This window comes from Vibrio ordalii ATCC 33509 (assembly GCA_000257205.1).
In the GTDB taxonomy this organism is placed as follows: Bacteria; Pseudomonadota; Gammaproteobacteria; order Enterobacterales; family Vibrionaceae; genus Vibrio; species Vibrio ordalii.
On sequence record AEZC01000066.1, the window covers coordinates 1 to 53,974 of the forward strand.

General features: G+C 45.7%; 35 protein-coding genes and 3 pseudogenes. 20 read left to right on the forward strand and 18 right to left on the reverse strand.

What is annotated here, in order from left to right; all coding sequences use genetic code 11:
• Positions 1–473 (reverse strand): annotated as a pseudogene (locus tag VOR_RS16740) (LysM peptidoglycan-binding domain-containing protein); the annotation flags it as partial.
• A gap of 352 nt (positions 474–825) precedes the next feature.
• On the opposite strand from VOR_RS16740, the gene VOR_RS0104065 reads away from it, so the two are divergent.
• The gene (locus VOR_RS0104065) at positions 826–1,902 is read left to right on the forward strand and encodes a 3-deoxy-7-phosphoheptulonate synthase (protein WP_010318453.1); all 1,077 of its coding nucleotides are present in this window, start codon (positions 826–828) and stop codon (positions 1,900–1,902) included.
• Between the two features lie 59 nt (positions 1,903–1,961).
• Here the strand turns inward: VOR_RS0104065 and VOR_RS0104070 are convergent, their stop codons facing one another.
• Complete coding sequence (locus tag VOR_RS0104070; protein ID WP_029626892.1) at positions 1,962–2,738, reverse strand: 2,3-dihydro-2,3-dihydroxybenzoate dehydrogenase; 777 nt, start codon at positions 2,736–2,738, stop codon at positions 1,962–1,964.
• 176 nt (positions 2,739–2,914) lie between these two features.
• On the opposite strand from VOR_RS0104070, the gene VOR_RS0104075 reads away from it, so the two are divergent.
• Together VOR_RS0104075 and vabE are read left to right on the forward strand one after the other, a co-directional pair.
• Positions 2,915–4,102: an isochorismate synthase gene (locus VOR_RS0104075; protein WP_029626893.1), complete on the forward strand. Its 1,188-nt coding sequence runs from the start codon at positions 2,915–2,917 to the stop codon at positions 4,100–4,102.
• Between the two features lie 3 nt (positions 4,103–4,105).
• The gene (vabE, locus tag VOR_RS0104080; RefSeq protein ID WP_029626894.1) at positions 4,106–5,737 is read left to right on the forward strand and encodes a 2,3-dihydroxybenzoate-AMP ligase VabE; all 1,632 of its coding nucleotides are present in this window, start codon (positions 4,106–4,108) and stop codon (positions 5,735–5,737) included.
• A gap of 112 nt (positions 5,738–5,849) precedes the next feature.
• Here the strand turns inward: vabE and VOR_RS16745 are convergent, their stop codons facing one another.
• The 5 genes and pseudogenes from VOR_RS16745 to vabH all read right to left on the reverse strand — a co-directional run bounded on the left by VOR_RS16745 (position 5,850) and on the right by vabH (position 18,603).
• Positions 5,850–6,773 carry an isochorismatase family protein gene (locus VOR_RS16745; protein WP_010318457.1) on the reverse strand — a complete coding sequence of 308 codons (924 nt, stop codon included), beginning with the start codon at positions 6,771–6,773 and terminating at the stop codon, positions 5,850–5,852.
• A 245-nt stretch (positions 6,774–7,018) separates the two neighbouring features.
• Positions 7,019–8,332 (reverse strand): vanchrobactin export MFS transporter VabS, encoded by a 1,314-nt coding sequence (vabS, locus tag VOR_RS0104090; RefSeq protein WP_029626895.1) that lies wholly within the window; start codon positions 8,330–8,332, stop codon positions 7,019–7,021.
• Between the two features lie 102 nt (positions 8,333–8,434).
• Positions 8,435–16,941: pseudogene (gene vabF / locus VOR_RS17710) on the reverse strand (vanchrobactin non-ribosomal peptide synthetase VabF).
• A 105-nt stretch (positions 16,942–17,046) separates the two neighbouring features.
• Complete coding sequence (locus tag VOR_RS0104100) at positions 17,047–17,241, reverse strand: MbtH family protein (protein ID WP_010318459.1); 195 nt, start codon at positions 17,239–17,241, stop codon at positions 17,047–17,049.
• A 21-nt stretch (positions 17,242–17,262) separates the two neighbouring features.
• Positions 17,263–18,603, reverse strand: a complete 1,341-nt coding sequence (vabH, locus tag VOR_RS0104105; RefSeq protein WP_029626896.1) for a vanchrobactin esterase VabH — start codon at positions 18,601–18,603, stop codon at positions 17,263–17,265.
• Between the two features lie 164 nt (positions 18,604–18,767).
• Between vabH and fvtA the strand changes: the two are divergent.
• From fvtA to gloA, 10 genes and pseudogenes are all read left to right on the forward strand, one after another.
• Positions 18,768–20,848 (forward strand): annotated as a pseudogene (fvtA, locus tag VOR_RS0104115) (TonB-dependent siderophore vanchrobactin receptor FvtA).
• A gap of 55 nt (positions 20,849–20,903) precedes the next feature.
• Entirely contained in the window at positions 20,904–21,695 is a 792-nt protein-coding gene (locus VOR_RS0104120) for a 4'-phosphopantetheinyl transferase family protein (RefSeq protein ID WP_286118377.1), read from the forward strand.
• 157 nt (positions 21,696–21,852) lie between these two features.
• Complete coding sequence (gene rsxA, locus VOR_RS0104125; protein ID WP_010318463.1) at positions 21,853–22,434, forward strand: electron transport complex subunit RsxA; 582 nt, start codon at positions 21,853–21,855, stop codon at positions 22,432–22,434.
• Between the two features lies 1 nt (position 22,435).
• Entirely contained in the window at positions 22,436–23,023 is a 588-nt protein-coding gene (rsxB, locus tag VOR_RS0104130; RefSeq protein WP_010318464.1) for an electron transport complex subunit RsxB, read from the forward strand.
• A gap of 8 nt (positions 23,024–23,031) precedes the next feature.
• Positions 23,032–25,242 carry an electron transport complex subunit RsxC gene (gene rsxC, locus VOR_RS0104135; RefSeq protein WP_010318465.1) on the forward strand — a complete coding sequence of 737 codons (2,211 nt, stop codon included), beginning with the start codon at positions 23,032–23,034 and terminating at the stop codon, positions 25,240–25,242.
• Positions 25,242–26,288, forward strand: a complete 1,047-nt coding sequence (gene rsxD, locus VOR_RS0104140; RefSeq protein WP_010318466.1) for an electron transport complex subunit RsxD — start codon at positions 25,242–25,244, stop codon at positions 26,286–26,288. The genes rsxC and rsxD overlap by 1 nt, the downstream gene beginning before the upstream one ends.
• 8 nt (positions 26,289–26,296) lie before the next feature.
• Complete coding sequence (gene rsxG, locus VOR_RS0104145) at positions 26,297–26,935, forward strand: electron transport complex subunit RsxG (protein ID WP_010318467.1); 639 nt, start codon at positions 26,297–26,299, stop codon at positions 26,933–26,935.
• Entirely contained in the window at positions 26,928–27,620 is a 693-nt protein-coding gene (locus VOR_RS0104150) for an electron transport complex subunit E (RefSeq protein ID WP_010318468.1), read from the forward strand. Before rsxG ends, VOR_RS0104150 begins: the two co-directional genes overlap by 8 nt.
• Before the next feature lie 27 nt (positions 27,621–27,647).
• Positions 27,648–28,283 (forward strand): endonuclease III, encoded by a 636-nt coding sequence (gene nth / locus VOR_RS0104155; protein ID WP_010318469.1) that lies wholly within the window; start codon positions 27,648–27,650, stop codon positions 28,281–28,283.
• A 166-nt stretch (positions 28,284–28,449) separates the two neighbouring features.
• Entirely contained in the window at positions 28,450–28,866 is a 417-nt protein-coding gene (gloA, locus tag VOR_RS0104160) for a lactoylglutathione lyase (RefSeq protein ID WP_010318470.1), read from the forward strand.
• A gap of 107 nt (positions 28,867–28,973) precedes the next feature.
• Here gloA and motY read toward each other — a convergent pair whose 3' ends face one another.
• Positions 28,974–29,855 carry a flagellar protein MotY gene (gene motY, locus VOR_RS0104165; RefSeq protein ID WP_010318471.1) on the reverse strand — a complete coding sequence of 294 codons (882 nt, stop codon included), beginning with the start codon at positions 29,853–29,855 and terminating at the stop codon, positions 28,974–28,976.
• Between the two features lie 202 nt (positions 29,856–30,057).
• Between motY and rnt the strand changes: the two genes are divergently transcribed.
• Both rnt and VOR_RS0104175 read left to right on the forward strand, forming a co-directional pair.
• Positions 30,058–30,717 carry a ribonuclease T gene (gene rnt / locus VOR_RS0104170; RefSeq protein ID WP_010318472.1) on the forward strand — a complete coding sequence of 220 codons (660 nt, stop codon included), beginning with the start codon at positions 30,058–30,060 and terminating at the stop codon, positions 30,715–30,717.
• Between the two features lie 21 nt (positions 30,718–30,738).
• Positions 30,739–32,064 carry a Na+/H+ antiporter family protein gene (locus VOR_RS0104175; RefSeq protein ID WP_010318473.1) on the forward strand — a complete coding sequence of 442 codons (1,326 nt, stop codon included), beginning with the start codon at positions 30,739–30,741 and terminating at the stop codon, positions 32,062–32,064.
• Between the two features lie 82 nt (positions 32,065–32,146).
• On the opposite strand, the gene purF is transcribed toward VOR_RS0104175, so the two are convergent.
• The 9 genes from purF to nagE all read right to left on the reverse strand — a co-directional run bounded on the left by purF (position 32,147) and on the right by nagE (position 45,611).
• Positions 32,147–33,661 carry an amidophosphoribosyltransferase gene (gene purF / locus VOR_RS0104180; RefSeq protein ID WP_010318474.1) on the reverse strand — a complete coding sequence of 505 codons (1,515 nt, stop codon included), beginning with the start codon at positions 33,659–33,661 and terminating at the stop codon, positions 32,147–32,149.
• A gap of 33 nt (positions 33,662–33,694) precedes the next feature.
• Positions 33,695–34,186 (reverse strand): CvpA family protein, encoded by a 492-nt coding sequence (locus VOR_RS0104185; RefSeq protein WP_010318475.1) that lies wholly within the window; start codon positions 34,184–34,186, stop codon positions 33,695–33,697.
• A gap of 61 nt (positions 34,187–34,247) precedes the next feature.
• Positions 34,248–34,793, reverse strand: coding sequence for an SPOR domain-containing protein (locus tag VOR_RS0104190; RefSeq protein ID WP_010318476.1), 546 nt, complete (start codon positions 34,791–34,793; stop codon positions 34,248–34,250).
• Positions 34,794–36,059: a bifunctional tetrahydrofolate synthase/dihydrofolate synthase gene (folC, locus tag VOR_RS0104195; RefSeq protein WP_010318477.1), complete on the reverse strand. Its 1,266-nt coding sequence runs from the start codon at positions 36,057–36,059 to the stop codon at positions 34,794–34,796. It abuts the gene before it with no gap.
• Between the two features lie 42 nt (positions 36,060–36,101).
• Complete coding sequence (gene accD / locus VOR_RS0104200) at positions 36,102–37,028, reverse strand: acetyl-CoA carboxylase, carboxyltransferase subunit beta (protein WP_010318478.1); 927 nt, start codon at positions 37,026–37,028, stop codon at positions 36,102–36,104.
• Positions 37,029–37,203: 175 nt separating this feature from the next.
• Entirely contained in the window at positions 37,204–37,998 is a 795-nt protein-coding gene (gene truA, locus VOR_RS0104205) for a tRNA pseudouridine(38-40) synthase TruA (protein ID WP_010318479.1), read from the reverse strand.
• A 172-nt stretch (positions 37,999–38,170) separates the two neighbouring features.
• On the reverse strand, positions 38,171–41,899 hold the full coding sequence (locus VOR_RS0104210) for a FimV/HubP family polar landmark protein (RefSeq protein ID WP_010318480.1): 3,729 nt from the start codon (positions 41,897–41,899) through the stop codon (positions 38,171–38,173).
• Positions 41,900–42,125: 226 nt separating this feature from the next.
• Entirely contained in the window at positions 42,126–43,796 is a 1,671-nt protein-coding gene (glnS, locus tag VOR_RS0104215) for a glutamine--tRNA ligase (protein WP_010318481.1), read from the reverse strand.
• Positions 43,797–44,123: 327 nt separating this feature from the next.
• Positions 44,124–45,611: an N-acetylglucosamine-specific PTS transporter subunit IIBC gene (nagE, locus tag VOR_RS0104220; RefSeq protein ID WP_010318482.1), complete on the reverse strand. Its 1,488-nt coding sequence runs from the start codon at positions 45,609–45,611 to the stop codon at positions 44,124–44,126.
• Between the two features lie 488 nt (positions 45,612–46,099).
• On the opposite strand from nagE, the gene nagA reads away from it, so the two are divergent.
• From nagA to asnB, 4 genes are all read left to right on the forward strand, one after another.
• Complete coding sequence (nagA, locus tag VOR_RS0104225) at positions 46,100–47,236, forward strand: N-acetylglucosamine-6-phosphate deacetylase (RefSeq protein WP_010318483.1); 1,137 nt, start codon at positions 46,100–46,102, stop codon at positions 47,234–47,236.
• A 2-nt stretch (positions 47,237–47,238) separates the two neighbouring features.
• Positions 47,239–48,453 carry a DNA-binding transcriptional regulator NagC gene (gene nagC, locus VOR_RS0104230; protein WP_010318484.1) on the forward strand — a complete coding sequence of 405 codons (1,215 nt, stop codon included), beginning with the start codon at positions 47,239–47,241 and terminating at the stop codon, positions 48,451–48,453.
• Positions 48,454–48,551: 98 nt separating this feature from the next.
• Entirely contained in the window at positions 48,552–50,138 is a 1,587-nt protein-coding gene (locus VOR_RS0104235; RefSeq protein ID WP_010318485.1) for a cation:proton antiporter family protein, read from the forward strand.
• Between the two features lie 272 nt (positions 50,139–50,410).
• Positions 50,411–52,075 (forward strand): asparagine synthase B, encoded by a 1,665-nt coding sequence (gene asnB, locus VOR_RS0104245; RefSeq protein ID WP_010318486.1) that lies wholly within the window; start codon positions 50,411–50,413, stop codon positions 52,073–52,075.
• Between the two features lie 81 nt (positions 52,076–52,156).
• Here asnB and rfaH read toward each other — a convergent pair whose 3' ends face one another.
• A complete protein-coding gene (rfaH, locus tag VOR_RS0104250) occupies positions 52,157–52,657 on the reverse strand; it encodes a transcription/translation regulatory transformer protein RfaH (RefSeq protein WP_010318487.1) in 501 nt (166 codons plus the stop codon).
• Positions 52,658–52,964: 307 nt separating this feature from the next.
• On the opposite strand from rfaH, the gene VOR_RS0104255 reads away from it, so the two are divergent.
• A partial coding sequence (locus tag VOR_RS0104255) for a peptide MFS transporter (RefSeq protein ID WP_010318488.1) occupies positions 52,965–53,974 on the forward strand: 1,010 nt, incomplete at its 3' end.

A 53,974-nucleotide genomic window follows, 5' to 3' on the forward strand; every position in this document is an offset into this window, starting at 1 on the left:
TTAAACGTTTCATCTGAACACGCTATTTCAAAACAATACTCATATTTAATCTTGGGTGTCGTTTCTCTTTGGTCGGGTTTCACAGGCTCAGGAACATACGTTTCGTCAATACTAGGCTCACTTGCACCACCTCTACTTGGCGCAGCACCACCAGCCGCACCGCCAGACATTTTTGTCCTGGAAAGGTAGGCGTTCTTCGCTTCTGGCGAAAGTGCCTCTTGTCCTTCAGTCGATAATTCCCAAGATTTGCTCATTCCGTTTTGGAGCATCACAGGCTTAGAAGGTGAATCCGTCAGCAAGGCTAACTCACCACTTTTGAGCTTCTCCATAAAACTGGCATAGCTCATCCCCTGAGGGATCGCAGAGCCTAACGCTCTCTCGTCCAACCTTTCGATATCACCTTCGACTTGCTCAAACTCATAGGTCATCAGTTCGGTTAGCTGTACCACTCGATAACTCACAGTCAAATCCATCCGCTACTTTCAATGGGCGTATTCTACCTAACCAGCGGGAATTGCAGGATTTATAACCATAGATTCTGCCTACCAATTGCAAACATTGTGATTTTTATTCAATAAAATATTTATTATTGATGACCACTTAATCATGAATGAATGAATGAATGAATAAGCCACTTTGCAAAGTGGCACATTTATATCAAACATAATAGTCATTGATCATTGCTACTACTTCATTTTAAACGCGTTCCTCCATTTTGATTTAAATCTGTTTACATATTGACAATTGTACAAATGTTTCACACTATCGAAAATAATTAATGATAATAATTATCATTACGTCATAATGTTTATGCGGATAGTGCTCATGAAATCTCTACATAATGTGATGAACGCTTCATCAATCACTCCTTTACCCAATCTCTACCTTCTAGACAAATCATCAGAAACCGATAATCAACGATCAATGGCCGTTCACCAACACAGACAAGATATTCAAAATATCTTGGCGGGTCGTGACTCAAGGATGTTGGTGATTATTGGGCCATGTTCAATCCACGACCCTGAGGCTGCAATTGACTATGCACACAGACTCGCAAAGGCACAAAAACAGTTCAGCAGCACTCTCAAGTTGGTGATGCGAACCTATTTTGAAAAACCGAGAACGCGGACTGGCTGGAAAGGATACATGGTTGACCCTGATCTCAACGGTCAATTTAACTTACTCAAAGGGCTCAACTCTAGCCGTGAATTACTCAAGTCAGTCTTAGCACTAGGTGTACCAACAGCGACTGAGTTTTTAGATACGCATATCGCTCCGTATATCGCGGACCTTATTTGTTGGGGTGCGGTTGGCGCAAGAACCACTGAATCACAACCGCATCGCCAACTCGCGTCAGCATTGCACTGCCCTATTGGTTTTAAAAATGGTACTGACGGCAATACGACAATTGCAATCGATGCGATTCATGCCGCTAACGATTCACATCTGTTGATTATGGCGGGTGAGAATGGACAACCGGTTGCGGTGCAAACTCAAGGTAATCCATATTGCCATATTATTTTACGTGGTGGTGTCACGCCAAACTATGCAAGTCACAGTGTTAAAAGTGCGGCTTATCAATTACACCATAGCCAACTCAGTAGTAGGCTAGTGGTTGACTGCAGCCACGGCAATAGTGGAAAAATCGCTAAGAATCAATTGGATGTAATAAACAACATAGCCCAGCAACTGCTGTCTGGAGAGCGCCACATTGCGGGGGTAATGTGCGAAAGCTTTTTGCAAGGCGGTAGCCAAGCTTTAGATAAAGGCCCGCTCTACTACGGTCAATCGATCACTGATGAGTGCTTAAGTTGGGAGGATACAATGTGCTTTTTAAATACGCTCGATGATGCGGTCGCAACGCTTCAACAGCAGCAATATTGTCAGCCCGCTCCAGTGTAAACGACCACTAAGGTGAAGCTCCTACTTGCTTCACCTTTCCTACCGTCAGCGGCCTTCACCTAATTATCGAGCGTAGCGCCGCCATCCACTCTCAAATCATGCATGGTGATTTGACTTGCTGCATTGGACATCAAAAACATAACAACCCCAACAATGTCTTCGGGCTCCGCCATTTTGCCAAGGGGTATCCCCAAACGGTACTGTTCAAGATTACCTTTTATCACTTCTCTTTCACCATATTCGCTGTTCCATAACTGCGTTTGCATTTCGGTGCGTGTTGAGCCTGGGCTAACGATATTGCATCGAATTCCATCGTTTGCAAGCTCAAGAGCTGCGCACTTGACCAACATATGCAAAGCCGATTTAGATGCCGCATATGCTCCAATATTGAGCCGAGGCGTATTCGCTGAGTTAGAGCCAATCACAATAACATTGCCACGCTGGCGCACTTTCATTCCTATCGTAACCCCTTGCAAAGCGGCTAAGGTGCCAAACGTATTGACATCAAACATCGCTTTGATCTCTGACATCGATAATTCGGTTATTGAACCAAGGTGCAATATGCCAGCGCAGCTGATGAAATGATCAAACTGATAGCGCTCATTCAGTTCTTGTACCCTTTTTTTTACGTCGTCATGATGCTGTAAATCAAGCTCATAGCAATGAAGCTGCTCGGTATAGCGCTCGTTCAAACTCGCTAATTGCTGAGTTAATTGGGGGTGATTTCTATCCGTCGCTACAACTCGATAACCGCTCGCCAGTAAAGATTCCAATACCGCATAACCAATCCCCTGTCCGGCTCCAGTCAATAAAACCGTTTCGTCTAATTTCATCATTTTCCTAACTTTACTCCGTTAAATCCACACTAAACCATAGCCATAACCGAATCTCATCCTCAGTTAATAACATTAATTATCATTTGTTATTGATAATTATTATCATATATAATCTGCGTACTTTAGTGGTTTGTAAAATAATAAGCAATTAGGCGTAACACGTTATTAATGGAGTTTTGGTGATGAAACGTGAAGTTATTGGGTTTTCAAAAATGGCTAATCAGCTATTGGATGAGCACTTAAAAGAATCTCCCTTCTTTTTTGCTTCGCCTCACAACACCATGCTTGGCGTGGGAATTGCTCATCAGTTCAATCAGGCGATCCCATTCTGTGAGCTGGCGGATCAAGCAACCAAGATGCTAGAAGCAGCAAAAACAGATGAGTACGACAATCCTATTTTATTTGCGACGATTCCTTTTAATGAAGAGACGGCGACGCGTTTCTTTATTCCAGAAAAGCTCTATGTTTCTGGTAGCCCGCGGGCCAGTGAAAAAGAGGAGCAGCAGAGCCACAAAGCGACCATTGTTTCACCGCCAACAGGCAACGACTACAAACAAGGAGTCACAACCTTACTTGAGCTGTTTAATACCACCGAACTATCAAAAGTGGTGCTATCACGTTTAGTGAAACTCTCGACTCCGCAACACATCGATCAAACTCGTTTATTGCGTAATCTGTTGTCCATCAATCGCAATGGCTACACTTTTTCTACTGAAATTGACCCTAACGCCAAGTTAATGGGCGCCAGTCCCGAGTTGTTGTTGGCGAAGAAAGGCGGGTTTATCGTTTCTAACCCCCTAGCGGGCTCGCGGCCTAAATCAAACAACGCGGTGCAAAACCAACAGCGCTCCGCTTCATTACTTGATACGCAAAAAGATCTGAATGAACATGCCTTCGTCGTCGAGGAAGTCGAGAAAGTACTCAGCCGCTACTGCCATAACTTATTTACCCCTATGGTTCCATCAGTGATTGAAACCGAAACGATGCTGCATTTATCAACAGTGCTTGAAGGACAAGCCGATGATCCGATGATTAACTCGCTACGCATTGCAGCAGAGTTACACCCCACACCCGCAGTGTGTGGTTATCCAAGATTATCGGCTTACCAAGCGATTAAGCAGATCGAAACCTTCGACCGCGGCTACTTCACTGGCATGATCGGTTGGTGCGACGCTCGGGGGAATGGCGAGTGGGTTGTCACGATACGCTGCGCGGAAGTGAGCCAAAATGAGATGAGTGTGTTCGCTGGAGCTGGCATTGTGAATGAATCCTCACCGCAGAGTGAACTCGATGAAACAGGGGCAAAAATGAGCACCATTTTGAAAGCCGCTGGGATTGAAATTGATGAATTACTTACCGCCTAAGGAGTGGTCATGAATAATCTTAACCCGACCGATTTTACCCCTTGGCCTGAGCAATTCAGCCAGCGCTATCGTGAACAAGGCTACTGGCAACAAAGAACCTTATTTGATTATTTCAGTGATTCCGTCAAAAAAAGCCCTGACGCCATCGCACTGATTGATGAGTTCGGCCAGTACAGCTATCAAAATTTATATCAGAAAATGATAAGCCTTGCGGCTGGCTTGAGCTCCCTAGGTTTGCTGCGGGGTGATAATGTCGTACTACAAATGGCCAATCGTGCTGAATTCTATCTCTGCTTTTTTGCCTTGACCATGCGGGGCATTAAACCTGTCCTTGCTCTGCCAGCGCACCGCTATCTAGAGCTGAGCTATTTTTGCCAACATACTCAGGCCAAAGCCTATATTTTTTCAGACGATATCGTGGGCTTTGACGCACAGCAAACCGCTCAGAAACTACGAAGTAGTTGCCCTTCTCTCTTGCATGCCATTGTTTGCGGTCAATCCTCACACGAGCAAATTCAGGAATTAGATACGCTTTACCACTGCGGAGAAGACGATCCTATTACTGATTCGGTCTTTGCTGATCAAGTGGCTTTTTTTCAGCTTTCCGGCGGAACGACCGGTACTCCCAAATTGATCCCTCGTACGCACAATGACTACGCTTATAGCGTACTTGGTAGCATTCAAATTTGTCAGTTTGATCCACACACGAGGTATTTGTGTGTTCTTCCCGTTGCACATAACTTTCCACTCAGCTCGCCCGGTGCACTGGGCGTCTTTTATGCCGGCGGTTGTGTCGTGCTCGCTTCCGATACCACACCGCACACCGCTTTCCGTTTAATTGAGAAACACCACATTACTGTCGCAGCGCTAGTGCCACCGTTAGCGCTACTGTGGATGAAATACGCCGAGTCCGCTACAGAAAACATCGCGAGCCTCACTCTGGTACAAGTCGGCGGAGCGAAGTTTAGTGAAGCCGCAGCAATGCGCTTACCGACGACTCTTCACTGTCAATTACAGCAAGTGTTTGGAATGGCTGAAGGGTTGGTTAATTACACACGACTTGATGACCCACTCAGCGTGATTGTTACTACTCAAGGACGTCCAATTTCAGCTGATGATGAAGTGATGATAATCAACGATGAGGGTGAGCCCGCCGCCATGGGTGAGGAAGGCTTGCTCATGACCAGAGGCCCTTATACGATTCGAGGTTATTACCGAGCTCCAGAACATAACCAGCGCTCATTCACCGACCAAGGCTTCTATATCACAGGTGACAGAGTGCGTAGGACGGCTGAGGGCAATATTATCGTCACGGGACGAGAGAAAGATCAGATTAATCGTGGTGGTGAAAAAATCGCAGCCGAAGAGGTTGAAAACCTGCTACTTCAACATCAGGATGTTCATGATGTGGCTTTGGTTGCTATTGCTGATGAGTTTCTTGGTGAACGCAGTTGCGCCATTGTCGTTCCAGATAACGGTAAAACGCTCAAACCCATTACTCTGAAACGATTTTTACACGCTCAAGGATTAGCAGAATTTAAGATCCCTGATCACATCCATTTCGTCGATGAATTACCCAAAACCCCTGTGGGCAAAGTCAACAAAAAATGGTTAAGAACGCAATACTCTCACTAATCATGGCAATACAGGCGCTCAAAATAACGTGAAGATGGAAAAGCCGATATCGTCGATATCGGCTTTTACTAGGCGATGCGTTCTCTTTCGCTAGTCTAGTCGCCCAGTATACTCAAACCGGTTGCTCTTCAGTGGAACGCGTGTCCGTGACTTGATGTGACGACTGAGCAACAACACTGGGTTCCATCACATGCCACCACTCTCTTAAAGTTGAATATTTAATCATCTCTGAAAAGGCGCACCCTATGCCCATCTTGCGCCATGATTCAAATAAGGTAACCGCGCGGATAGAATCTAAGCCAAGAAAAGTGAGCTTCTCATCCACATCCACTTCATCTAAATCGAGATCCAATAGCTCAGCCACTTGCTGACGCATCTGTTCAAGGCTCAATAATCTGGTCTCTTGACTGTGGATCATTTGTGGTTTTAGTGCCTCAAGCGAAGTCACGCAGCCAACACGCTCTGTGATGTATTTCAACGTATGATGATGATCTTCCAAAGAGAAGTCAGCCACAGCATCACCGACCACAAAAGGCTGTATATCCAACATAAAAGCATCTAACGCCGTAGATAAGATACCTATATGTGCATATACACCCACAATGATCAACTGGTCACGCTGTGTCTCTTTCATCCACTCCAGCAGCGGCGTTTTCTTAAACGCGCTATAACGCCATTTGGTGTATTGAATATCCCCGTCTTCAGGTGAAAGCTCAGACACAATCTCGGTATCTTTTGTCAGCCCTGTTCCCCAAAAATCAGTCAGTAACGCTCTCTCTACAGGGTCTTGATTAGGAGGTTGTGCTGTGTACACCACGGGGATATTGGCCTGACGGGCCAGTGATTTCAGCTCTGAAATATTCGCTAATAACTCAGGAACGGGTGCCTGAGACTGATCAAAAAAGTTAATAAAATACTTTTGCATATCGTGAATGAGCAGTACCGCTCTATCGGCTTGGACATGCCAATGAACTTTATTTTTCGGAAATGTTTCAGCCAACGGAATGGAGTAGCTGGCTATTTTGGGAATCGCCATAAATATAATCCTTGTTAAAAGAGGCTTTTCTCGTTCGTGATGCCTTAAAGCCAATAACGACTTCAGAAATAAGAGACTCGTATTCGTCGACAATTGCCACTCAAATGGTAACAATTATCATTTCATTAATACTAAAGCAGTCTACACATAAAAATCAATTGATAATGAGATTAATTCTCAATCATATGTAAAATATCGCTCTCGACTCACGACAACACAACGAGAGCCCACCACAAAACGAATAGCTAATTCATCGTTTGCGCCGCAGGTTGGGAAGTGACCTCATCTGAGGAGACGTTAGGTTCTGAGCTTGTGTTAACGATAAGCGCTGGATCAAACAGAGTCGCTTGGCGTAATGAGCGAAATGCCATCACCATCAACGCACCAATTCCCGTTGCACCCAAGCCAAAAGTGAGGATCGACATCGTTGGCGCTAACACTTTACCCAACGCCCCTAAACCGAGTGATCCAATCGAGTCTCCCGACACATCTTGCGCCGTCCATAGGCTACTTACGCGGCCTAGCAGGTGATCTGGAGTGTGTCCTTGTACGATCGAATATTGAATCAGAGAAGCGACCGAACCCAAATAACCATAGCCAACTAAGATGAGAGCAAACCACCAAAAATTATTCACAAGCCCCATAGCCACAATCGCTAAAAATGAGCCTAACGTCGCGTAGATTAAGACCATTCCTGGCTTTTGCGACTGTTTTACCCAACCTGAAGTCAGTGCGCCACACATCGCCCCCAACGGAATGGCCGAATACATCACACCTGCGTTAGCGGCGGTACCCTGAAATGAGACTAAAGCTAACGCAGGGAACATCACTCTAATCGCAGTTGCTAATGTTTCGAGTGTGCCAAACAGCACCACACAACCAACCACTTTGTTTGAAAATAGAAATTGAACACCTTCATACAGTGATTGAAATGGATTCTCTGGCGTATGATGTTGCGGCTTCATCGAAGGTAATCTAAACAGTGGGATCAGCGTACAGAGCGTTCCAACAGAAGCCGCAATATAATTCCAACTGACATCACCGACAGTGATCAGTAAGCCGCCAATCACTGGCGAAAGAACCATACCCAATCGAACCGTTAGCATGCTCAATGCGGCAGCTTCAGGTAATTTTTGTCGCCCAACAATGGTCGGTAAAGCAGCCATCAAGGCCGTCATACCCATAGCGCCAAAAAAACCATCCCACACCGAGAGTATATAGAGAGCCGCTAAGGAGGATTGCGCGACTGTGCTATTCAATGCTAATGCCGCAAACCCAATGCCACAGGTCGCGCGCGCAAACAAAATCAATCGACGGCGATCGTACTTATCGGCCAGTACGCCTCCTAGCAGCAGGCCAACAAACATCCCGATACCATCCAATGCCATGATAAGACCTACCTGCAAGGTCGAACCAGTCATTTGATGTATCTGAATCGGCACCGCGACCGTCATCATGCCAAGAGCAAGCACTGACATCATGCGGGCCATAAAGACCATTCGGAAATGTGGGTTGTCTTTTAGTAGGCTAAAATCTAAAAATATATTCTTTATATTCATACTATTGTCTATTCAAACCAGAATGTAATGCTTTCAAAACATCGCGAAGATTAAGACGAAACCAGCCTTGATACGCACTGGTTTCGTCGATGGTGGTTTTTGTTATTTTTTCAGTGCAGCCTTCGACTCCAGCAGCGTATTTAAACATTCGCCAATCTGGCGTACATTTTCTGGGGCCAAGATATCTTCATGTGAACAATCAAACTGATGTTTAATCAACTGGCCGACAAAAGATTGCCAATGAGCATCAATATCATAACCATCTGGCACCGTGCGCTGCGCCACGAAAAGGTGGGCCGGACCTTGATAATCAGACGTTTGTGCCTGTGCAAGTAGACGTACCGCATCTTCATAGTTAGCGGTAATCTCATTGAACATCGCCAAACGTTGCTCATCTAATTCAATATCGGTTAGCTCATTGATGGCCAGAAACTGCTCTTTTTCACGCTCAATTTCGTACTGCTCTTCTTCATCCATCGGGCCATCCCAGTTCTGACCTTCCGGTGGATAGGTATCCAGTAACCCTAAAAAGTGCACCTCTTCACCTTGTTGTTGAAGTTTCGCGGCCAATTTTTGTGCCACAATCCCGCCAAATGAATAGCCTAATAGATGATAAGGTCCAAATGGCTGTATCTCTCTTAAGATGGGTAATAAACGATCACACACTTCTTCCATCGTTTCACTGGTCGCCATCGCTCCGCCGGGCCGAGGTGATTGCAAACCATAAATGGGATAATGTCCTGTCAGATATTTAGGTAGCCCTGTGTATTGCCAAGCAAAGCCAGAAGCAGAGTTGACGCAAAAAAGTGCTGGGCCACTTCCGGCACGGATAGGTAGTACTTCGCCAAAACCAGCTAAGGTGGGGTCGTTAAAAGCATCGTCATCCAGCAGCAAACTCGCCAGTTTCTCCACCGTAGGATTGACCATGATTTGACCCACTGTAACAGGTAGGTTTAACGCTCTTCGAATATCTGCCGCTAGTTTCATCGCCAGCAGTGAATGCCCGCCGAGCGTAAAGAAGTCATCATCAGCAAACAGTGTTTCGACAGCCAATACTTGAGCAAATAGCGTCACCAATTGTGTTTCAAGGCCCGGATGAGCCTTGCGCCCTACCCGTGCCGCGACGTTATTTGGCCGCGGTAATGCTTTTTTATCTAGCTTGCCGTTGGCGCTAAGCGGATAGTGATCCAGTAACACGATAGCCGCGGGAACCATATGGGCTGGTAAATGTTCGGAAAGTTCAGCGCGTAGCTTCTCGCCATTCGTTACGCTCATATCATGCGCGATGACGTAACCGATAATTTGCCGTTCATCAGCGCACAACATACTGGAATGAGTAGAGAGCGTCTGAGCACAGACCACCGCTTGTTTTACCGCAGGAAGCGCCTGTAATTCGCTTTCAATTTCACCCAGTTCCACACGCTGCCCGCGAATTTTTATCTGATCATCACTGCGTCCTAAATACTCAATCGAGCCACACGCTAACCAACGTACGACATCACCAGTGCGGTACATTCGCTCGCCACAAGTAAACGGATTGGCGATAAACCGATCCGCCGTTAACGCACTGCGATTAAAGTAACCGATGGCTAATTGCTCGCCAGCAAGATAGAGCTCGCCCGGTACACCGATTGGTACCGCTCTTAAAAAGCTATCGAGCACATAGACTTGGGTGTTCCATACCGGTAAACCAATCGGTGCACTACGGCCAACGCTTGCGTTTAATGCCTCGCCGTAAGCTGGATAGTAAGTCACGTCAACCGCCGCTTCCGTCGGGCCGTACAAGTTATGCAGCGGTGCATTAATTCTACGTGCGTACTGATGGCAGAGCTCTTTCGCAAGCGCTTCACCTGAGCAAAATACTTGCTTGAGGCTTGGTGCTACGGTGAAACCCGTTGGGTGAGTTGCTTCAATTGAGGCCATGAAAGCAGCCAGCATTGAAGGTACAAAGTGCATCGTGGTCACGTGATAATCGTCAATTATTTGCAATAACCATTCAGGGTCTTTATGCGCTTCAGCCGGAGCCATCACTAAACTCGCCCCTTCCAGCAAGGGCCAGAAAAACTCCCACACGGAGACATCAAAACTGCACGGCGTTTTTTGCAATACCACATCATCAGAGCTCAAAGGATATTGGTGCTGCATCCACTTCAATCGGTTGACAATCGCTTGATGAGAAACCAACACCCCTTTTAGGTTACCCGTAGAACCTGAAGTGTAAAGCAAGTAGGCCGCATTTGAGGGGGTAAGCCCATCTGCGCGGCTCTGCCGCTCTGCGCGCACGGGGGCTGGTAACTTATCCAACAACAATAGTGTCGCTAAACCTTCAAAACGTGAGGTGAATGAAGAGCAAGTGATGATCAGCGCAGGCTTAGCATCATTGATCATGTAGGCTAAGCGCTCATCCGGATAGCCAACATCCAACGGTAAATAAGCCGCACCACATTCAATAATACTGTAGATCGCCAAGCTCAAGGTTGCGCTGCGTGGCAAGGCAACAGCAACAATATCCCCGGCCTTAACACCTTGCTGAAGCAGCAAATCGGCAATGGCGGCCACCTGCTCAGCCAGTGCTTGATAGGTAAAACGGTGCTCACTATCAATTAAAGCCAACTGATGTGGAGTAAAGCCAACTGATGTGGAGAACGTTGTTGCTGCGTGATCATCAAATCACGCAGTGTCGTGCGTTCAACGGCGGTTTTGGTCTGGTTGACGCGTTGCTGCAATTCAATTTCGCCACTTAACCGCAGCTCCCATTCAGCGAAAGGCTTATCACTCGAAACCATAAACTCATCCAGCATTTGCTCAAATCGTTGTACGATCTGTTTTGCTACGCCGACTCGGTCTCGATATTCAAACAGGATATGCAGTTGCTCTCCCGGTAAGACGAGAATGGTTAATGGATAATGGGTATAGCCACGATTGTGGATAGCCATTAATTTCGCGCCGCTAAAGTCTTGCTGGTACCAACGGCTATGATCTGGATAGTTTTCGACCACCAACAAAGTATCAAAGAGTGTTTTTCCGCCCACCAGTTGCTGGATCTCACCCAAGCCAAGTTCATCGTGCTCCAGTAATTGGATTTGGATCGCTTGGTGCGCTTTTAATTGTTCACTCAAACTAAGGTGAGGTTGCAGTGTCACACGCACCGGCACAGTATTACTGAATAACCCTATCTGTTCATCAATACCGGCAATACGGCTGAACCGACCAGAGATTGGCGTACCAAAAACCACCTCTTCGCGGCCCGTCATGCTGGCGAGAATACTCGCCCAAAGGCCTTGCATTAAGGTGCTCATGGTTAAGCCATGATGTCGTAAACACTGATTTAACTGATCCGTTTTATGCTTTGATAGCCATAACTGATGCTCGTTAACTTCCTCGCTAAGCGGAATATCATCAAAAGCCATACACGGCTGGACATCCGCTAATACTTTGCACCAAAGCTCGGTCGCAACGGTTTTATCACGCTGCGTTAGCTGGCTCACAACATGAGCATAGCCGACGGTTACCGGAGGTAAATTCGAGACCCCTTGGGCGTATGCACTGAGAAAGTCATTCAATAAAATCGGCGTTGACCAGCCATCGACTACCAGATGATGTGCTGAAAGGAGCAGTGTACTTTGCTGATCACCATGAAAAATCAACTGGGCCTGCAATAAGCTGTGGGTAGGATCGTTAAGGTCAAACTGGCGGCTTAGCTCTTGCTTCTCTAACTGATCAATCAACGCGCTTTGCTCATCACCACTCATGTTGGTTATGTCATAACGTGTCAGTGGCCAGCTTGGGTTAACCTGCGTCATCACCTGTACGGTGCGCCCCAATATCGAACTATCAAATCGAGCGAGCAACTGCGGATGACGCCTAATCACCGCATTAAGCGCTTCGCTCACGCGATGTTCAGACAGTTGACCTTGGAAAGTAAGACGCGTGGTGGAGTTATAACTGCTATTTTTATCCCCTAATTGAGATTGGAACAGTAATCCTTCTTGCAAAGGCAATGCTGGCAGTACATCCGCTAACTTGCCATGGTGGTGTTGCAATAGGCTCGCTTGTCGCAATGTGATTCCCGGCTCGGTATAGTCAGCAGGCACAGAGAGGTCCAACTCAGCACTATCGCCAACTTGTAGCGCTTGCTGTATTTTGAGCAGCTCACTTTCAATCTGTTGGCTCAGCGACACCATTTCCTGTTGGCTGAGCAGATGAGCATTCCAAGACCAGTTGAGCACCAATCGCGGCGTTACCGATTCTTCGACGAAAATATTTAGCTCTAAGGGATGCTGCAATGCCCGTTCACTGTTTAAGGTGACAGCAAATGTATCGGCAAACTGCCCACTATATTGCTGTGGTGACCACTGACCATCGCTGCTTTGGAAACGGCCAAGGTAATTAAACAGCAGTGACGGTTGGCGTGTATTCGCCAGCGTGCGTAACTCATCTCGATACGGATTATCAAGATAGCGCAGCACCATATAACCTAGCCCTTTATCTTTCACACTGCGCTTACTTTGCTTCACTTCACGTAATAGCTCGCGGTAATCACCCTGCTTTGGCACGCTAATGATCAACGGATATTCGGTGGTAAACCACCCTAGGGTTTGATTGAGATCGATCCCCTCTTTACACTCTTCACGGCCATGAGATTCGACGTTCACTTTAATCTCTTCACACCCATAAAGTCTTGCGATCGCCCCCGTGACCGCGGCTAATAGCACCTCTTCAATATCGAGATTCGTCTGGTGTGTGGGTAATTCCAATAACGGCTGCGTAACGGCATGAGAGAGTGGCGTACGCCAATGCGCCATGCGTATTTTATCGACAGGATCCTTGATGGGAGCAACAGCACGCTGTGCCTGCGCTCGCCAAAATGGCATTTGCGCAGCAGCGACCGCTAAATGTTGATACAGCGCTTTTGACCAACAATGGATACCGGTAACCTCCTCAGAAATCACCGCCACTTCACCTGTGACTTGTGCTTGAGTTAATGCCTGCAACTGCGGAAGCAATATTCGCCAAGAGACACCATCGATAAGGAAATGGTGAGCAAGGATCATGAGACTTTTACGCCCACTGCGCTCCGTTATCATCATCAAGCGTAATAGCTGACCCGATGATATTGACATCGACTGACTGCGCTGGCTAAACAGACTGTCCAACACGGGGCCATCTAGCCTCTCAACCGAAACCGATTCTACCCAGTTTTTTACATCAAGATTTTGCAGCGCCTCAATATGGTATTGCTGCTCTTTTTGGACCAAGCGACATACGGAATGGTTGGCGACCAGTTGCACTAAACTGGCTTGTAAGTGCGCTAATTGGGTTTCGCTTTCCACCTCAACAAGCACACTTTGCACATAACTGGTTGTATTAGAAAATGTCTCCTCAAACCATTGCCACATAGGTAGAGGCCGGATAATGCCTTCTTGTTTCTCGCGCTGTTGTTGCTGTAGTGGCACCATTTGGCTCGCCATCATACCCAGTTGACGGGCTGCAAAAATAGCTTTGGGTCGTAGATCATAGCCCGCCGTTCGCAATCGCGTCCCAAGGCTCATTGCCGAAATACTGTCCCCGCCTAGGTTAAAGAAGTCATCTGACATTCCTACGTCACTGACACCGAGTAACTCGGTGATCGCATCACATAACAACTGCTCTGGTTGGGTTATTGGGGCCACGCGTTTGCTACGTGTGCCTGCCGAGTACTTAGGGAGCGCTTTTCTATCGATTTTCCCATTCACATTCAAAGAGAAAGCATCCAAGATCATCACATTGGCAGGCTGCATATAGTCAGGCAGCGCCTGTGCGATAAGACTTTGCAGTCTTTGCTCTGTGAACGCGGATTGAACTGACTCACCCTGAGCCCCTTTTTCCAAAGTACAGTAAGCCAATAAACGATGAGTATCGCCAACAGGCTCTGCCACGACTACCGTCGTATTAACACCATCAATCGCATTAATAGCGCTTTCTACATCGCCCAATTCAATACGAAAACCGCGAATTTTGATTTGGTGATCACACCGGCCAACAAAATCCAGTAGCCCATTGTCTCGCCACTTCACCAAATCACCAGTGCGGTACATTATCTTGCCATACGCAAAGGGGTTCGCCACAAAACGTTCTGCTGTCATACTTGGCTGGTTGAGGTAGCCCTTTGCTAACCCCGCACCCGATAAATAAAGCTCACCCACCTCACCAATAGCGACAGGCTCTAAATTTTCATCAAGCACGTAAACACAAGCACCGGCAATGGGTCGACCAATGACAGGCGATGCATCTGCATCAAGCGAAGCGCTGAGCGCATCAACCGTAAATTCGGTTGGTCCATAAAAATTTTCCACCAGCAGTTCGGGAAACTCACTCACACGGGACCAAAGCTTTTGTGGTATGGCTTCACTACCAATCAAAACTAACGTTGGCACGTGAGCGTTCGTCATCAACCCACTATCGAGCATTTGATCAAACAGTAAAGGCGGTAAATCAAGAGCATCGATATTATCTTCAGCAACATACTGAACCAGTTCGTAGGCGTCTTTCCGTTGTTCATCGTCATACAAATACATAGTATGGCCAGACAACATCCAGAGTACTTGCTCCCAAGAAGCATCGAAGGAGAATGACGTCGTATGCGCCGCACGAACAGTAATAGCTTGTTCTGGTAACTGACGACGTGTCGCCAGTTTGCTGATGGCCGCAGAAAAAATCGAACCTTGATGAGAGCGCAGTAAATTCAACAGCGCTCCATGTGTGTTCATGACCCCTTTAGGCTGGCCAGTCGACCCAGAAGTAAAGATGATATAAGCCACATCGCCGTGGCTGATCGTCGGTTTGGGTTGTGGCGCGGTGTGAATGCGAGCCAATTCAGGAAGAGCAATAAACCTAGGAACGTAGCTTATCGATGAATAAGCCATGTTTTGCTCATTCTCCTCCACAACTAAGCACCAAGGGCGTGCTTGTTCAACAATCGATTCAATACGTTCTATGGGATAATCAAGATCGATAGGCAGGTAAATCGCACCCGCTCGCAAAATCGCTAGCATAGTCACGACGCTTTCAGGCCCACGTCGTAACGCGACACCGGCAATATCACCTTGGCGCAAGCCCGCGGTAATCAGTTGATCCGCTCGAGTTTCAATGAGGTGATTGAAGGCATCAAATGTCCAACGCTGCTGTTTAAACACCAAGGCATCTTCGTTTGGCTTGCTCTCAACCGTCTGCTGCCATACATCCAGCACAGTTTGCTCTGTTTCATGTTCATGTTGTGGCCCCACCGACCACAAAGTAATCTGCTGCTTCTCGCTCGGCGGGATTAACTCTACCAAATCAAGTGGCTGTGTTGGATGGTTGGCAATCTGCTCTACCATCGCAACGAAACGAGCGGCATGAAGTTCTAATGACTCTTGGCTATATTTGGTGCTGTTGGCCGTGATATTAACACTCAGTGTCTGACCATCGAGCACTGGCGAAAATTCAATCTCATCAATCGGACCTGCCGAGAGGATATGTGTCTCAGTCTCTACGCCAGATAAACTCAATGCAGCGTCAAAGGGTTTAAAGTTGAGTATCGGGCCATAGAGCGGCTGGCCTACTAATCCCAAATCACGCTGGATCTGCTCAGCGTCATACATCTGGTGGCGACGAACTTGGCGGATGGTTTTATTCATCTCTCGCGCCACATCAATAATGCTCATTTGTGGATGAAGTGACAGCGCCACCGGCAGTACATTCACTACCGCACCAGCGGCACAAGTGGCGGCATTGCCCATTCGGCGCATAAAGGGGACACCCACACACACTTGCTCTTGCCCAGAATGTAAATGGAGATAAGCAAATACCATCGCCATCGCAAGCTCGGCGGGTAACAACTGTGGACTATAGCGAGTTAACCACTCTCCACCGATTAATGGCACGGTGTGAGTGATCGTGCTCGATGATGTATTGGCTGCGCTACCTGTGGTGAGCGAAATAACATTGGGTAAATGAGCCGCTTGCGTTTGCCAAAAGTCATACGCCTGCTGGCGCGCTGCCGAGTCTAAAAATTGCTGATATTCTTGAATTACATTACTAAAAGCGCTGAACTCTTGAGGTTTCGCAGCGCCAATCCGCCAATGGTTATAAAGTTGGCAGATGTATTGACTGATGGCATTCACGCTGAACCCATCCACGTCAATATGATGGTAACGTTGATACCAAAACCATTGCGGTGCATTGCTTGAACCAACATCAATTAAACAGTGTCGGAAACGCCTCTTTCTTGCTGAAATGTCCAACCGCTGCGCAAGATCGTGCTTCATCCACTCCCGAGCCGACTCTTCTGGCAAGGCGGCTTGTGAAAAGTCGAGGATTTCAAGCCACTGCCCTTCTTCATCCGCTGGATAAAACTGCTGCCTCACGCTGCCATCGCGCTCTAGATAATGGCAGTGGAGGGAATCAACGCCTTGCAAGCCGATGGCTACCGCGTTTGAAAATAACTCAATATCGATTTGACCTTGAATCACCACGTAGTGGGCAACATTAAATTGCTCTGGATTGGGCATCATCTGCTCGGCAAACCAAATACCTTGCTGTGTGCCGATAAGAGGCCACTGATCCTCTTGCACTGATGAGTTGTGCATCTCTTTATTCCTAACAAAAGTCATTGCCTATGTCCCTTTTTGTTACCCCGCTTAACAAGCATGAATGAACAGCGCCGCTATTGCAGGAGTCAAAACTCGTTTGGTTTAAGCTCGAATATCTAACCACTGAGCTTCGATGTAGTTGCAACACTCTTGTTTTGACCTCGGTCCAAGGATGGCTTGCCAACCAGCGGGAATGGCTTTGAATTCTGGCCATAAACTGTATTGATTATGCGAATTGATCAGCACTAAAAATTGATGCTTAGATTCATCAAAAGGGTTGATGTATTTTTCTGACATATTTCTCTCTACCGCTGAAAATTAAAGATAAGGTTCTAAAACATATGACAAGCCATCGATGATCCCGCCGCGCCAACAGAGTCGATCGTGACCGCCGTCAAACAGACGAAATTGAATTCGATGTTGTTGTGAAGCCAATTGTTGGTATAGATCTCGACTTAAATCGATCATGATGTCTTCGCCGCTACCCACTTCGAGGAAAAGCGCAAGACGTGAATTGGCACCTAAACCTTGATGTACCTCTTGGCTCATTTTGCTTAATCGCGAGTCGCTTTTCGCTGGACAATATTCACTGGGGGGTTTAACGATCGAGAAATCGGGCCACCAAAATGAACCCGATTGACAAACCACAGAACCGAATCGCTGCGGCCAGTGTAATGCTGCGTACATTGCCGCTAAGCCTCCTAAACTCTGGCCTACGATCACCGTTTGGTCTGCATCGCGGGTTACTCTGACGCGCTCGTTAATCGAGGGGAGTAACTCCTCCATCACGGCTTGCCAAAACACCGTATTACAGCTGAGATCATCACTGCGTTGTTGAGCGCTAATTTCATCAATCAACACATAGAGCGCCGCTGGAAGCTTTCCACTGTGGGTCGCCTGTGAAAGAGCCTCATAAACCGGCATCGATTGAGACCAAAAACGGCCATCCAGCATCAACACCAAGGGTAACAACTCAGTGGTGGGTCTTTGCGCGGTCGAATAAAGCCAAATCTCGCGCGATGTACCGAGCAAAGTGCTGCGCCAAGTGAAGGTCGAATCGGCAACTTTGAAGCACTGACCTTGCGCTGAATCGAAACCGAGCCACTCTGTTTGCGTAAGCGCTTTAGGCATATGACAAGGTGTTTTCGCGCGCCCCCACTCGCATTTTGACAAATCATTTTGAGCCAGTGGATCAGCGCAACTCAGTGGAAAAATGGAGCGTAGCCATTGCCGATGTTGGTGGCGCATTGCATCATATGAACCTTGGTAACTCGGCTGCACTAACGCTTCTGGGACAGGAATAAAAGAGTACCCTCCTCGCCAACTCGGTTTGACGCTATCGATATAAAACCACACATCGGTATTATCGATATGAGTAAACTTCGCCATCGAAAAACTGTGATGATCGGTGACACCATTAATATCAACGTAGATCGCTTTATTTGCGGCCACACTCTGCTTCGGCTCACGCCATAAAAAAAGCAACTTTGCATATTCACCATTTATTTCAATCATATAAGGCATGCCGAACGATTGAACATGTGCCCACCAAGGCTCGTCACCAATAGAGCCGCCCTCTTGAATAAAACGGACCAACACCTCATTGAGCTCAACCCTCTCTTGTAAGCTCTCCTGATTAACAGCCATCACTAAAACCACCCCATATCAAGCCTAGTATTTTTGAAACATAGAAGCTAAGTAGCATAAAACTGCATTGATGATATTGCAAATAATAACAATTATCATTAACATTACAACCAGCAGCAGGTGATTTGATAATGGTTGCAGTAACATCATTTTTTCTATTAAGGAACTTTTAGGTCATGAAGCCCATGGGTATGAATAACGGTAGTGGTAAAGCAGTCAGAAATATCAATAAGACTCAACTCGCCACACTGATTGGCATCCTCTGCGTTAGTACTAGCGCAAATGTTGTCGCGGAACAGCTCGAAAAAAAGAGCCGCAGAGAAAGCAAGATACTGTGGTTGTGGTGGGTGATAAATTGGGAGGAACACTGGCCGAAAACACCAGTTCGCTCACCCTATTCACCGATGAAGTGGATGATGGTGAAAGCCGAGATTACTACGATCTGCTCGACCGCGTACCCAACGTACTCAATGCACCTTCGGGCATTCCACACATTCGTGGGGTCGATGGACGTGGCCCCGGCGAAGGTTTTCTGACCTTCATGACAGGCGCAACACCTCGCGTCAATACCACGGTAGACGGCGTGTCTGAATCTTGGTCTGGAGAAGCGTTTGGTAAAGCTGGACTGTGGGATACAGAACAAGTGGAAGTCTATAAAGGGCCACAATCCACCAACCAAGGCCGCAATAGTATTGCCGGTGCTGTTGTGATCAAAACTAAGGATCCAACGTTCCACCGTGAGGGTAAAGTTCGCGCTGGTTATGAAAATGAAGACAGTAAATATCATCTCGCAGGGGTCATGTCGGCACCTCTAGTTGAAGATACTTTAGCGTTTCGTCTTGCCGCTGAAGGCACCAAAGGTAATACCCCTATCGATTACTCTCTGCCTAACGGCGATCAGTACCCTTGGGATCCTTCCGAGCTCGAATCCTATAATGTCCGTGGTAAATTATTGTGGAAACCCCAAGGAAATGACAAGCTAACAGCCAAGCTAACGGTTGGTAGCCGTAATGAAGAGGGGCAATATACCAACTTCGTTACCAAGCCGGGCACACTTGAACTGCATAGCAAAAGTGGCACGCGTCGCCAAGAAACCAAAAGCTGGAATATCAACCTAGACGTCAATTATGTGATTAATGATGAACTGACAACGGATATTTTAGTCGCCCATCGTAACTACACCACCAAGTTCAAAGCTTACCCTAAAACTGACTGGTATGGTGATGTGGATGAAGATAACTACACTGCAGAAGCAAAGCTTACATATCAATCACTTGATGGGAAGTACAATGCGACTTTAGGCCTAGCCAGCTTCTTCAAAGATCAATACACCGAAACAGATGCATTAAAACGTAAAGATGAAGTTTTAACCAACTCAATCTACTTTGACTCAAGAATTCGTTTGGATAATCGCTGGCAGCTATTATTAGGTGCACGTTATGAAAGAGATGAACTGAAGCGAGATTTCGATCACGCTACCCTACCACTCGATTTTAAAGCCGATGAAGATGACGGCATCCTATTGCCTAAGATTGGTCTATTACTTGATGTCTCAGATCACTCCACCCTCGGTCTTACGACCCGTAAAGGCTACAATGCCGGTGGATTAGGCTATAACGAGTACAAAGAAGAAGTTTTTGTTTTTGAACAAGAAAAAGTCTGGAGCTACGAGCTAAGTTCTCGTTCAAGCTTCCTGGATGACAAGCTGGATCTGACCGCTAACCTGTTCTACAACGACTACAAAAATTATCAAACTTCGGTCTCTGGTGACAGCGGCAAACGCTTCGACACCTATATTACCAATATACCGAAAGGGAAAACTTACGGTACGGAAGTTGAAGCCTCTTACTGGTTTGATTCTGGGCTCGACCTGTTTGCGTTTGTCGGTCTTCTTAAAACGGACATCAGCGAAGGACCAACCGGTACATCTACCAATCTCTCAGGCAATGAGTTCAGTTACGCTCCTAAACTGTCTGCAGGTGCGGGCTTTACTCAACACTTAGATTCTGGTCTATTTTTTGGTGCTCGTGTCAACCACGTTTCCGATTACTATACCGATTTAGCCAACACCGAGAGTAAAACGGCTGGCGATTACACCGTGTTCAATCTGAATGCAGGTTACACTCTCAACGATTTGACGATTCGCGCTTACGTGAAAAATGTCACTGATGAAGAGTACGTGATTCGCCAGAAAAGTGATCTCTACGAAGTCGGCGGTCCACGCACCTTTGGCATAGTCGCTGATTACCAGTTCTAGTTAGTCACTCTGACTCACTCCCCGAGACATCAACACTTAGTTTTTGGCTAGGGGAGTGATTTTTCACTCAATCTTAGATAAACGTCACCATGCAGGCGACGCATCGAACAAGTTCACTCACTCGATAGGTAAAATAGGCATGCTCATCATTCCAAACTGGCCATCTTTCATCCAATACCACCAGCTTGAAGTGAAGTATCTACCTGAATACAAAAATAAACTTGAAGAACAAGGGATCTCCCTGCCCTCTTCTTTAAACCAAGCCGTGCTAAAACGCCATTGTGAATTTTTAGCTGGCAGGATGTGTGCAAAACACTGCCTAACCAAACTGGATCAATCACAGTCGCTAACGTTAGAGATTGGCAAGGGGAATCAAGCGGTTTGGCCGCAAAATATCGTAGGCTCAATATCCCATTGCCATGGCTACGCTATCGCAGCCGCCACTCACCAGACTCAAGCGTGTGCCGCTCTTGGTATTGATATTGAACAACTCATACGAGATGAATGGCTCAGTGATATTCGCCAGCAAGTAATGACACCCGCAGAGCACATTTTTGCTCATCACTTTGCCCAATTAGCGAGCTTTATTACGCTGATTTTTTCCGCAAAGGAATCGATTTATAAAGCCATTTATCCATGGGTTGAACAGGTTCTTGATTTTCACGTGGTAGAGCTGATCCACGTTGACAAACACGCCAAGCGGCTCATTTTTCAGATTCACACTGATCTTCACCCTTTTTTAAACCCGTCATACACAATCAGCGTTGGTTACCACTGGCCTGACAGTGAGTATGTACTGACTTGGTGTTATTTAAGTCAAGCCCATTTTTCGACACATAAAAAATAGCCGGCTGACACTGCTTTATAACGCCCCATATCAACCTAATACTGGCGTAGCAGCGTACAAAATTCCGTCAAAGGTATAAAACCTTATCTTTCCTTGGTTGTTATTCGCTTGGCAAAGCACGATAATCACCAGATCGGAACTTAAGACTTATATAACTATGACCGAATATTTTTTGTTATTAATCGGCACTGTGCTGGTCAATAACTTTGTACTGGTAAAGTTTCTAGGGCTATGTCCTTTTATGGGCGTATCAAAAAAACTAGAAACCGCAATAGGGATGGGGTTAGCGACGACTTTCGTGCTAACTCTAGCGTCAGTGTGTGCGTATTTAGTAGAAAGCTATGTCCTTAAACCGTTAGGTATTGAGTACTTACGCACCATGAGCTTTATTTTAGTGATCGCCGTGGTGGTGCAGTTCACCGAAATGGTGGTACACAAAACCAGCCCAACGTTATATCGCCTGCTCGGAATTTTTCTTCCTCTTATCACCACCAACTGTGCGGTACTTGGGGTTGCGCTTCTCAACATCAACGAAAATCATAATTTCATTCAATCCATTATTTATGGTTTTGGTGCCGCGGTTGGGTTCTCATTGGTATTGATTCTGTTTGCTTCCATGCGCGAACGCATCGGCGTAGCCGACGTACCAACGCCCTTCAAAGGGGCATCCATTGCTATGATAACCGCAGGTCTTATGTCACTCGCCTTCATGGGTTTTACAGGATTGGTGAAGTTGTAATATGAGCACAATACTCATCGCTATTCTTGCACTTGTCGCATTGGCCGCTGTGTTTGGCGCTATCTTAGGTTTTGCCTCTATTCGCTTTAAAGTAGAAGCCGATCCTATCGTCGATCAGATTGATGCGATTTTACCGCAGACACAATGCGGTCAATGTGGCTATCCGGGCTGTCGCCCTTATGCACAAGCCATTGCCAATGGCGATAAAATCAATAAATGCCCGCCCGGCGGCCAAGCAACCATTGAAAAATTGGCTGACTTAATGGGCGTTGAAGCCGAAGAGTCTGCGCATGATCTTGATAATAAGGTCAAAACCGTTGCCTTCATTCATGAAGATATGTGCATCGGTTGTACAAAATGCATTCAAGCTTGTCCCGTAGATGCCATTGTTGGTGGAACTAAGGCTCTGCATACCGTGATCAAGTCAGAATGTACTGGCTGTGATCTGTGTGTTGCTCCCTGCCCAACGGACTGTATTGAAATGATCCCGGTAGAAACTACGACCGATACTTGGAAGTGGCAAATGAACGCGATTGCTGTTGTTGATGTTACCGACTCTGCCTCACGTGCGCAGAAAAGCGTGAATTAAGGATTGGTATGTTGTCATTAATAGAACAAATCAAAGCTGGCACTCTCTGGAACTTCCCTGGAGGCATTCACCCGCCAGAAAATAAACAACAATCAAATCAAACGGCACTCACTCATGCCAGTATACCGCAAGAAATTGTCTTGCCACTCAAACAGCATATTGGCCGAGCCGGTGATTTACTGGTCAGTGTTGGCGATAAAGTACTCAAAGGCCAACCACTGACACAATACACCTCAACCTTCATGTTGCCTGTACACGCTTCAACCTCTGGCATCATTACCGCCATTGAACCGCGCACCACGGCGCACCCTTCTGGGTTAAGTGAGATGTGTATTGTCATCACACCTGATCAGCAAGATGAGTGGGCAGTGCGCGCACCACTGGCTGATTATCGACAACACTCCCCAGAGCAATTGATTGAAATCATTCGTCAAGCTGGCATCTCTGGGTTGGGCGGCGCCGGTTTTCCTACTGCAAAAAAAATGCAATCAGGCCTCGCTCATACTGATATTTTGATCATCAACGCCGCCGAATGTGAACCTTACATCACGGCAGATGATGTACTCATGCAGCACCATGCCGCAGAGATCATCGATGGGATCAGTATTGTAGAGCACATTCTTAAGCCCAAATTAACCATCATCGGTATTGAAGATAACAAACCTGAAGCAATTCAAGCGTTAGAAGCCGCCGCAATACATAAAGACATCGTGATCCGCGTGATCCCAACCAAATACCCTTCTGGTGGTGAAAAGCAGTTAATTAAATTGCTGACCAACCAAGAAGTGCCTGCGGGTAAAATTCCAGCCGATATTGGCTTGATGGTACAAAATGTTGGCTCTATCTACGCGATTAAACGCGCCGTCATGGATGGCGAACCCCTGATTAACCGCGTAGTCACCTTAACGGGCAATACGTTTAAACAGCCCCGGAATGTCTGGGTTTTATTAGGCACACCCGTACAATATTTACTCGAACAATTTGGCTATAAGGCAGATAAAAAATTACCGCGTCTTATCATGGGCGGCCCGATGATGGGGTTCACCCTGCCTCATTCACAAGTTCCGATCACCAAAACCACCAACTGCATTCTGGCACCCACTCGTAAAGAGATTGCCTCTTCACAACATGAAATGGCCTGCATTCGCTGTGGTCAGTGCGCGGAAGCCTGCCCGGCCTCCTTATTGCCTCAGCAATTGTTCTGGCACGCGAAAGCGGAAGAATATGATAAGTGTGAAGAACTGAACCTCAAAGATTGCATTGAGTGCGGGGCTTGTGCTTATGTTTGCCCCAGTGAAATTCCATTGGTGCAATACTATCGTCAAGCCAAGGCCGAGATAAAAACTCGCCAACAAGAATCAGAAGCCGCTGAACGTGCCAGAGTACGTTTCGAAGAGAAAAAAGCACGTTTAGAACGCGATAAAGCCGATCGCGAGAATCGTTTCAAAAAAGCAGCCGATGAACGTCGTCAAGAGATGAAACACACAGGCGGCGACGATGCGATTGCGGCGGCCATCGCTCGCGTTCAAGCGCAAAAAGCACAAACAGAAAACAACCCAAGCGCCGTAAAACCCGCTGTTGCTGCGGCTATTGCACGCGCTAAAGCCAAGCAAGCCGAAGCACTGCAAGCAGGTCAAGTCGAGCCAGATAACGCTGAAATGGTTAAATTGCGCGAAGAGCGCAAACGTCAAGCTCGCGAGAAAAAAGCGCAGCAAACCAGTGCTGATGCGCCACCAGCAGAAACTGGTGATGCCAAAAAAGCGGCAGTCGCGGCTGCTATTGCCCGCGCGAAAGCGCGCAAAGCAGAACAGCAAACGGCGCCAAGTGATCGCCAGCCAACGCTTGAATCTGCACCAACTCAACCTGAGGATGCCAAAAAAGCGGCAGTCGCTGCCGCCATTGCCCGCGCGAAAGCACGCAAGGCAGAGCAGCAAACGGCGCCGAGTGATCCCCAACCAACGCTTGAAGCTGCACCAACTCAACCTGAGGATGCAAAAAAAGCGGCAGTCGCTGCCGCCATTGCCCGCGCGAAAGCGCGCAAGGCAGAACAGCAAACGGCGCCAAGTGAACCTCAACCAACGCTTGAACCTTCGCCTACTCAACCTGAGGATGCCAAAAAAGCGGCAGTCGCTGCCGCCATTGCCAGCGCCAAAGCACGCAAGGCAGAGCAGCAAACGGCACAAGCGAAAAACAATCATAATTCTGAGGAGAATAATTAGTGGCCTTTTTTATTGCCAGCTCCCCCCATGCACACAGCAAACGCAGCACATCAGAACTGATGAAGTGGGTCGCCTTGTGCGCCTTACCGGGGCTTATCGCGCAAAGCTACTTCTTTGGTTGGGGTACTCTCATTCAACTGATGCTCGCTATCATCATCGCTTTGGCTTTTGAATCTGCGGTTATGCTACTGCGTAAGCGCTCACCACTGTTGGCAATCAAAGATTACAGCGCCGTGGTCACGGCTTGGATTCTGGTCATTGCCATTCCTCCGATGTCCCCTTGGTGGGTTATCTTTATTGGCCTTATTTTTGCCATCATTATTGCAAAACACTTATACGGCGGACTAGGACAAAACCCATTCAACCCCGCCATGATTGCTTATGTGGTTTTGCTTATCTCTTTCCCTGTGCAAATGACCAGTTGGATTGCTCCAACGGAATTAGCACCGGATCCTAGCTCGTTTAGTGATGCATTTTCACTTATTTTCAGTGGCTTCAACGTAGAAGGTTTATCACTACAACAAATCCGAACGGGTATCGATGGTGTCACTATGGCCACCCCATTGGACGCCGTAAAAACCGGATTACATAACGGTGAGACTCTGCATGAAGCGATGAGTCAGCCTCAATTTAGTGGGTTAGCTGGGGTTGGCTGGGAATGGGTTAACCTTGCCTATTTAGCTGGCGGCTTATTATTGATCAAACTGCGTGTGATCAACTGGCACATCCCGATTGCGGTGCTGTGTGGTTTAGTAATGGCAAGTGCTTTCACTGCGCTTATTGAGCCGGGAGCGACCGCCTCGCCCTTGTTTCATTTGCTCTCGGGCGCGACCATGCTCGGCGCTTTTTTTATCGCAACCGATCCTGTCACCGCTTCCACAACCGTCAAAGGTCGCTTAATTTACGGCGCATTTATTGGCATGATGATTTTCATTATCCGCAGTTGGGGGGGCTTCCCTGACGGAGTAGCCTTCGCTGTATTACTTGCCAACATGTGTGTCCCACTGATTGATTACTACACTAAACCTCGAACCTACGGGCATTAAGGAGCGCTATGTTAACCGCCATTCGCAATAACGGTTTGATTCTCGCTATCTTTGCCTGTGCTTCAACAGGTGTTGTAGCGTTAACCCAATACCTAACAAAAGATCAAATAACCAAGCAAGAGCAGATTCAACTGCAATCGATTTTAAACCAAGTGATCCCGCACAGTTTGCACGACAACGAACTGTACAAATCCTGTACACTGGTGACTGACCCTGCACTTGGTACAGACCAACCTATGCACGCTTATATTGCCACACAAAACGGTGAACCGAGTGGACTGGCTATTGAAGCCATCGCACCTGATGGCTATAACGGCGCGATCAAGGTAATTATTGGCATCAAGCACGATGGTACCATCACAGGGACTCGCATTCTGTCTCATCAAGAAACACCGGGGTTAGGTGACAAAATAGATTTACGCGTCACTGATTGGATATTGAGCTTTACTGGCAAGCAAGTCACTGAGCAAAATATTGAGACTTGGAAAGTGCGCAAAGATGGGGGACAATTTGATCAGTTTACTGGAGCGACGATTACGCCGCGAGCCGTCGTCAAAGCGGTGAAAAATACCGCTCAGTTTGTGAATCAACATCGAGAAGCACTATTAGCACAACCTTTTGACTGTAAAGGAGCCAGCAATGAGTGATCATAAGACACTGATTAAAAACGGGATGTGGAGCAACAACCCTGCGCTCGTTCAACAACTTGGACTGTGCCCTTTACTAGCGGTTTCTTCCACTGTCACCAATGCGCTAGGTTTAGGCGTTGCGACATTGCTGGTTCTCGTCTGTTCAAATGTCACCATCTCATTAGTGCGAGATTATGTCCCAAAAGAAGTTCGTATCCCTGTGTTTGTGATGATCATCGCCGCACTAGTGACTTGCGTACAACTGTTAATGAATGCTTACGCTTACGGCCTGTACCTATCGCTAGGAATCTTCATTCCTCTGATTGTGACCAACTGTATTATCATCGGTCGCGCCGAAGCATTTGCCTCAAAAAATGCAGTGTTGCCTTCAGCACAAGATGGATTTTGGATGGGCATGGGAATGACCACTATTCTGGTCATTTTGGGCGCACTGCGTGAAGTAATTGGCAATGGCACACTGTTTGATGGTGCTGATTTATTACTGGGTCATTGGGCAACCATTTTACGCATTGAAGTCTTCCATTTTGACAACAGCTTCTTGCTTGCGCTCTTGCCGCCTGGAGCTTTTATTGGTGTTGGCTTTTTGATTGCAGCTAAAAATATCATCGATAAAAATCTGGCTGCTCGCCAACCTAAAGAACAAAAGCCCGTCATAGAACGAGCACGCGTCACCAACGCTTAGCGAAATCATAAGGAAGTTTTCCAAACGATGAATAATGTCAAACGAGTCGAGATCCTCGAGCGTTTACGGGCCAATAACCCGAAGCCAGAAACCGAGCTTAAATGGAGCACACCGTTTGAGTTACTGATCTCAGTACTACTTTCCGCTCAAGCGACTGACGTCAGCGTTAATAAGGCCACTGACAAACTTTACCCTATTGCTAATACGCCACAAGCCATCTTTGAGCTTGGCGTTGATGGGTTAAAGCAATACATCAAAACCATTGGTTTATTCAATTCCAAAGCAGAAAACGTCATCAAAACTTGCCGTATCTTATTGGATCAATACGCAGGAGAAGTGCCTGAGAGTCGTGAAGCATTAGAATCGCTGCCCGGCGTTGGCAGAAAAACAGCCAATGTGGTATTGAACACCGCTTTCGGGTGGCCAACCATCGCCGTTGACACGCATATTTTCCGTGTTTCAAATCGAACCAAGTTTGCGGTGGGTAAAAACGTTGATGAAGTGGAACAAAAGCTGCTCAAAGTCGTCCCTAAAGAATTCAAAGTTGATGTTCATCACTGGTTGATCTTACATGGTCGCTACACCTGTGTCGCAAGAAAGCCGCGTTGTGGCAGTTGTATCATTGAAGATCTTTGCGAATTCTCTGATAAAACTGACCTATAAAATTTAACCAGATCCCAAAAAAACTCAACTCCGCAAGTAGGCAGTGAGTAAAGAAATTCCTTTGAACATAGATACACTCTGTGATTGGAGTGGGTGGACGTAAGCCAATCATCGCCACAGTGGTCGGGTGGGGATAGATATTTCATCAGAAAATTAGGAGCTCAACATGTCAAATAGTCGTATTTTGCACACCATGCTACGCGTAGGCGATTTAGAAAAATCGATCGCGTTTTACACCAAGGTCATGGGTATGCAACTGCTTCGTACTAATGAAAATACAGAATACAAATACACATTGGCATTTCTGGGTTATGGCGATGAATCTCAGGGTGCGGTGATCGAACTGACCTATAACTGGGGCACCACAAGCTATGACCTCGGTAGTGCTTTTGGCCACATCGCGATTGGTGTTGAAGATGTGTATACCACCTGTGACGCGATTAAAGCAGCTGGAGGTAATTTGACCCGTGAAGCTGGCCCAGTAAAAGGTGGCACCACGCATATCGCTTTTGTGAAAGATCCTGATGGTTACATGATTGAACTTATCCAAAACAAACAAGCATCAGCAGGTTTAGAAGGATAAGCCTCTTTGCAGCATCGGCTAGTTATATAAACTAGATGCGTAAGGTTTCCCGGATAACATCACAAAAAGCAGCCTTTAAAATGGGCTGCTTTTTTGCTCTAGCGTTATTAGATAATTGTTCGGCCCAATGAGATAACCACGCGACGGTTTTTATCTTTGCCGATGGGTGATGCGTTGTCGGCGATCGGTCTACGTTTACCATAGCCTTGCACTTGAATGCGATCCTCAGGTAACCCCAGTGATTTAAAGTAATCTCTTAATACCTCAGCCCTACGCTCAGAAAGATCCTGACTCACTCCTCGACTATCAACAGAGTCGGTATAGGTAGAAACCAGCACCAAATCAATATCTTGGTTATAGCGAATATAGTCGGCAATTTGCGCAAGCCGTTTTTGCGAAGCTTTATTGAGTTGCACATTATCGCGGTCGTAATGCAGAATCGTAAATGAGATATCTTCAAAACTGTACGTCAGCAAATTGCTCACACAATCGCTAAACACATTGTACTTATCTTGAAACAGTACCGACGAGAGAGCCACTTCAATACGCTGATCTCGGCTTTGCCAATCTTGGTAGCTAAAGGTTGGATAGCGTCCTTTTTCCAACTCACTGAGCAGGCTCCAAGCTGTTTGACCACCGATGTAACCATCGAACTGTTTGAAGAATTGCAAATTGGTAATACGGTCTGCACTCTCACCCGGACGCCAACTCGGTGGTAATGACACTAAACTTACATTGCGAGTTTCGCCCATTGGACGACGCATTTTGAGTTCAAAATCGAGGTTAATCTTCTTATTCGCACGTGAAGAGAATTCAGCGTCACCGTAATTAGGGATCGGATGGACCAAACGGCACTCTAAAGGGGTATTCGTCACCATCTGCCACGTAGACTGCTGTGGTGTTGCCACATAACGCTTATCCATCGCCATAGGGGCAAAAGATGTCAGTATGCTGGTCATCACAATAGTGGCAGTAACCCATTTATTCATAACGATTTTATTCTCCGAGCGATACTACAACGATGGCGGGAAATTGCCGCTTCGCTTTCTATTGACTAAGTTAATGCAAAAATCTAGCCACATCACCGCACTATCCAACGCATAGTGAAACCTGCATTTATTAACGTGTTTGGTTTTTATCGTAGAAAGAATCTGTAATAATGCCAGCCCTCTCACACAACCAAGAGCTAGCATGACTGAAGTAAATGAAGCATTGACACTGAAAAAGCGTTTCCGCGGTTATTTTCCCGTCGTCATCGACGTCGAAACAGCCGGTTTCAATGCAAAGACCGATGCACTATTAGAAATCTGCGCGATTACGTTGCGTATGGATGAACAAGGTGATCTGCACCCAGCATCGACGATTCACTTTCATGTTGAGCCTTTTGAAGGTGCCAACCTTGAAAAAGAGGCGCTTGAGTTTAATGGCATTCGTGACCCATTTAGCCCATTACGCGGTGCCGTCAGCGAGGCCGAAGCACTCAGAGAAATTTATAAGCTAGTCCGAAAAGAGCAACGCGACAATGACTGTAGCCGCGCGATCATGGTGGCGCACAATGCTACCTTTGACTTGAATTTCGTGATGGCAGCCAGTGAACGCTGCAAGCTAAAACGAGTCCCTTTCCACCCTTTTGCGACTTTTGATACCGCCGCGCTAAGTGGTTTAGCTTATGGCCAAACCGTTTTAGCCAAAGCGTGCAAATCCGCTGGGATGGAATTTGACAATAGAGAAGCGCATTCAGCGCTATACGATACGCAAAAAACAGCCGAACTTTTTTGCGGTATCGTCAACAAATGGAAGGCCCTTGGCGGATGGCCACTTGTTGAACCTTCAGAAAACAATAACAAGTAAACACAACTAACCGAGAAATATATGAATCCTGTAGTAATTTCTGTATGCATCATGCTGCTTCTTGCGCTGATGCGGGTCAATGTCGTCGTCGCACTAACATTCAGTGCGATCGTCGGTGGTTTAGTTGCAGGGATGAGTTTAAATGACGCTGTTTCTGCATTTGAAAGTGGCTTAGGCGGCGGTGCAACCATCGCACTAAGTTATGCGATGCTAGGCACCTTTGCCGTCGCGATTTCTAAATCTGGTATTACTGACTTACTGGCGCAAAACGTGATTAAGCGTATCCATGGCAAAGAGCATGGCGCGGCCACCACAGGTTTGAAGTATGCGGTTCTGGTCGCGCTGGTTCTGGTTACCATGTCATCGCAAAATATCATTCCTGTCCATATCGCCTTTATTCCGATTTTAATTCCACCGCTATTGGGCGTCTTTGCCAAGCTGAAGCTTGACCGTCGCCTGATTGCTTGCGTGCTCACTTTTGGCCTTATCACGCCCTATATGGTCTTGCCTGTCGGCTTTGGTGGGATTTTCCTCAATAATATCTTGCTCAAGAATTTACGCGATAATGGCCTTGAAAACGTAACGGCAAGCCAAGTGCCGATTGCCATGCTGCTACCCGCCGCTGGGATGATTTTTGGCTTACTGGTCGCCATTTTCTTTACCTATCGTAAACCTCGCCAGTATCAAGAGACGGAACATACCGTCATTAATACCGAACCAAAAGCGATCAACAAAAAGCATATTTTGATTGCCGCGCTCGGTATTATCACGGCACTTGCCGTACAACTCTCCACAGGTTCAATGATCATCGGCGCACTGGCTGGTTTTATGGTCTTCACTTTTGGTGGTGTGATTGCGTGGAAAGAGACGCACGATGTGTTCACCAAAGGTGTACATATGATGGCAATGATTGGCTTTATTATGATTTCAGCGGCCGGATTTGCCGCCGTAATGAAAGCCACCGGTGGCGTTGAGTCGCTCGTCGAAGCCTTATCAGTAAGCATTGGCGACAACAAAGCGTTATCGGCTTTATTAATGCTGATCGTCGGTTTGTTGGTCACTATGGGCATTGGTTCATCCTTCTCAACGATTCCAATCATCGCAACCATTTACGTGCCCCTTGCCCTCGCCTTTGGCTTTTCGCCTATGGCGACCATTGCGCTAGTGGGTACCGCTGCTGCGTTGGGCGATGCTGGCTCTCCAGCGTCAGATTCCACCTTGGGGCCAACGTCAGGCCTAAATGCGGATGGCCAGCACGAACATATTTGGGAAACGGTGGTTCCAACCTTCATCCATTATAATATTCCACTGATTGTGTTTGGCTGGATTGCGGCAATGATCCTTTAGTCAAACCCTGTTAACGAGCACAAAAAAGGCTTCCTAGATAGAAGCCTTTTTCTTTGCAGCCTATTTGGAGAGATGCGCTCGATTACGCGCCTTCGTTATGAATCTCTAGGTTGGCGAGATCTTGCTGGATTTCTCGAACCGTTTTTGCATCGTCGCTACGCATCGATTCAAGAGAATCAAGATACTGCTGATCAATATCGCCCGTGACATATTCGCCGTTAAATACCGACGCTTCAAATTTTGCAATATCGCGGTTACCCATACCGACGGCATCCACTAAATCTTCCAGATTTTGGAAAATCAGAGCATCTGCGCCAATTCGCTGCGCAATTTCATCGGCATCTCGACCATGAGCAATCAACTCGTTAGCACTTGGCATATCAATGCCATAGACGTTAGGGAAACGGATCTCAGGCGCGGCTGACACCATGTACACCTTGTTTGAACCAGAATCACGAGCCATCTCAATAATTTGCTCTGACGTAGTTCCACGCACTATCGAGTCATCCACTAGCAACACGTTTTTGCCCTTAAATTCAGAACGAATCGCATTGAGTTTACGGCGCACCGACTTTTTACGCTGTTGCTGGCCCGGCATAATAAATGTGCGGCCAACGTAGCGGTTTTTGACAAAACCTTGGCGATATGGAATATCAATCGCTTGTGCAATTTGCAATGCGATATCGCACGAAGTCTCAGGAATGGGGATCACAACATCAATATCTAAGTCAGCAAATTCGTTCTTGATGCGCTCACCCAACTTTTTACCCATTTCTACGCGCGCGCTGTAAACCGAAATTTTGTCGATAAACGAATCTGGGCGGGCGAAGTAGACAAATTCAAAAATGCATGGGTTAAGTGTTGGATTATCGGCACATTGTTTAGTAAATAGCTGGCCATCAAAGGTCGCATACACCGCTTCCCCGGGGGCAAGGTCACGCACAAAATCAAAGCCGACAGCATCTAGCGCCACCGACTCCGAAGCGGCCATGTATTCGGTACGGCCATCGACTTCACGTTTACCTAAGCAGATAGGACGAATACCATGCGGGTCACGAAACGCGATCATCCCATGCCCAATGATCATCGCGACAACAGCATAAGCACCGCGAATGGTGCGATGTACATTGGCGACAGCACGAAACACATCTTCTGCGGTTACATTGCCTCTGACTGTATCAATTTCATGCGCCAAGACGTTAAGCAGCACTTCGGAATCTGAAGTGGTATTAATATGGCGACGATCTTTTTCAAACAACTTCTGGCGTACTTCGTTGGCATTGGTGAGGTTGCCGTTATGAGCAAGCGTGATACCGAACGGGGAGTTAACGTAGAAAGGTTGAGCTTCTGAGGCACTCGAACTACCCGCAGTAGGATAACGCACATGCCCAATACCCACCGTTCCTTGAAGACGCTGCATGTGTTTTGCTTCAAAGACATCTTTCACTAAACCGTTCGCCTTACGCAGACGGAAACGATTGCTTTCTATGGTACAAATACCAGCGGCATCTTGGCCACGATGCTGCAATACCGTTAACGCGTCATAAATTGACTGGTTTACCAGCGTTGTACCCACGATTCCAACAATACCACACATGTCCTGATCCTCGATTTGCGACAGTAACTGGCGCTAAATCGCGCCAGAGAGAAAACTTGATGTTGCTTGTAAGTGCTCAAAGAACGGCGCAATGATACGGCTAAATTCCGGTACCAATTGCGAGCTCTTCCACCACTCTGAATTTGGAAATGCGGTAAACGCATCCATAAAAAACAAGGCAGCTGAAACAATCAACACACCACGCAATGCTCCAAAAACAATGCCCAGTACCCGATCAGTTCCTGATAGGCCCGTTTTTTGTACCAATTGAGCAATCACATAGTTAATGATCGCTCCGACAATGAGTGTTGCAACAAACAGTGCTGCAATGGCCGCGCCATTACGAAACATGTCATCTTTGATATTTGAAAAATACACCGCAAGTTTTGCGTAGTATTGGCTGGCGACAAAAAATGCACCGAACCATATCACTAATGATAACGCTTCTTTAGCAAAGCCACGGACTAAACTGATCAATGCCGATAGGCCGATCACACTTAAAATGACAATATCTAACCAATTCATGAGTTCTACATCTTAAGTTGGCGCGCATTTTAACAGAAAAAAACGCGACGCAAACGTTTTCTTATGGGTTTAGTGGTTTAAATTTGAGCAATTGACCTTTTGCACCGGTAATTTTTTCCAGTTCTAAGAGTTGACGCTCAAGCTTGGTTTTGGAAACATCTGGGCCAATAATGATCCGAGTGAAACCATTTTCTTGCTTAGTATGGGCTTGATAACCCCGTTTTTGCAGATCTTTAACCACGGTTTTTGCGTTTTCGGCATTCTTTAATGCCATCAACTGGATGATCCAAGCACTATCTTGGTAATCATTTCTTTCCGCTGTTTCTTTCACTTTCACAGCGAGTGGCTTGCTCTGCGTTGCTGCGTCGCTCTGGTTAGTTTGTACGATCACTTCAACAGGCGAATCGGGCAACGCGACTTGATCTTCAACGGGGTCGAGAATTTCAAACTTCTCTACATCGCTGTCTAATTCAGGCTTAATTGGAATGCTGGCGATATCTTCTTTGTAGTGAGTCTTTTTGCCATCTAATACATCAGGCAGCACTATCACCCCTATCGCCACCAATATAATTGTTCCTACCAAGCGGCTCTGAAACTTACTTGCCATTTATACTCCTTTGTTCTGCCAGTGCTCTAATACTTCACCCACAGTATGAAACGACCCAACCACGATAATGACATCATTGCTATCGGCTTGTGTCATCGCGGCTTCAAAAGCGCTGACTGGGTTAGCAAAAGGTTTAACGCCAGGCTCAAGGTACTGACACAGTTCATTCGCTTGCGCGGCTCTAGGGCCACTTAATGAAGCAGGATACCAAAGGTTAGCGATTGATTTCAGTTGATGAAGCGTGGCCTTCACATCTTTATCATGCAGCATGCCAATCACCACATGGACCTTTTTGTGTGCGTAACGCTGTTTGAGCTGCGCCACCAAATATTCGGCCGAATGGGGATTATGTGCAACATCAAGAATGATTTCTGGGCTATCACTGATTTTTTGCATCCGCCCAGCAAGTGTTGCGTTGCTCAGCCCATTGACGATATTGACATCACTGACAGCTAAACCGGAGCAGCCGAGTGCCATTAATGCCGTAGCCGCATTAGGCAAAGGCAAGCGAGGGAGCGGTAAATCAGATAACTCAAATGGACCACTTCGCCAATTCCACGTTGTTTCAGAGGCCAGTTCATAGGAAAACTGAATACCGACTTGGTACATCTCCGCACCAATATCATCGGCATGCGCTGCAACCGTTGGTGGTGGCTTAGGCTGGCCGCAAATGGCGGGTTTACCTGCGCGATAAATCCCCGCTTTCTCATAACCGATGACATTGATGTCATCGCCGAGCCAATCCACGTGATCAATCGCCAAGCTGGTGATCACAGAAACATCGTGATCCACGATATTGGTCGCATCAAGTCGGCCACCTAGCCCAACTTCCAATAAAATGACATCCACCGCTTGCGTTTGAAATAAACGCAGCGCCGCCAATGTACCGAACTCAAATAGGCTTAAACTGATGTCACCCCGTTGCGCTTCAACGAAAGCGAAGGCTTGCGTATGCAGTGCATCGCTGAGCTCAAGCCCATTAATACGCACGCGTTCGTTATAACGGATAAGATGAGGTGAGCTATAAACGCCCACACGATAACCTGCATCCAATAAAATGGCTTCCATTAATGCACAGGTCGAGCCTTTACCATTCGTTCCAGCCACTGTGATTACGGTAGGTGCAGGTTTAATAAGATTCGCTTTTTGAGCCACAGCTTGAACGCGATCCAAGCCAAGGTCGATAGCGGAGGTGTGAAGATTCGCTAAATAATCAAGCCACATCGCAAGAGAGGATGTGGCTTGTGGGATAAGGTTTTGAGTCATCTAACGTTTATAACCATTAAGCAGTTAGTGTTAGTGCCTACTTTACCCTTTTTCGTGCGCTTCTGGTACAGCGTAATCAGGTTCAATCGGTGAATCGTCAACAGAAACAACCAATGGTGAGCTATGATTGGTCAATTTAGCGATCAATCCAGCTACGCGTTGGCGCATTTCACGGCGATCGACAATCATATCAATCGCGCCATGCTCAATTAGGAATTCGCTGCGTTGGAAACCTTCAGGTAAGTCTTCACGTACCGTTTGTTCGATGACTCGGCGACCTGCAAAACCAATCAGTGCTTTAGGTTCACCAATATTGATGTCGCCAAGCATCGCTAAGCTTGCTGATACACCACCCATGGTAGGGTCAGTCATGACCGAGATATAAGGTAATCCTTTGCTCGATAGACGTTCAAGCGCTGCACTGGTTTTTGCCATCTGCATCAATGACATCAACGCTTCTTGCATACGAGCGCCGCCACTGGCAGAAAAGCACACCAAACCACAGTTGTTCTCTATAGCGGCATCAACAGCTCGTACGAAACGCGCACCAACTACAGACCCCATTGAACCACCCATGAAAGAAAACTCAAAAGCACAAGCAACCAGAGGCATACCCAATAGTTCGCCCTGCATCACCACAAGAGCATCTTTCTCGCCACTGCTTTTTTGAGCGGCTGAAAGGCGTTCTTTATAACGTTTTGAGTCTTTAAACTTGAGTTTATCTTGCGGCTCTAACTCGTCACCAATCTCGATACGATTCTGTTCATCAAGAAAAGTCTCTAAGCGGCGACGTGCTTTCATGCGCATGTGATGATCACATTTAGGGCACACTTCCAAATTACGCTCAAGCTCAGCGTGATATAACACTTGCTCACAAGAAGTACATTTAGTCCAAACCCCTTCAGGGATGGATGCTTTACGCGAAGTTACGATATTGCTTTTTTCTAAAATCTTTTCAAGCCAACTCATGGAAGACCTTTACTCTTAACTCTCTCGCGTGATTGCGAAAGATACAAATTTGGGATTTATGCGTGAGGATTAAAACATATAAAATGCTTAGTGTAGACAAAAAACTGGTTGTACCTATTTTCTGGCTGTTATTTCGACACACACTGCGACTCTGCTTTGAACGCTTTACGCTCGATCAGCTCAAATGATCAGCTAAAAATAGTGGACCAAGCGATTCTTTGGGTAAAGAAAATTCTTCTGGATAATCAACAGCAACCAAATATAGTCCTTCGGCTTTGGCTGTTGCTCCTGCCAGTTTTCTATCTTTGGCTTCAAGCAGCCATTTTATCCATTCGGGAGGCTGCTCACCCCGGCCGACGACAATGAGGCTACCAGTGATATTTCTCACCATATGATGGACAAAGGCGTTGGCTTTAATGTCGATGACGACATAGTGGCCATGGCGAGTCACATTCAAATGCATGACGTTTCGCCAAGGACTATTAGATTGACAATGCACAGCGCGAAAAGAGGTGAAATCATTTTCGCCCAATAAAAGCTGCCCTGCTTGCTGCATTTTCTCAACGTCTAAATCGCCATGATAATGACTGACACCTGAAGATAATATGCCAGGGCGATAAGCATGATTATAAATGATGTAGCGATAACGGCGTGCTGTAGCCGAAAAGCGAGCGTGAAAATCGCTTGAAACCTCAGTTGCCCAACGAACAGCGATATCTTTTGGTAAATGAGCATTGACACCCATTGTCCAAGCGACCATTTTTCGGCAAGCCGTAGTATCAAAATGTATCACCTGCCCTGTGCCGTGAACCCCTGCATCGGTGCGCCCCGCACACAATACTTCAACCGGATGGTTCGCCACAACTGTGAGTGCTTTTTCTAATTCTTCTTGGACACTTTTAACGTCACGTTGTCGCTGCCAACCATAGTATTGAGAACCATTGTACTCAATACCTAAAGCGATTCTCATCATCTGATTCTCTTTGAAAATGGGTCGGGCAGTATAATCGCAATCAAAAAAAAATTCTAATCGGCAAGTCATCTACACCCCAACCACCGTCAATGTGAAGTTCAGATCATCGGCAAGTCAGAAAAGGCGATTCAATCACAACGAGGCCGTATATTCACGGCCTCGTTTGTTTTTAAGCTCGGCGATTAATGCTGTCAATCAAAGATTTCGCTTCTCGTCGAATATCATCACTACCATCAACAATGGCTTCCTCTAACAGTTTTATCGCCCCTTTATCATCGTTCATTTCGATGTAAATTTTGGCAAGATCCAGTTTACCCGCCGCCTCAGAGTTATTGTCTACATCGATATCACCAATGTCACCAATCACATCCGGAAATTCACTTAAACCAACATCTAACTTGAGTTCTTCATCTTCAGGGCTGATCCCCTCTTCACCCTCAACTTGAGCCATTAGTTCATCAATGGTCATGTACTGACTCTTTTGGGTTTCAAAATCATCAATCTCTTCTTGAATCTCCCAGTTTTCATCAAGAATTTGAGGCTCGTCGGTTTGAATATCATCACTCCAAACCGCTCGCTCTTCTTCAGGCACGTCATCTGGAATGGAAGCTTGTTGATCTGGCGTTAAATTAAAACCATTCCAATCTTCGCCACCAACCTCTAACATTGCATCAATATCCATACCCGCACTATCAATAGTGCGGGCATCGAGTGGGCGGTCAAACGTGAACGGCGCAGGGGATATGCTTTCTTCATCTAGCCAATCTTTTAAGGCTTTCTCATCAAACTCCTGCTTTGAAATACTCTGCAACTCGTTTGCGTCATCGTCTACTGAAAGCGGCTGTTGATCTGTTTCTAGTGCTGGTTCGTTAATTGAAGCAAGTGCATCTTCTTCACTGAATTCAGGCAAGGCGTGCTCATCAATCGCTTCAAAACTTTCTTGAGCAACAGGCTCTGACGCCGTTTCTTGAGGCTCGGCTATCGCATCCGCCAGCGCGTCTTCTTCTGTGTACTCTGGCAGCTCAAGATCCGTCAATTCGCTCTCGTCTTCCTTTTCTTCTTCTAGAGGCGGCTCGTTAATTGAAGCAAGTGCATCTTCTTCACTGAACTCAGGCAACGCCTCTTCATCAATTGCGGCAAAATTTTCTTGAGCAACAGGTTCTGACGCTGTTTCTTGAGGCTCGGCTATCGCATCCGCCAGCGCGTCTTCTTCTGTGTACTCTGGCAGCTTAAGATCCGTCAGTTCGCTCTCGTCTTCATTCTTTTCTTCCAGCGAAGGCTCGGTGAATGAGGCTAAGAGATCCTCCTCTTCGAACTCATCTATATCATTGTCTGGAAGTTTTAATTCCGTTAACTCATCCTGAGATAGATCAGCTTCCGCTTCAGTTGTACTGATAGACTTGGACTCACCCAGCTCCCAATCTTCATCTTGCGGTGTGCCGAACTCATTTGGTATCCCTTCCGGCTGAGTAATCGATTCTGTTTCTATCTTATTTTCTGACAATAGATTGTTTTCTGGAAATAGATTGTTTTCTGGTGGTGTTGGCTCAGCAAGTTCTGGGTAATTCGCGCCTTCAATTTCAGGATTGAAATCAAAGGAGTCGTCAACAAACTCTTCATTTATGTCGCCATCAACCACTCCCGTCTGCTCATCATCAAGTAGAGGATCTTTTTCGGGAGCAGCATTCAGTAGATCGTCAATGAAGATGTCACTGTTAAACTCGGAATCGTCTACGCTATTGTTTTGATTGTCTAACAACTCGCTATTTTGCTGTTCACTCTCTTCGATAGTCTGAGCATGCTGCTCGATTTCCAGCAACTCTTCAAATAATGCTGTGCCATCTTCTTCAATGGCACTATCCTTATCGTCAGTAGCTTCTTGATCTTGGTCCTCTTCAAGACCAAGTAATTCAGAACCATTGTCAGTAAATAGTTCGTCCAATAGCTCTGTACTATTATCACCCAGCTTGGTTTCAAGCTCGGATTCCGTATTTTCTTCACCCAATAACTCATACAGAGTTTGATCACCAGAGAAGTCAAGATCATCAACATCTTCTTCGCTCAAAGCTATGTCTTTATCGGGCTGCACAAGTTCTTCAAGTAAGTCGGTACTTTCCGATAAATCTGTCTCGATTTCTTCATCATCACCGAGCAACTCATCGAGCAACTCAACACTGTCGCCATCGATTGCTAGAATGTTTTCATCTTGCTCTTCTAGTAATTCATCCAGCAGCGCCGTATCGGAAGCTGGTTCAGGTGAAGTAAGGTCTGATTGTGCCTCAATCGTGGCAAACAGATCATCAAGCTCGCTGTCTGACGCAAGTTCTGCTTCTTTTAAATCGAAGTTACCGCCGGTTTTTGCTAGCTCGGGCTCTTCTGAATCCAAGTTGAAATCACCTTCGGACTCATCCAGTAATGAATCAAAGTCAAAACTATCGTCATTATCGTCATTGCTATTGGTGGCAAATAAATCGTCCAGTAGAGATTGATCTAAAGTATCGCTTTCGAGATCTTCAGCTTGTCCATCTCCAGCCAATAAGGCGTCAATGTCATCTTCAGAAATGGCATCATCGTTATCGGATAAATCAAATTCTGTTTCGCCGTCATCTTCATCTAATAACACTTCGTCTAAAGCTCGGGCCATCTCATCGAGACCGACGGCTTTTTCATCAGCAGCGATACTGATGCCGTTACTGCTAGCGGTCAAATCTTCTAAATCCGCAGCAAGATCACCATCATCACCGATACTTGCAAATGGGTCTTCGCCATCTTCACCTTCGAGGTTGAAGTCTAAATCTGTATCGTCTAAATCGGCAAAAATGTCAGATTCTTGCCCTGCATTGTCATCGATTTCATCATCCAATGATGTATCATCACCAAATAACTTCTCACTATCATCAGACTCACCAAACAAGTCATCATTCAGCATTAAATCATCGTCGATATCTTCAACGCTGCCAACAGCCATCGGCGTTATGGGCTCTTGATTGCCTTGAGTGACAGCTGGCTGCTCTGTTGGTTTGGATCGGCGACCAAGCAACATCACGACCAATAAACCAATTAACAAGCCAGGAATAAGGGCGAGAGCGGCGACCAACCAGGAGTTGGAAAGCAGTTGATCAAGTGCACTTGGTGCAAGCTTTTGCGCCTCTAGTGCTTTTCTACGTTCTTCATCAAGTAGCTTCTCAACTTCAGAGCGAATGCGGTTTTCGTCGCCGAGTTCTCCTTTGAGTGCATCAACTTCAGATTGAACATCTGCCAGCATCAAACGTAACTTATGATTTTTCTCTTCAAGCGCCAGTAATTCAGTATCAGATTTGGCAACTTGTGTGCCAATCTCTTTTAGCACAGGTTCACTCTTCGCCTTTTCAACAACTGGTTGAGCGGCAGTAGAGGCAATTGTTTTTTCAGGCAAAGTTGTAGAAGCCGCAGTAACAGGCGTTGTTGGCTGCGCCGTATTAGCATTCAATTTGGCTTGATGCGCGGCCATGATATTGACCGCTTCTTGCGTGGATGCACTATTTGCCTGTGCCAATGATGGAACACGTAAGTTGCTACCCGGGATCAAACTGTGAATATTTTGATTTTCGAACGCTTGAGGGTTTAACCGATAAATAGCCAGTAGGGTTTGCTGAACGGTAACGTTATTCGATGGGCGTAGTCGAGTAGCAATAGACCACAAAGTGTCACTGTCTAAAGTTGGTCCAAAAAACGTCGATGGTTGGCTATTAGCCGACTGAAGATTACGAGTTTGAGTGAGATTTTCTGAGAATTGAGGAGAAGACTGTATCTCACCATTCGGCCCAACCAGGCGAATGCTCTCGGCACTAACGATAGAAGTCTGAGTCACGGCAACCATTGCTATCGGCAACAGTAGACGCTGAAAAATTTGACGCATATAAGGCTCAGCTATGTGCTTGGAATAAATAAATACGATGATCTGTTTAATATATCGGATAACGGTAGCAAAACTATAGGACGCAAGGTAAAAAATGTGTCACGACTACGATAATCGCAGGAATCTCACACATTTTTTCCCGTTAAGTGAGCTTGCTCAGACAAAAACAGTATCATGATAAAAAGAAAGGCCAGCACTGGCTGACCTTTTTAAATAGTACTTAAGCTTACTCTGCGTCTATTTTTGCCCAAGTGTCACGTAGGCCAACAGTGCGGTTAAAGACTAATGCTTCTGGTTTAGAATCTTTCGAGTCCGCACAGAAATAACCCATGCGCTCAAACTGATAACCTTGCTCCGCGTGTGCCGACACCAAACTAGGCTCAACAAAACCATTAATTTTAACCAATGAATCTGGGTTAATTGTTTCGGCAAAGTTGTCAGCCGCCGCCGGGTTGGGAACGGTAAATAGGCGATCATACAAACGAATTTCAGCTGGCAAGGCTTTATCGGCGGATACCCAGTGAATAACACCTTTCACTTTGCGTCCATCTGCCGGGTTTTTACCCAGAGTATCCATATCGTAAGTGCAGAATATTGTCGTAATATTGCCTTGTGCATCTTTTTCAATGCGTTCTGCTTTTATTACGTAAGCGCCGCGTAAGCGAACTTCTTTGCCTAGCACTAAACGTTTGTATTTCTTGTTGCCTTCTTCACGGAAATCTTCACGTTCGATCCATAACTCACGCGTAAAGGGTACTTCGCGCTCACCCATTTCCGGTTTATTTGGGTGATTAGCAAGCGTCAATGTTTCCACTTTATCGGCATCAAAGTTTTCGATCACCACTTTTAGAGGGTCAAGAACCGCCATGGCGCGAGGCGCATGTTCGTTTAAGTCTTCACGGATGCAAGACTCTAACGAACTGAATTCGATCATATTTTCCTGTTTTGTCACCCCAATGCGTTTGCAAAACTCTCGAATCGATGCTGGTGTGAATCCACGGCGGCGTAGACCTGAAATCGTCGGCATACGTGGGTCATCCCAACCATCCACTAATTTTTCCGTAACCAGTTGGTTGAGTTTACGCTTAGACATCACTGTATATTCGAGGTTTAGGCGGCTAAACTCATACTGATGCGGTTGACAATCAATCGTGATATGTTCCAACACCCAATCGTACAAACGACGGTTATCTTGAAACTCTAGGGTACAAATTGAGTGCGTGATCCCTTCCAAGGCATCCGAGATGCAGTGAGTAAAATCGTACATTGGATAAATGCACCATTTGTTACCCGTTTGGTGATGCTCCGCGAAACGAACACGGTAAAGCACAGGATCGCGCATCACCATAAAGGATGACGCCATGTCAATCTTGGCACGTAAACACGCTTTGCCTTCTTCGAAACCACCCGCACGCATTTTCTCAAATAGCGCTAGGTTTTCTTCAACGCTGCGATCGCGGTACGGGCTTGGTTTACCAGCTTGAGTTAATGTGCCGCGATATTCACGGATCTCTTCAGGACTGAGCTCTTCAACATAAGCAAGACCTTTTTCGATCAGCTCAACCGCATATTGGTATAGTTTGTCAAAATAATCTGACGAGTAACAAACATCACCAGACCATTGGAAGCCGAGCCATTTCACGTCTGCTTTGATTGACTCAACGTACTCCATATCTTCTTTTTCAGGGTTTGTATCGTCAAAACGTAAATTACACTGTCCCTGATAGTCCTGAGCAATACCAAAGTTTAAGCAGATAGATTTAGCATGACCGATGTGCAGGTAGCCATTTGGTTCGGGTGGAAAACGAGTATGCACACTTGTGTGTTTGCCATCCGCTAAATCCTTATCAATGATTTGGCGAATAAAATTCGATGGACGAGCCTCAGCTTCACTCATCTATAGCACCTCAAAATTATTTAGTATCGTCAGAAGATTTTTCTGTATGTAACAGCAGCAATGCTTGCAGAAACAGAAAGTTTGTCGCTAATAATCCACAATTATCCGCTCTTACACAATAAAAAGTGGGTATTTCCTACGATTATTTCAAGACATTGCCTTTTGTCTGGTTAGACTAAGCAAAATTTCTGGCAAAGGGCATAAGAAATAGACAATAGACAAAAGATGACGGCCGTAAAACGCCTTCACAGTTGCGCTTATCCTATTAATGAGAAAAGCCTCTGCAACAAGCAGAGGCTTTAAAAATGACCTAATAACCAATTGTGATTAAGGAAGCTTTACGCTAGAAAGATCTTCATTCACGTTGATAGACTTCATCTCACCTGCAACGATTTCAGCTAGGGGACCTAGAATAACTTGCAGGTTGTTAGTGCCTAGTTTCACCACACCCATTGCACCCAATGCTTTTAATGTTTTCTCATCGATAACACTCATGTCATTAACAGATAAGCGTAAGCGAGTGATACAAGCATCGATGTTAGATAGGTTGCTATGGCCGCCTAAGGCTTTAAGGTACTGTTTAGCAAGCTCAGAAGACTCTTTCGCACCTGACACTTGGTTATCGCTATCATCATCTTCGCGGCCAGGTGTTTTAAGGCCAAATTTCAAAATGACCGTACGGAAAATCACATAGTACAGAGCAAAGAACACAATGCCTTGAACCACCAGCATGTACCAATTAACCGCCAGTGGGTTACGTGATGACAATACCATATCCACAAGGCCTGCAGAGAAACCGAAACCCGCAATCCATTGCATTGAAGCAGCAATAAATACTGATAGGCCAGTCAATGCCGCATGCAACACATATAGCGCAGGAGCAAGGAACATGAACGAGAATTCTAGAGGTTCAGTTACACCGGTAAAGAATGAAGCAAAACCAGCGGCAATCATGATAGAAGCAACTTTCTCTTTATTTTTCGCTGTCGATGTGTGGTAAATAGCCAATGCCGCACCAGGTAGGCCGAACATCATAATAGGGAAGAAGCCTGCTTGGTACATACCCGTTACGCCTGGGATGCCTGTACCTTCTGCAATAGATTTCGCACCACCTAAGAAGTTAGGAATATCGTTAATACCCGCAACGTCAAACCAGAATACTGAGTTCAGTGCGTGATGAAGACCAACAGGGATTAGCAAGCGGTTAAAGAACGCATAGATACCGGCACCCGCAGAACCTAGACCTTGAATCGATTCACCAAACGATACTAGACCGCCATAAACATGTGGCCATACATACATCAGAACGAAGGCAATAAAAATACCGGCAAATGAAGTCAAAATAGGGACTAAACGTTTACCAGAGAAGAAGGCTAATGCTTTATGCAGTTCTACAGTAGAGAAGCGATTGTAGATTTCAGCAGAAACAATACCCACTAAAATACCAACAAACTGGTTGTTGATTTTACCAAAAGCAGCAGGAACTACGCTTGGATCAATACCTTGGATCTGCGCAACGGCTCCTGGAGAAAGCAAAGTCGTCACGACTAAGAAACCAACAAAACCCGACAACGCAGCAGCACCGTCTTTATCTTTAGACATCCCGTAAGCCACACCAACAGCAAATAGCACAGACATGTTATCAATGATTGCAGCACCAGCTTTAATCAGGAATGCAGCTAAGGCACTGTTTGAACCCCACCCATTTGGGTCGATCCAATAACCAATACCCATTAGTATTGCGGCAGCTGGCAATGTGGCAACTGGTACCATCAACGCCTTGCCTACTTTTTGAAAGTATCCAAGAATATTCACCTTAAGTTCCCCCTATAGGATTTAGGATTTTTTGTATTTGGTTGAGCCACTTATTTTAGTCGCTCAATTTAGTCAAACTCAGTTTATGATATTAATTTTGCTCCGCAAATTAAAACCTTATCATTTGTGATCATAATCACCACAATCTGCCAAATACCAAGGTTTTTGCTAGCGAGATCATAAAACTTATTTTACAATTAAAAAAATGGAAATTAGGCGATAATATTTGCCTGTTTCATAGCCGAATAGCATGTAAGCTAAACAACCCCGACTGGCTTTTTTCGTATAAAATGCAAACTATAACCATCAAATAACCCAGTTAAAACGAGCACTTAATTTTAATGTCATCCAGCATTCGCTGTTTGCTAACAAGATAATTCGCGACCTAATTGAAGTAAGAAAAGAAAGCACTTGACTGACTCATTCCACCTTTTATTTCGTCGCCTAGCTAAATTCATAAGATATTGATAGATAAGGATTCTATAATTATGTACGCACTAACTAACTGTAAAATCTACACTGGCAGTGATGTGCTAGTTGACTATGCTGTGATTATCAACAACGAGTTGATTGAAGCGGTCTGTCCTATTGCGGATTTACCACAAGGTATAGCGACACAAGATTTAAATGGTGCAAACCTAAGCCCAGGCTTTATCGACCTGCAATTGAATGGTTGTGGCGGTGTGATGCTAAATGATGAAGTAACGGCGACTACGATGCAGATCATGCATAAAGCCAACCTAAAATCAGGATGCACAAGCTTTTTGCCAACGTTAATCACCTCTTCAGACGAAGACATGCGCAAAGCGATTTCTGCCGCACGTGAATATCACTCTCAATATAAAAACCAATCACTGGGTTTACACCTTGAAGGACCATATCTTAATGTGATGAAAAAGGGCATTCACAGTGTCGATTTCATCCGCCCTTCAGATGACAACATGATCACCACTATGTGTGAAAATAGCGATGTGATTGCTAAAGTGACATTGGCGCCAGAGCACAACAATCCAGAACACATTGAACGTTTGGTGAAAGCTGGCATTGTGGTATCGATTGGTCACACTAACGCAACTTATACTGAAGCACGTAAAAGCTTTGAATCAGGCATCACCTTTGCCACGCACTTATTTAATGCCATGACGCCGATGGTTGGACGTGAACCCGGTGTAGTCGGTGCAATTTATGACACCCCAGAGGTTTATGCTGGCGTTATTGCCGACGGCTTCCATGTTGATTATGCTAACATCAGAATTGCTCACAAAATCAAAGGTGAAAAGCTTGTATTAGTGACCGATGCCACAGCTCCTGCAGGTGCTAACATGGATTACTTTATTTTTGTTGGTAAGAAAGTATATTACCGTGATGGCAAGTGTGTTGATGAAAATGGCACACTAGGCGGCTCAGCACTCACTATGATTGAGGCAGTGCAAAACACTGTTGAGCACGTTGGTATCGCATTGGACGAAGCTCTACGGATGGCGACTCTATATCCGGCAAAAGCAATTGGTGTGGATCACAAACTAGGTCGAGTTAAAAAAGGCATGGTGGCGAACCTCACTGCATTTGATAGAGACTTCAATGTTCAGGCGACGGTTGTTAACGGACAATACGAGCACAATTGATAATGAATGGCGGACAAATAGGTAACGTAGATTTAGTCAAACAACTCAACAGCGCAGCAGTGTATCGATTGATCGACCTACAAGGTCCGATATCTCGAATTCAAGTTGCCGATGTGAGCCAACTTGCTCCAGCAAGTGTTACAAAAATAACCCGCCAACTTCTAGAACGCGGCCTCATTAAAGAGGTCGCACAACAAGCCTCTACTGGCGGACGCAGGGCTATCTCATTAACAACCGAAGTCGCCCCTTTTCACTCTGTTGCCGTACGTTTAGGTCGAGATTACATCCAGCTCAGTTTATATAATTTAGGTGGCAAAGAACTCGCGTCTGACTATCACGAGTTTCACTATTCTCACCAAACACAATTAATTGAGGGACTCCTTTTTTACCTCAATACTTTTATCAAACAACAGCAAGAGCGAATCGAACAATTCATTGCCATTGGTATTGCCCTACCCGGCTTAGTCAACCCAGAAACGGGTGTCGTAGAATACATGCCCAACATTGCTATTGATGCACTCGCTTTAGGTGACATCATTCGTGATAATTTTCATGTTGAATGTTTTGTCGGCAATGACGTGCGCGGTATGGCGCTTGCCGAACACTATTTCGGTGCCAGCAAAGATTGCCAAGACTCTATTCTGGTCAGCGTACACAGAGGAACTGGAGCTGGCATTATCGTCAATGGTCAAGTATTCCTAGGCTATAACCGTAACGTGGGTGAAATAGGTCATATCCAAATCGATCCACTCGGCGAACAGTGTCAATGTGGAAACTTCGGCTGTCTGGAAACGGTAGCCGCAAACCCGGCCATTATATCTCGCGTTAAAAAACTGATTGCTCAAGGCTATGAATCTAGCCTCTCGAATATCGAGAGCATTACCATCAATGATGTGTGTGAGCACGCCAATCTCGGTGATGAGCTCGCAAAACAGAGCTTAATTCGAGTGGGTAACCAACTAGGTAAAGCCATTGCAATGACAATCAACTTATTCAATCCACAAAAAGTAGTGATTGCAGGGCAAATTACATCAGCCCAAGAAATCATATTCCCAGCAATTCAGCGGAATGTTGAGAATCAATCCCTCAAAACTTTCCATTCCAATTTACCTATAGTCGCGTCGCAAATTGATAAACAACCAACTATCGGCGCATTTGCTATGATTAAACGAGCAATGTTAAATGGCGTCTTACTCCAAAAATTGCTTGGCGAATAAACTACCGAACGAATCACAATTGGAAGCTGTGTCGTCGTGATACGGCTTTTTTTACAACTCAAGCATTCTTTTTAAACCAAAGCACTACAAAGGAATCTATGGAACTTATCCTAATTTCAGCAGCTTTTTTCGCAGGATTTATTGCCTTGAAGTGCAACTTACCCCCATTGGTTGGATTTTTAGTTGCTGGGTTTGGCCTTAATGCTGCCGGCTACCACAGCAGCGACACCATTTTACTCCTAGCTGATTTAGGGGTGACCTTATTGCTGTTCACAATTGGACTTAAGCTGGAGATTAAAACCTTACTGGCTAGAGAGATTTGGGCTGGCGCCACAGTTCATAACCTCCTTTCTACAGGGATTTTCAGCATTGCTTTATTGATATTCAAATACTTAGGCGTTAGTAGTCTAGCCTCTATGTCAATTGAACAATTAGTTCTGCTTGGTTTTGCTTTGTCATTCTCCAGTACTGTTTTTGCGGTTAAATCACTGCAAGAGAAAGGAGAAATGAACGCGACATACGCTACTATCACCATCGGTATTCTTGTAATGCAAGATATCTTTGCTGTCATATTTTTAACTGTCTCGACTGGAAAACTTCCTCATTGGTACGCTGCCACTTTATTGATCCTGCCCTTTATGCGGCCACTATTTTACAAACTGCTCGACTGGGTTGGTCACGGTGAAATGCTTGTTCTATTTGGTATATTTTTTGCGTTAGTGGTCGGAGCAGGATCATTTGAATTGGTTGGGATGAAACCCGATCTTGGTGCTCTGATTTTAGGCATGCTGCTAGCAGGCCATCGCAAAGCATCTGAGTTGTCAAAATCACTCTTTAATCTAAAAGAGCTGTTTCTCGTCTGCTTTTTCCTCAACATTGGACTATCAGAACAACCCACAATGACTGGGTTTGCGCTCGCATTGTTGATCTTACTGCTGCTTCCAATCAAAGCAATTCTCTATTTCTGGGTACTCAACCGCTTTAAATTCCGAGTGAGGACTTCACTGTTGGCCACCTTGTCTTTATTCAATTTCAGTGAATTTGGGCTAATTGTGGGTGGTCTTGCTTTTAAAATGGGGTGGATGTCGGGTGACATATTAGTTGCGTTAGCCATTGCGGTATCCATTTCATTTGTGATCGCAGCACCAATAAGCCGTAAAGGCCATGAACTCTACCAACATTCACGGCAATGGTTGAAAGAACATGCCGCAGAAAAACTCAACACCAAAGATCAATTAATTAACCCGGGTCACGCTCAGGTACTTATATTAGGAATGGGCCGAATTGGTACAGGTGCATATGATGAATTGCACTCTCGTTATGGCAAAATAAGTTTAGGCATAGAAGTCCGGGAAGAGGTTGCTCATGATCATCGTTCACAAGGACGCAATGTTATTGCTGGTGATGCAACCGACCCTGATTTCTGGGAGCGCATTCTAGACACTGGTAATGTAAAACTCGTACTGCTTGCTATGCCGCATCATCAAGGTAACCAAATCGCGCTGTCTCAATTACAACACCGTAATTTTAAAGGACAAATCGCAGCCATCGCCGAATACCCAGACCAATTGGAATCGCTATTGGAAAGTGGTGTTGATGCGGCATTCAACATCTATAACGAAGCGGGTAGCGGTTTTGCCCGCCATGTATGTAAACAGCTCCAACCTAATTTTACTAAACCGTAATAATGTCTAGGTAAGCCATAGCAATTTTTAGATAAAACATTGTCATTTCTATGCCCAACTCAATACGGCCCCAGAGCTTAGTTGGGCATAATTTACCCATCAGCGCTCAAAAACAGAAAACAAATAGAAAAAATTCACATAAAATGCATTTTATTTAAATCAAATCCACCAGCATGCGTCTTATATGATATTAACAACACCATATGGTTGCTTTTTTTAACCAAAATGGCAAATTAGGCCCAACAGATTAAAAATCATCAAAAGGAAGTTGTATGTGTTCTATATTTGGCATTCTTGATATTAAAAGTGATGCAACAGCGTTACGCCCAATAGCGCTAGAGATGTCTAAAAAAATGCGTCACCGCGGCCCTGACTGGTCTGGCATCTATGCTTCAGAAAAAGCAATCTTGGCTCATGAGCGCCTTTCTATTGTCGGTTTAAACAGCGGCGCACAACCCCTTTATAGCCCAAATAAAAAGCACATATTAGCGGTCAATGGTGAGATTTATAACCACAAAGAAATTCGTGCTCGTTACCAAGGCAAATACGATTTTCAAACCGACTCTGACTGCGAAGTGATATTAGCGCTTTATGCAGACATGGGTGCCGCGCTGCTTGAAGAACTCAACGGTATCTTTGCCTTTGTGCTCTATGATGAAGAAAAAGATGAGTACCTTATCGGGCGTGATCACATTGGTATCATCCCTCTGTATCAAGGCCATGACGAACACGGTAACTACTATATCGCCTCCGAAATGAAAGCGTTGGTGAGCGTTTGTAAAACCATCAGTGAATTTCCTCCTGGTAGTTACTACAGCTCGAAAGAGGCTGGTCCGCAGCGCTACTATATTCGAGATTGGAATGAATACGCGGCAGTCCAAGGCAATAGCAGTAGTAAAGAAGATCTAAAACAAGCATTAGAAGCGGCCGTTAAGCGCCAACTGATGACAGACGTACCTTATGGTGTTTTGCTTTCTGGAGGATTGGACTCTTCAATTACGTCAGCCATTGCGAAACGTTACGCTGCCATGCGAATTGAAGATGATGAACAATCAGAAGCGTGGTGGCCACAGCTTCACTCTTTTGCGGTGGGTTTAGACGGTGCTCCAGACCTTAAAGCCGCCCGCGAAGTGGCTGAAAAAATTGGCACTGTACACCACGAAATGACTTATACCATCCAAGAGGGTTTAGATGCTATTCGTGATGTTATTTACCACATTGAAACGTATGACGTGACGACGATTCGAGCCTCTACTCCTATGTATTTGATGGGGCGAAAAATCAAAGCAATGGGTATCAAAATGGTCCTTTCTGGCGAAGGAGCGGATGAGATCTTCGGTGGTTACTTATACTTCCACAAAGCACCAAACGCGCAAGAATTCCACGAAGAAACTGTGCGTAAACTGCTGGCGTTGAACTTGTTTGACTGCGCTCGCGCTAATAAGTCTTTAGCAGCTTGGGGAGTGGAAGGACGCGTTCCTTTCCTAGACAAGGAGTTTATTGATGTGGCGATGAGGCTTAACCCTGCTGACAAAATGTGTGGTAATGGAAAAATGGAAAAACACATTCTACGTGAGTGCTTTGAAGATTATCTTCCAGCCTCGATTGCTTGGCGTCAAAAAGAGCAATTTTCCGATGGTGTGGGCTATAGCTGGATTGACACCCTAAAGAGTGTTGCTGAAGAAAAAATTACCGATCAGCAGATGGAAACAGCAAAATACCGCTTCCCATATAATACTCCAGCGACAAAAGAAGGGTATGTTTACCGCGAGATCTTTGAAGAGCTGTTCCCGTTAGAGTCGGCTGCGCAATGCGTTCCTGGAGGTCCTTCTGTGGCTTGTTCTTCCGCCAAAGCAATTGAGTGGGATGAATCCTTTAAAAATTGTATTGACCCATCAGGCCGAGCTGTCAAAGCGGTACACAATGAAGCGTACTGATCCAATCCTTGAGTGATACATAACATAAAAGGCGCTGAATGCGCCTTTTATGTGTCTAAATAGCTTACTGTAGAGAGCCAATCACGAATCCAATTCTAAATGCTTATTATCAATGCTCATCGGTATCACTTGGCTGATCATTTTAACCAACATAATCGAACGCATCTCGCCATCGGGTTCTTGATAAATGGCATCAATTCCTGAAAATTGCCCACTTTTAAGCCTAACCACCTGTCCTTTTTCAGGAATATTGAGCGATGTCATCGGTTTTTTCATTTGGTCGAGTGACTTTAACTCGCCGATCAAATCACCGTCTAACTCCTTAGGATGCGGACCAAATCGAATGAAATCGACTACACCACGAGTAGAGCGAACACTAGTAAAAGTTGGGCCAATTTCAAAATCAAAGTAAATGAACATATAGGAGGGAAAAAGTGGCTCTTTGACAACTTGCCGCTTACCCCGAAGAATTCTCTCTAACTCAATTTCTGGGTAGAAACATTCGACACCTTGATTTTCAAGGTGTGCTTTAGCACGCCTCTGATCGCCACGTTTACAATACAACAAATACCAACGTTTCATTTTATTCCTAGCTACTGCTTTTCTTTTTCTTGAATCCTAACATCATCCATCTTCTCAATAAACGGCTAATAAACCAAACACAACAATAAACACTTTATGTCCGAGTAAGGAAAATTCAACAAATCAGTAATGAAAGATAAGTTTTCATGAGGCAACAAAACTTTACTGATAGACAAAACCACTATTAAAAAACAATAAGTTAATCAACACCACCAGAATGAAACACTGATTTTACTCATTGCGATACGCTAAAAGCCAATGTATATCTAAAGCACAATTTTTCTCATCTCAAATACTAATAATTCTTATGACAAACCAACATCAATACTTTGGGCACCCAAGGGGCCTATTTTTACTTTTTGGCACAGAGCTATGGGAACGTTTTTCGTATTATGCGATGCGCGCCATTTTGGTACTTTACATAACAGACGCGACTATAAATGGGGGGCTAGGTTGGTCAACCAAAGATGCTCTCGATCTTTACGGTACTTATACTGGGCTAGTCTATATAACACCTCTTATTGGCGGCTATCTTGCCGACAACTATCTTGGGCAACGTCGTTCAATTCTGATTGGTGGTGCGTTAATGGCTATTGGCCAATTTACTCTTGCACTACCTGCTGATGCATTGGGGATCGGTTCCCTACACACTTTCTATTTAGGCCTTGCATTGCTTATCTGCGGTAACGGTCTATTTAAGCCCAATATCTCAACAATGGTTGGTGACCTATATAATGAAGGTGATAACCGTCGTGATGGCGCGTTCACCATCTTCTACATGGGGATCAATTTAGGTGCGCTACTTGCTGGTGTGATCTCTGGTTCTGTTACTAACTCATTTGGTTGGAAAGCAGGTTTTGTGGCGGCTGGTATTGGTATGCTGATCAGCCTTGTGATGCAAATGGCAATGGCTCAATCATGGCTTGGTGATATTGGCCGTGAACCAGCAGCGAAGCGTGATCTAAAGCTGAAAAAATCAGCAAATAAAGAACCACTAACAAAAGCAGAAGTAGATCGTATCAAAGTTATCCTTGTGATGAGTTTATTTACCATCGTTTTCTGGGCGGGTTTCGAACAAGCGGGTGGTTTAATGAACATTTACACGCAGCAATACACTGATCGTATGATCGGTGGTTTTGAGGTACCTGCGGCTTGGTTCCAATCGTTAAATCCATTTTTCATTATTACTCTTGCCCCTGTATTAGCCGTATTATGGGTAAAATTAGGTAAGCGTGAACCAAACTCGCCAATGAAGTTTGCATTAGCGATGTTCTTCTTAGCCCTAGGCTTCCTATGGTATGCGCCCCATGATCCCAC

Bases quoted from the DNA above. Each gene is read 5' to 3' on its own strand.
- VOR_RS0104190 (WP_010318476.1), bottom strand. From the start codon at position 34,793: ATGGCAAGTAAGTTTCAGAGCCGCTTGGTAGGAACAATTATATTGGTG.
- nagA (WP_010318483.1), top strand. From the start codon at position 46,100: ATGTACGCACTAACTAACTGTAAAATCTACACTGGCAGTGATGTGCTA.
- motY (WP_010318471.1), bottom strand. From the start codon at position 29,855: ATGAATAAATGGGTTACTGCCACTATTGTGATGACCAGCATACTGACA.
- nth (WP_010318469.1), top strand. From the start codon at position 27,648: ATGAATAATGTCAAACGAGTCGAGATCCTCGAGCGTTTACGGGCCAAT.
- folC (WP_010318477.1), bottom strand. From the start codon at position 36,059: ATGACTCAAAACCTTATCCCACAAGCCACATCCTCTCTTGCGATGTGG.
- rsxC (WP_010318465.1), top strand. From the start codon at position 23,032: ATGTTGTCATTAATAGAACAAATCAAAGCTGGCACTCTCTGGAACTTC.
- rfaH (WP_010318487.1), bottom strand. From the start codon at position 52,657: ATGAAACGTTGGTATTTGTTGTATTGTAAACGTGGCGATCAGAGGCGT.
- rsxA (WP_010318463.1), top strand. From the start codon at position 21,853: ATGACCGAATATTTTTTGTTATTAATCGGCACTGTGCTGGTCAATAAC.
- rsxB (WP_010318464.1), top strand. From the start codon at position 22,436: ATGAGCACAATACTCATCGCTATTCTTGCACTTGTCGCATTGGCCGCT.
- VOR_RS0104070 (WP_029626892.1), bottom strand. From the start codon at position 2,738: ATGATGAAATTAGACGAAACGGTTTTATTGACTGGAGCCGGACAGGGG.
- VOR_RS0104150 (WP_010318468.1), top strand. From the start codon at position 26,928: ATGAGTGATCATAAGACACTGATTAAAAACGGGATGTGGAGCAACAAC.
- vabS (WP_029626895.1), bottom strand. From the start codon at position 8,332: ATGAATATAAAGAATATATTTTTAGATTTTAGCCTACTAAAAGACAAC.
- rsxG (WP_010318467.1), top strand. From the start codon at position 26,297: ATGTTAACCGCCATTCGCAATAACGGTTTGATTCTCGCTATCTTTGCC.
- VOR_RS0104100 (WP_010318459.1), bottom strand. From the start codon at position 17,241: ATGTCAGAAAAATACATCAACCCTTTTGATGAATCTAAGCATCAATTT.
- VOR_RS0104185 (WP_010318475.1), bottom strand. From the start codon at position 34,186: ATGAATTGGTTAGATATTGTCATTTTAAGTGTGATCGGCCTATCGGCA.
- VOR_RS0104235 (WP_010318485.1), top strand. From the start codon at position 48,552: ATGGAACTTATCCTAATTTCAGCAGCTTTTTTCGCAGGATTTATTGCC.
- VOR_RS0104065 (WP_010318453.1), top strand. From the start codon at position 826: ATGAAATCTCTACATAATGTGATGAACGCTTCATCAATCACTCCTTTA.
- VOR_RS16745 (WP_010318457.1), bottom strand. From the start codon at position 6,773: ATGGCGATTCCCAAAATAGCCAGCTACTCCATTCCGTTGGCTGAAACA.
- glnS (WP_010318481.1), bottom strand. From the start codon at position 43,796: ATGAGTGAAGCTGAGGCTCGTCCATCGAATTTTATTCGCCAAATCATT.
- gloA (WP_010318470.1), top strand. From the start codon at position 28,450: ATGTCAAATAGTCGTATTTTGCACACCATGCTACGCGTAGGCGATTTA.
- asnB (WP_010318486.1), top strand. From the start codon at position 50,411: ATGTGTTCTATATTTGGCATTCTTGATATTAAAAGTGATGCAACAGCG.
- VOR_RS0104210 (WP_010318480.1), bottom strand. From the start codon at position 41,899: ATGCGTCAAATTTTTCAGCGTCTACTGTTGCCGATAGCAATGGTTGCC.
- purF (WP_010318474.1), bottom strand. From the start codon at position 33,661: ATGTGTGGTATTGTTGGAATCGTGGGTACAACGCTGGTAAACCAGTCA.
- nagC (WP_010318484.1), top strand. From the start codon at position 47,239: ATGAATGGCGGACAAATAGGTAACGTAGATTTAGTCAAACAACTCAAC.
- VOR_RS0104175 (WP_010318473.1), top strand. From the start codon at position 30,739: ATGAATCCTGTAGTAATTTCTGTATGCATCATGCTGCTTCTTGCGCTG.
- accD (WP_010318478.1), bottom strand. From the start codon at position 37,028: ATGAGTTGGCTTGAAAAGATTTTAGAAAAAAGCAATATCGTAACTTCG.
- truA (WP_010318479.1), bottom strand. From the start codon at position 37,998: ATGAGAATCGCTTTAGGTATTGAGTACAATGGTTCTCAATACTATGGT.
- rnt (WP_010318472.1), top strand. From the start codon at position 30,058: ATGACTGAAGTAAATGAAGCATTGACACTGAAAAAGCGTTTCCGCGGT.